This window comes from Marinovum sp. 2_MG-2023 (assembly GCF_030548265.1).
Taxonomy (GTDB): domain Bacteria; phylum Pseudomonadota; class Alphaproteobacteria; order Rhodobacterales; family Rhodobacteraceae; genus Marinovum.
Map to the genome: position 1 here is coordinate 57384 of NZ_JAUOSD010000005.1, position 55885 is coordinate 113268.

Annotated in this window: 54 protein-coding genes (2 of these 54 only partly in view); 34 read left to right on the plus strand and 20 right to left on the minus strand. The window is 59.8% G+C overall.

Going from position 1 to position 55885, the window contains the following annotated elements; genetic code table 11:
- A protein-coding gene (locus Q4577_RS07770; RefSeq protein WP_244688062.1) for an LL-diaminopimelate aminotransferase crosses the window boundary here: on the plus strand, positions 1-818 show its 3' portion. It extends 388 nt beyond the left edge of the window; 818 of the gene's 1206 nt are visible here — the last part of the coding sequence; its start codon lies beyond the left edge, outside the window; the stop codon is at positions 816-818.
- A 32-nt stretch (positions 819-850) separates the two neighbouring features.
- Here the strand turns inward: Q4577_RS07770 and Q4577_RS07775 are convergent, their stop codons facing one another.
- The 3 genes from Q4577_RS07775 to Q4577_RS07785 are packed head-to-tail and all read right to left on the minus strand — an operon-like array spanning position 851 to position 4009.
- Positions 851-2443, minus strand: a complete 1593-nt coding sequence (locus Q4577_RS07775) for a tripartite tricarboxylate transporter permease (protein ID WP_303469161.1) — start codon at positions 2441-2443, stop codon at positions 851-853.
- On the minus strand, positions 2443-3099 hold the full coding sequence (locus Q4577_RS07780) for a hypothetical protein (protein WP_303469162.1): 657 nt from the start codon (positions 3097-3099) through the stop codon (positions 2443-2445). Before Q4577_RS07780 ends, Q4577_RS07775 begins: the two co-directional genes overlap by 1 nt.
- Positions 3056-4009, minus strand: a complete 954-nt coding sequence (locus tag Q4577_RS07785) for a tripartite tricarboxylate transporter substrate binding protein (RefSeq protein ID WP_303469163.1) — start codon at positions 4007-4009, stop codon at positions 3056-3058. The genes Q4577_RS07780 and Q4577_RS07785 overlap by 44 nt, the downstream gene beginning before the upstream one ends.
- 109 nt (positions 4010-4118) lie before the next feature.
- On the opposite strand from Q4577_RS07785, the gene Q4577_RS07790 reads away from it, so the two are divergent.
- Entirely contained in the window at positions 4119-4592 is a 474-nt protein-coding gene (locus Q4577_RS07790) for a MarR family winged helix-turn-helix transcriptional regulator (RefSeq protein ID WP_244688071.1), read from the plus strand.
- A gap of 163 nt (positions 4593-4755) precedes the next feature.
- Here the strand turns inward: Q4577_RS07790 and Q4577_RS07795 are convergent, their stop codons facing one another.
- Positions 4756-6078, minus strand: a complete 1323-nt coding sequence (locus Q4577_RS07795; RefSeq protein ID WP_303469164.1) for an aspartate aminotransferase family protein — start codon at positions 6076-6078, stop codon at positions 4756-4758.
- Positions 6079-6177: 99 nt separating this feature from the next.
- Between Q4577_RS07795 and Q4577_RS07800 the strand changes: the two genes are divergently transcribed.
- The 9 genes from Q4577_RS07800 (at position 6178) to Q4577_RS07840 (ending at position 15415) form a co-directional block, all read left to right on the plus strand.
- Positions 6178-6495: a hypothetical protein gene (locus Q4577_RS07800; RefSeq protein ID WP_303469166.1), complete on the plus strand. Its 318-nt coding sequence runs from the start codon at positions 6178-6180 to the stop codon at positions 6493-6495.
- Complete coding sequence (locus Q4577_RS07805; RefSeq protein WP_244688075.1) at positions 6480-7451, plus strand: TAXI family TRAP transporter solute-binding subunit; 972 nt, start codon at positions 6480-6482, stop codon at positions 7449-7451. Before Q4577_RS07800 ends, Q4577_RS07805 begins: the two co-directional genes overlap by 16 nt.
- Before the next feature lie 103 nt (positions 7452-7554).
- Complete coding sequence (locus tag Q4577_RS07810) at positions 7555-10167, plus strand: TRAP transporter permease (protein ID WP_303469169.1); 2613 nt, start codon at positions 7555-7557, stop codon at positions 10165-10167.
- Entirely contained in the window at positions 10164-10595 is a 432-nt protein-coding gene (locus tag Q4577_RS07815; protein WP_303469170.1) for a universal stress protein, read from the plus strand. Before Q4577_RS07810 ends, Q4577_RS07815 begins: the two co-directional genes overlap by 4 nt.
- Before the next feature lie 170 nt (positions 10596-10765).
- Positions 10766-11560 (plus strand): phosphonate ABC transporter ATP-binding protein, encoded by a 795-nt coding sequence (gene phnC / locus Q4577_RS07820; RefSeq protein ID WP_303469172.1) that lies wholly within the window; start codon positions 10766-10768, stop codon positions 11558-11560.
- 61 nt (positions 11561-11621) lie between these two features.
- Positions 11622-12524, plus strand: a complete 903-nt coding sequence (gene phnD / locus Q4577_RS07825; protein WP_244688084.1) for a phosphonate ABC transporter substrate-binding protein — start codon at positions 11622-11624, stop codon at positions 12522-12524.
- A 68-nt stretch (positions 12525-12592) separates the two neighbouring features.
- Positions 12593-13474 carry a phosphonate ABC transporter, permease protein PhnE gene (gene phnE, locus Q4577_RS07830; protein WP_303469174.1) on the plus strand — a complete coding sequence of 294 codons (882 nt, stop codon included), beginning with the start codon at positions 12593-12595 and terminating at the stop codon, positions 13472-13474.
- Positions 13471-14796: a phosphonate ABC transporter, permease protein PhnE gene (gene phnE, locus Q4577_RS07835; protein ID WP_303469175.1), complete on the plus strand. Its 1326-nt coding sequence runs from the start codon at positions 13471-13473 to the stop codon at positions 14794-14796. Before phnE (Q4577_RS07830) ends, phnE (Q4577_RS07835) begins: the two co-directional genes overlap by 4 nt.
- A 1-nt stretch (position 14797) precedes the next feature.
- Positions 14798-15415, plus strand: a complete 618-nt coding sequence (locus Q4577_RS07840) for a chloramphenicol acetyltransferase (RefSeq protein ID WP_303469176.1) — start codon at positions 14798-14800, stop codon at positions 15413-15415.
- Positions 15416-15434: 19 nt separating this feature from the next.
- Here the strand turns inward: Q4577_RS07840 and phnF are convergent, their stop codons facing one another.
- Positions 15435-16181: a phosphonate metabolism transcriptional regulator PhnF gene (gene phnF / locus Q4577_RS07845; protein ID WP_244688090.1), complete on the minus strand. Its 747-nt coding sequence runs from the start codon at positions 16179-16181 to the stop codon at positions 15435-15437.
- 99 nt (positions 16182-16280) lie between these two features.
- Between phnF and phnG the strand changes: the two genes are divergently transcribed.
- Genes phnG through Q4577_RS07890 form a run of 9 tightly spaced genes read left to right on the plus strand, consistent with a single transcriptional unit; the run spans position 16281 to position 23068 of the window.
- Entirely contained in the window at positions 16281-16754 is a 474-nt protein-coding gene (phnG, locus tag Q4577_RS07850) for a phosphonate C-P lyase system protein PhnG (RefSeq protein ID WP_303469178.1), read from the plus strand.
- A complete protein-coding gene (gene phnH, locus Q4577_RS07855) occupies positions 16751-17320 on the plus strand; it encodes a phosphonate C-P lyase system protein PhnH (RefSeq protein ID WP_303469180.1) in 570 nt (189 codons plus the stop codon). Before phnG ends, phnH begins: the two co-directional genes overlap by 4 nt.
- Before the next feature lie 3 nt (positions 17321-17323).
- Positions 17324-18415, plus strand: a complete 1092-nt coding sequence (locus Q4577_RS07860; RefSeq protein WP_303469181.1) for a carbon-phosphorus lyase complex subunit PhnI — start codon at positions 17324-17326, stop codon at positions 18413-18415.
- Between the two features lie 59 nt (positions 18416-18474).
- A complete protein-coding gene (locus tag Q4577_RS07865) occupies positions 18475-18933 on the plus strand; it encodes an endonuclease domain-containing protein (RefSeq protein ID WP_244688098.1) in 459 nt (152 codons plus the stop codon).
- Positions 18914-19768, plus strand: coding sequence for an alpha-D-ribose 1-methylphosphonate 5-phosphate C-P-lyase PhnJ (locus Q4577_RS07870; RefSeq protein ID WP_303469183.1), 855 nt, complete (start codon positions 18914-18916; stop codon positions 19766-19768). Before Q4577_RS07865 ends, Q4577_RS07870 begins: the two co-directional genes overlap by 20 nt.
- Complete coding sequence (gene phnK, locus Q4577_RS07875; protein ID WP_303469184.1) at positions 19765-20562, plus strand: phosphonate C-P lyase system protein PhnK; 798 nt, start codon at positions 19765-19767, stop codon at positions 20560-20562. The genes Q4577_RS07870 and phnK overlap by 4 nt, the downstream gene beginning before the upstream one ends.
- 57 nt (positions 20563-20619) lie before the next feature.
- Positions 20620-21303, plus strand: coding sequence for a phosphonate C-P lyase system protein PhnL (phnL, locus tag Q4577_RS07880; RefSeq protein ID WP_303469186.1), 684 nt, complete (start codon positions 20620-20622; stop codon positions 21301-21303).
- Positions 21303-21860: a phosphonate metabolism protein/1,5-bisphosphokinase (PRPP-forming) PhnN gene (gene phnN / locus Q4577_RS07885; RefSeq protein ID WP_303469187.1), complete on the plus strand. Its 558-nt coding sequence runs from the start codon at positions 21303-21305 to the stop codon at positions 21858-21860. The genes phnL and phnN overlap by 1 nt, the downstream gene beginning before the upstream one ends.
- A 14-nt stretch (positions 21861-21874) precedes the next feature.
- On the plus strand, positions 21875-23068 hold the full coding sequence (locus tag Q4577_RS07890; protein WP_303469363.1) for an alpha-D-ribose 1-methylphosphonate 5-triphosphate diphosphatase: 1194 nt from the start codon (positions 21875-21877) through the stop codon (positions 23066-23068).
- A gap of 108 nt (positions 23069-23176) precedes the next feature.
- On the opposite strand, the gene Q4577_RS07895 is transcribed toward Q4577_RS07890, so the two are convergent.
- The 3 genes from Q4577_RS07895 to Q4577_RS07905 are packed head-to-tail and all read right to left on the minus strand — an operon-like array spanning position 23177 to position 26206.
- A complete protein-coding gene (locus tag Q4577_RS07895; RefSeq protein WP_303469188.1) occupies positions 23177-24202 on the minus strand; it encodes an ABC transporter substrate-binding protein in 1026 nt (341 codons plus the stop codon).
- On the minus strand, positions 24181-25548 hold the full coding sequence (locus Q4577_RS07900; RefSeq protein WP_303469365.1) for a sensor histidine kinase: 1368 nt from the start codon (positions 25546-25548) through the stop codon (positions 24181-24183). Before Q4577_RS07900 ends, Q4577_RS07895 begins: the two co-directional genes overlap by 22 nt.
- On the minus strand, positions 25538-26206 hold the full coding sequence (locus tag Q4577_RS07905; protein ID WP_303469189.1) for a response regulator transcription factor: 669 nt from the start codon (positions 26204-26206) through the stop codon (positions 25538-25540). The genes Q4577_RS07900 and Q4577_RS07905 overlap by 11 nt, the downstream gene beginning before the upstream one ends.
- Before the next feature lie 107 nt (positions 26207-26313).
- On the opposite strand from Q4577_RS07905, the gene Q4577_RS07910 reads away from it, so the two are divergent.
- The 4 genes from Q4577_RS07910 (at position 26314) to Q4577_RS07925 (ending at position 30519) form a co-directional block, all read left to right on the plus strand.
- Complete coding sequence (locus Q4577_RS07910) at positions 26314-27300, plus strand: tripartite tricarboxylate transporter substrate binding protein (RefSeq protein ID WP_303469190.1); 987 nt, start codon at positions 26314-26316, stop codon at positions 27298-27300.
- A 63-nt stretch (positions 27301-27363) separates the two neighbouring features.
- Positions 27364-27846, plus strand: a complete 483-nt coding sequence (locus Q4577_RS07915) for a tripartite tricarboxylate transporter TctB family protein (RefSeq protein WP_303469192.1) — start codon at positions 27364-27366, stop codon at positions 27844-27846.
- 1 nt (position 27847) lies between these two features.
- Entirely contained in the window at positions 27848-29359 is a 1512-nt protein-coding gene (locus tag Q4577_RS07920) for a tripartite tricarboxylate transporter permease (RefSeq protein WP_303469193.1), read from the plus strand.
- A 110-nt stretch (positions 29360-29469) separates the two neighbouring features.
- Complete coding sequence (locus tag Q4577_RS07925) at positions 29470-30519, plus strand: formylglycine-generating enzyme family protein (RefSeq protein ID WP_303469194.1); 1050 nt, start codon at positions 29470-29472, stop codon at positions 30517-30519.
- A gap of 30 nt (positions 30520-30549) precedes the next feature.
- On the opposite strand, the gene Q4577_RS07930 is transcribed toward Q4577_RS07925, so the two are convergent.
- The 8 genes from Q4577_RS07930 to Q4577_RS07965 form a co-directional block, all read right to left on the minus strand.
- The gene (locus tag Q4577_RS07930; RefSeq protein WP_303469195.1) at positions 30550-31308 is read right to left on the minus strand and encodes a Pnap_2097 family protein; all 759 of its coding nucleotides are present in this window, start codon (positions 31306-31308) and stop codon (positions 30550-30552) included.
- The gene (locus Q4577_RS07935) at positions 31305-32570 is read right to left on the minus strand and encodes an MSMEG_0569 family flavin-dependent oxidoreductase (RefSeq protein ID WP_303469196.1); all 1266 of its coding nucleotides are present in this window, start codon (positions 32568-32570) and stop codon (positions 31305-31307) included. Before Q4577_RS07935 ends, Q4577_RS07930 begins: the two co-directional genes overlap by 4 nt.
- Before the next feature lie 23 nt (positions 32571-32593).
- Complete coding sequence (locus tag Q4577_RS07940) at positions 32594-32881, minus strand: MSMEG_0570 family nitrogen starvation response protein (protein ID WP_244688114.1); 288 nt, start codon at positions 32879-32881, stop codon at positions 32594-32596.
- Entirely contained in the window at positions 32874-33833 is a 960-nt protein-coding gene (locus Q4577_RS07945; RefSeq protein ID WP_303469197.1) for a sll0787 family AIR synthase-like protein, read from the minus strand. Before Q4577_RS07945 ends, Q4577_RS07940 begins: the two co-directional genes overlap by 8 nt.
- A complete protein-coding gene (locus Q4577_RS07950; protein WP_303469198.1) occupies positions 33830-34381 on the minus strand; it encodes an MSMEG_0567/Sll0786 family nitrogen starvation N-acetyltransferase in 552 nt (183 codons plus the stop codon). The genes Q4577_RS07945 and Q4577_RS07950 overlap by 4 nt, the downstream gene beginning before the upstream one ends.
- Positions 34378-35496: an MSMEG_0568 family radical SAM protein gene (locus Q4577_RS07955; protein WP_303469199.1), complete on the minus strand. Its 1119-nt coding sequence runs from the start codon at positions 35494-35496 to the stop codon at positions 34378-34380. Before Q4577_RS07955 ends, Q4577_RS07950 begins: the two co-directional genes overlap by 4 nt.
- A complete protein-coding gene (locus tag Q4577_RS07960; RefSeq protein WP_303469200.1) occupies positions 35489-36463 on the minus strand; it encodes a Nit6803 family nitrilase in 975 nt (324 codons plus the stop codon). The genes Q4577_RS07955 and Q4577_RS07960 overlap by 8 nt, the downstream gene beginning before the upstream one ends.
- A 75-nt stretch (positions 36464-36538) precedes the next feature.
- The gene (locus Q4577_RS07965) at positions 36539-37021 is read right to left on the minus strand and encodes an MSMEG_0572/Sll0783 family nitrogen starvation response protein (protein ID WP_244688125.1); all 483 of its coding nucleotides are present in this window, start codon (positions 37019-37021) and stop codon (positions 36539-36541) included.
- Positions 37022-37305: 284 nt separating this feature from the next.
- On the opposite strand from Q4577_RS07965, the gene Q4577_RS07970 reads away from it, so the two are divergent.
- Positions 37306-38673, plus strand: coding sequence for a PLP-dependent aminotransferase family protein (locus tag Q4577_RS07970; protein WP_303469202.1), 1368 nt, complete (start codon positions 37306-37308; stop codon positions 38671-38673).
- Between the two features lie 24 nt (positions 38674-38697).
- Here the strand turns inward: Q4577_RS07970 and Q4577_RS07975 are convergent, their stop codons facing one another.
- Together Q4577_RS07975 and Q4577_RS07980 are read right to left on the minus strand one after the other, a co-directional pair.
- Positions 38698-41301 carry a DEAD/DEAH box helicase gene (locus tag Q4577_RS07975; RefSeq protein WP_303469203.1) on the minus strand — a complete coding sequence of 868 codons (2604 nt, stop codon included), beginning with the start codon at positions 41299-41301 and terminating at the stop codon, positions 38698-38700.
- Positions 41301-43136, minus strand: a complete 1836-nt coding sequence (locus tag Q4577_RS07980; RefSeq protein ID WP_303469204.1) for a site-specific DNA-methyltransferase — start codon at positions 43134-43136, stop codon at positions 41301-41303. Before Q4577_RS07980 ends, Q4577_RS07975 begins: the two co-directional genes overlap by 1 nt.
- A 296-nt stretch (positions 43137-43432) precedes the next feature.
- Between Q4577_RS07980 and Q4577_RS07985 the strand changes: the two genes are divergently transcribed.
- Genes Q4577_RS07985 through Q4577_RS08005 form a run of 5 tightly spaced genes read left to right on the plus strand, consistent with a single transcriptional unit; the run spans position 43433 to position 48888 of the window.
- Positions 43433-44398 (plus strand): ABC transporter substrate-binding protein, encoded by a 966-nt coding sequence (locus Q4577_RS07985; RefSeq protein ID WP_244688136.1) that lies wholly within the window; start codon positions 43433-43435, stop codon positions 44396-44398.
- Positions 44399-44456: 58 nt separating this feature from the next.
- Complete coding sequence (locus Q4577_RS07990; protein WP_303469206.1) at positions 44457-45977, plus strand: sugar ABC transporter ATP-binding protein; 1521 nt, start codon at positions 44457-44459, stop codon at positions 45975-45977.
- Positions 45974-46963, plus strand: a complete 990-nt coding sequence (locus Q4577_RS07995; protein ID WP_303469207.1) for an ABC transporter permease — start codon at positions 45974-45976, stop codon at positions 46961-46963. The genes Q4577_RS07990 and Q4577_RS07995 overlap by 4 nt, the downstream gene beginning before the upstream one ends.
- Positions 46953-47981 carry an ABC transporter permease gene (locus tag Q4577_RS08000; RefSeq protein ID WP_303469208.1) on the plus strand — a complete coding sequence of 343 codons (1029 nt, stop codon included), beginning with the start codon at positions 46953-46955 and terminating at the stop codon, positions 47979-47981. The genes Q4577_RS07995 and Q4577_RS08000 overlap by 11 nt, the downstream gene beginning before the upstream one ends.
- 7 nt (positions 47982-47988) lie before the next feature.
- Positions 47989-48888 (plus strand): SMP-30/gluconolactonase/LRE family protein, encoded by a 900-nt coding sequence (locus Q4577_RS08005; RefSeq protein ID WP_303469209.1) that lies wholly within the window; start codon positions 47989-47991, stop codon positions 48886-48888.
- A gap of 39 nt (positions 48889-48927) precedes the next feature.
- Here Q4577_RS08005 and Q4577_RS08010 read toward each other — a convergent pair whose 3' ends face one another.
- Positions 48928-49605, minus strand: coding sequence for a GntR family transcriptional regulator (locus tag Q4577_RS08010; RefSeq protein WP_303469211.1), 678 nt, complete (start codon positions 49603-49605; stop codon positions 48928-48930).
- 110 nt (positions 49606-49715) lie between these two features.
- On the opposite strand from Q4577_RS08010, the gene Q4577_RS08015 reads away from it, so the two are divergent.
- Positions 49716-50648, plus strand: a complete 933-nt coding sequence (locus Q4577_RS08015; protein ID WP_303469212.1) for a 2-dehydro-3-deoxygalactonokinase — start codon at positions 49716-49718, stop codon at positions 50646-50648.
- Between the two features lie 80 nt (positions 50649-50728).
- Here Q4577_RS08015 and Q4577_RS08020 read toward each other — a convergent pair whose 3' ends face one another.
- Entirely contained in the window at positions 50729-51442 is a 714-nt protein-coding gene (locus tag Q4577_RS08020) for an HAD-IA family hydrolase (RefSeq protein ID WP_303469213.1), read from the minus strand.
- A 359-nt stretch (positions 51443-51801) separates the two neighbouring features.
- On the opposite strand from Q4577_RS08020, the gene Q4577_RS08025 reads away from it, so the two are divergent.
- The 3 genes from Q4577_RS08025 to Q4577_RS08035 all read left to right on the plus strand — a co-directional run.
- Positions 51802-53490: a thiamine pyrophosphate-binding protein gene (locus tag Q4577_RS08025; protein WP_303469214.1), complete on the plus strand. Its 1689-nt coding sequence runs from the start codon at positions 51802-51804 to the stop codon at positions 53488-53490.
- Entirely contained in the window at positions 53490-54437 is a 948-nt protein-coding gene (locus tag Q4577_RS08030; RefSeq protein WP_303469215.1) for a 3-hydroxyacyl-CoA dehydrogenase family protein, read from the plus strand. The genes Q4577_RS08025 and Q4577_RS08030 overlap by 1 nt, the downstream gene beginning before the upstream one ends.
- Before the next feature lie 344 nt (positions 54438-54781).
- Positions 54782-55885, plus strand: partial view of an ABC transporter substrate-binding protein gene (locus Q4577_RS08035; RefSeq protein WP_303469216.1) — the 5' portion only. The gene runs 33 nt beyond the window's last position; only the first 1104 of its 1137 coding nucleotides appear in the window; it begins with the start codon at positions 54782-54784; its stop codon lies off the right edge, out of view.

Sequence of the window (55885 nt, forward strand, 5' to 3'; positions counted from 1 at the left end):
ACACCTTTGGTTTCATCATGGCCGGCGCGACGATCCACGCGGTGCCAACCACGCCGGATGAATTCTATTTCGAAAGCCTGGAAAAGGCGGTTGCCGATTGCCGCCCACGGCCCAAGGTGCTGGTGGTCAATTATCCGTCCAACCCGACCGCTGAAACCGTCGATCTGGCGTTTTACGAACGGCTTGTGGCCTTTGCCCGTGAAAACAACCTCTATGTGGTGTCCGATCTGGCCTATTCGGAACTTTACTACGATGGCAACCCGACCCGGTCGATCCTCGAAGTGCCGGGCGCCAAGGAGGTGGCGGTCGAGTTCACTTCGCTGTCAAAAAGCTATTCCATGGCTGGCTGGCGTATGGGGTTCGCGGTGGGCAATCCCCGGCTGATCGCGGCGATGACGCGGGTGAAATCCTATCTTGATTACGGTGCGTTCACCCCGATTCAGGCTGCCGCCTGTGCCGCGTTGAACGGCCCACAGGATATCGTGGCGCAGAACCGCGAACGCTATCAGAAGCGGCGTGATGTGCTGGTCGAGAGCTTTGCGCGGGCCGGTTGGGACATTCCGGCACCTGCGGCCTCCATGTTTGCCTGGGCGCCGTTGCCGCCGGCGCTGGCGCATTTGGGCTCGCTTGAGTTTTCCAAGCAGCTCCTGACCCACGCCAAGGTCGCGGTGGCCGCCGGTGTCGGCTATGGCCCGCGCGGCGAAGGTTACGTGCGCATCGCCATGGTCGAAAACGAACAGCGCATTCGCCAGGCCGCGCGCAATGTGCGCCGGTATCTGCAATCGGTTGGGGTCAACACGCCGACACAGGGCGAATAATACGCAAAGTTGCACTTGGTTGGGCAAGGCGGCTATGGCCGCTGTTGCCCTGCCGATCTGCGCAGTGACAGCCCCACCGACACCACCGCCAATGCCATGAACAGCGCAGCAATCGGATGGGTGAACAGGAACCAGGCATCGCCGCCGGTGGCCGAAAATGCCTGACGCGCCGTATCTTCCAGCCGTCTGGCCAGCAAAAAGGCGATGACAAAGGGCAACGGCGACATGCCGACGCGGCGCATCAGATACCCCAAAACACCAAAGCCGATGGCAAAGCAGATTGCGATCATTCGCGGATCTTGCACATAGATCACCGTCAGGGTCAGCAACAAAACCATCGGCATCAGGAATTCCTTGCGGGCGCGTGCCATCACCCCCGCCATCCGCATGAACAGCCCGCCAATGGTCCAATTCATCAAATTGGCCAGCATCATCATGGTAAACAGACCAAAAGCGACCACAAGTTCCGGGTTGATCCGGTCGGGGGGGATGCGGAACACCGCTGGGCCGGGGTTGAAGCCGCCGATGCTTTCGGTGGCCAGGATCAGAAAAACCGCAGCGGCATTGCCGGGAATACCCAAGGACAACACCGGGATCAGGTTCGCGCCCGACACTGCGCTGTTGGCGGCCTCGGTTGCGGCGATGCCCTCCGGGGCGCCTTTGCCAAAGGGCAGGCGGTCGGGGTGTTTGCGGGCATGACGGCGTGCGCCAGAGGTATGGCCAAGCGTCGCCGCCAGCGTTGACCCAATGCCCGGCAGCGCCCCCACGGCGGTGCCAATCACCGCTGACCGCGCAATATAGGGCGCGATACGGCGCAGATCTGCCCGGCTCAACGCCGCGTGATCGGTGGGCTTTGGGGCCTTGGGTGCGTCCGGCCTGTGGCGATCGCGCCGCAGATCGTCCAGCGATTTGAACACCTCTCCCAGGATCAGCACCCCGAGAACCGCAGTGGTGACCGGAAACCCCCGCGCCAGCGATTGGGTGCCAAAGGACAGCCGGGGATAAAAATCCTCGCCCGTGCCGATATAGGCGGCCATAAGACCCAGCCCCATGGCAATCAATCCCTTGCCAACCGAGTTCCCGATCACCGACGCGACAAAGGCCAGCGACAGGATCAGCAATGCGGTTTTTTCCGGCAGGTCGAGATAGCCTTCGATCACCACCGCCAGAAACGGTGCACACAGGATCAGCACCACATCCGAAAAAGTGTCACCCGTGGCCGAGCTGACATGCGCGATTTTCAGCGCTTTGCGGGCCTGTCCGGCGCGGGTCATCGGGTGGCCGTCAAGCGTGGTCAGATAGGCATCCGGCGTGCCGGGGGTATTGAACAGGATTGCGGGCACCGCCCCGCCCAATGTCGCCCCCTTCATCACCCCGATCAGGAACCCCATGACCGGCAACAGCGCATCGGGGGTAAAGCCGAAGGCAGAAATCAAAAGCGGCAGGGCAATTGCCATGGCCATCGGCCCGGCCAGCCCCGGTGTCGCGCCGACAACAATCCCCAGGATGAAACCCGCCACCACCATCAGCACGGTGATCGACACCGAAAGACCAAAGAGATCAAAGGCCTCTGGTCCCTGAAACACCGCCAGAACACCAAGCCAGATGTAATCGGTCAGTCCCATCAAAGATCGCCATTTGGCGGCAACAGCAAACCATCTAGCGGCAGATCGAACAACAGCGCCAGCGCCAGAGAGGTCGCCAGGCCAAGGGCCAGATGGCGCGGGCGCCAGCCACCTTCGGCCCCTGCCATCAGGGCTGCGGCGATAAAGGTTCCGCCGGTCAGGTAGCCGATGTATTTCCACGGGGCGGTGTCGCGCAGGCTGCGATAGTTGAGATCTGCCGCAACAAAGGGGTCAGCCAATGCCACCGCCAAGGGCCCGGCCCAGCGCATCAACACCAGCCCCAGACCACAGATCGCCAGAAAACGCAGCAGAAACAGCAGGTGACTGCGCTGCAATCCGGCGGCGGGTTCCCCGGGTTTCGCTACGAGGCTTTGCAGCAAGAGGACACATCCGCCCAAGCCGATAAAGCCGGCGGCCAGTGTCGGCGCCAGCGCATCGCCCAGGGTGATCCGGCGGCGCTGCACCTCTGTCAACCCGGTGCCGCTGTCCATCGGTATCCAGATCAGCGCAATCACCGCCGCCAGGGCGGTACACCCCAGGCCAAGCCACAGTTGATCGGAAACAGCACCGCGCCGGATCGGCGCGGGCTCTGACTTTGCGTCGTGCAGCGGACTACTCCGCTTCGACCGTGGCCAGCAATGCGCCCGCCGCGTCATACCCTTTGGTCACCAGCGTCTGCGCCGCATCACCTGCAATCACCGTGGCACCGCCAAAGGCGGCGGTGATCATGGCGTTGGATTTGTAGCCCTCTGTGGATACGACATCGGAAATAGCCTCCGCCAGCGCATCGCGGGTCGCGGTTGGCATGTCCTTGGGGCCGATGAACAGGAAATAGCCATCGGCGTTAAACGGCACGCCAAGGTCGGCAAACACCGGCGCGTCCGGCGTCTGGATCAGCGGGGTCGACAGCGCCGAGGCCAGATTGACCATTTCGCCGGCGTCGACCGCCTTGCCCTGAATGCCGGCCATGAATCCCAGATCCATATCGCCCGCGATCACACCATTCATCACTTCCCGGCCGCCGCGCACCGACACGATATTGAATTCGACGCCCTGTGCCTCACCAACAAGATAGGCAAGGTCGGCAAGTTTCGGGGACATCACCCCAAACCGCAGTGTTTCGCCGGATTTGGCCGCGGCAATCACGTCGGCAAAGCTGGTCCAGCCCTTGGTGCTTGGGGCAACGACAGCCATCTGGAAGCTGGATGTGGTGGTAATGGCGGTGAAATCATCGGGGGTCATCCCGGCATCCGCCACACGCATGTTGTAGCCAAGCGTTTCCGTCACAACCATGCCAATGGCCGTGCCATCCGCAGGCATGTCGTGCAAAGCCTTGGCCAGATTCAACCCGCCTTTGCCGGTGACCTGCTGCGGGATCAATTCCCAGCCCAGCTTGGCCTCCAGATCCTCGGCAATCAATCGCGCCTGGGTGTCGGCACCGCCCCCCGCAGCAAAGGCGATCATCAATTTGACCGGACCCGAGGGTGACCAATCCGAAGCATGGACCGACGTTGTCAACGCTGCGACGAAACCGGTTGCGGCCAGAGCTTTGATAAACCAAGTCACGAGATATTCCTTTTCTGCGTTCTTGTGTGATGCAAAAATTTGTTGATGCATCAACGGCGTCGGTGTTCTATTTTAACATTTGCGGACCGTAGGCGTTATGGAGAGATAAATGCCACCAGAAGATCTAAAAGTTGTTGATGACACCCCCAATGCGCCGATCAGCTTGCATCAATATGTCACTTACCGGATTGCCCGCGTTCACGCAAAGCTGAATGCACAGGCCTCGCGGATTCTGCGCGAAGCATCGGGCGTGACGGTGACGCAATGGCGGGTGATTGCCCTGACCGGGGTGGCGGGCACAACGCGGCTTTCGGTCTTGGCGCGTGAATCCGCATTGGACAAAGGATTGCTGAGCCGAAACCTCAAGACATTGATCGCTGATGGCATTGTTTCGGCGCGTGTTGATGAGCATGATCACCGGGCACAAATCCTGAAGCTGACGGCAAAAGGTCAGGAGATCTTTGAAAAAACCCTGCCGGTCACTCAGGTGCGTCAACGCAGGCTGCAAGCGGATATTTCCGAAGAAGAAATGCGAGTGTTCCGCAATGTTCTGGATAAACTGGAAGTGGCGGCAGAGGCATAAAGCGCCCGGACCCTTGCGCTATTTGGCGTGATCCGGGGCTTGTGATCTGCGCGGCCACCGCAGCCGTCATTGCACACTGGATATTGCACATTGGACTGCGGACATTGGACTGCATTGATACCGGCCGCCCACGGTGCAGAAGTCGTATCTCTCCGCGACAGCGTTATTCCAGAACTGTCGCCAGACTGCGCGATAGCTTGTCCACCAATTCGCCGATCTGATCGTCGTTGATGATAAACGGCGGGGCCAGCAGGATATGATCGCCCTCTACGCCGTCAATCGTGCCGCTCATGGGATAACAGATCAGACCATTGGCCATTGCGGCCTTCTTGAAACGCGCGGCCACCTGTTTTTCCGGGGCAAAGGGGGCCTTGGTGTCGCGATCCGCCACCAATTCGATGCCGCGAAACATGCCGCGCCCGCGCAAATCGCCGACATGCGGGTGCTGGCCGAATTCGGCCTCCAATGCCTTGCTCAATTGGGTGCCCATCTGCATCGCCCGCGCCGCCATGCCGCCCTCTGTCAGTTTGGTCACCACCACATCGGCAGCCGCACAGGCAACGGGATGGCCGATATAGGTGTGACCATGCTGGAAAAATCCGCTGCCGGTCTCGATTGCGGCATAGATCGCACCAGAGCACAGCATTGCGCCAATCGGTTGATACCCGGCGCCCAGACCTTTGGCGATGGTCAGAATATCCGGGCTGACACCATCCTGTTCACAGGCAAATACCGTGCCCGTCCGCCCCATGCCGCACATCACTTCGTCCAGGATCAAAAGGATGCCGTGGCGATCGCAGATCTCGCGGATGCGTTTGAAATATCCCTTGACGGCCGGCACCGCCCCGGCGGTCGCCCCGACAACCGGCTCTGCCAGAAAACCGATGACATTTTCCGGGCCCAACCGCTGAATTTCGGTTTCCAGCTCGTCAGCGGCGCGCAGCCCATAGCCTTCTTCGGTTTCGCCAGCCGCACGCAGGCGGTATTCGTAACAGGGGGCAATATGGCTGGCGGACACCATCACCGGGTCAAATGGCGCGCGTCGCCACATATTGCCGCCGGTGCCAAGCGCGCCCAGCGTGTTGCCATGATAGCTCTGTCGGCGCGCGATGAATTTGGTGCGCTGCGGCTGGCCGATTTCGATCATGTATTGCCGGGCCAGTTTCAGGGCGGATTCAACCGCCTCTGACCCGCCAGAGCCGAAATAGACCCGGTCCAGCCCCTGTGGCGCGGCATCAATCAACCGATCCGCCAGCGATTCGGCGGGGGCCGATGTGAAAAACCCGGTATGGGCAAAATCCAATGTGTCCAATTGGGTCTTTATTGCGGAAATCACATCCGGGTCACTGTGGCCAAGACAGGACACCGCCGCCCCGCCAGATCCGTCAAGATAGGCCTTGCCCTGACCATCATAAAGGTAGATCCCGTCGCCGCGAACGGCTGTTGGCAGGGTGGCGCGGCAATGGCGTGGAAACACATGGGACATAGGTCACCTCCGGCTGGTGTTCAATCGAACCAAAAAAACCGCAAGTTGACAATGCCGGAAACAACGTGAACATTCCCCCTGTACCTGGTGGAGATTGTTTTGTCCCTGACCATCGAGCCGCGCTCAGCCAATTGTTATGCTATGTTGACCGGTGCTCTTTGGCAGCTTTCTGAATTTGGGGTCGTGTTGGCGATCGTGCCAATTCGACCACCGGCAGTGGACAGCACGCACATCTCGGCCATCAGCACCCGAACCCCGCAGATCAAGCGGCGCACCGGTGTGACGCAAAAGACAGGATATGCGCCAGCGCCTATCCTGGGATCGAAGGTAAGAGCCGCGCTCCGGCACAAGATCGGGACCGGCAGCCCAGATGCCTATCCAATCCAAGAGGGAGAAACTCAATGTTTTCACAACTGAAACTCACCGCCGCAGGCATTGCCGCCGCGGCTGTCCTGGCGCCCGCTGCGCTGGTGGCTGAGGAATTCATCACCATCGGCACCGGCGGCGTGACCGGCGTGTATTACCCGACCGGCGGCGCGATCTGTCGTCTGGTGAACAAGGGCCGGCGCGATCATGGCGTGCGCTGCTCGGTGGAATCGACCGGCGGGTCGGTTTACAACATCAACACCATCCGCGAAGGCGAGCTGGAATTTGGCGTGGCCCAGTCGGACTGGCAGTACCATGCTTATAACGGGTCTTCGTCCTTCTCTGACGCGGGTGCGTTCGAAGGTCTGCGGGCGGTCTTTTCGGTTCACCCCGAACCCTTCACAGTGGTGGCCCGCGCCGACAGCGGCATCGCATCCTTTGCGGATCTCAAGGGCAAGCGGGTCAATATCGGCAACCCCGGTTCCGGCCAGCGCGGCACAATGGAAGTGTTGATGGAGGCCATGGGCTGGTCCACCGATGATTTCGCTTTGGCAACCGAGCTGAAGGCAGCCGAGCAGTCAGCGGCGCTTTGCGACAACCAGATCGACGCCATGGTCTATACCGTGGGTCACCCGTCGGGGTCGATCCAGGAGGCGACAACCGCCTGTGATTCCGTCCTGGTGGAAGTGTCCGGTGATGCGGTCGCGGGACTGGTCAACGACAACCCGTTCTATTCGGTCGCCACGATCCCCGGCGGCATGTATCGCGGCAATGATGCCGACACCACCACGTTTGGTGTGCGCGCAACGTTTGTGACCTCTGCCGATGTGTCGGAAGATGTGGTCTACACGCTGGTCAGCGGTGTTTTTGAAAACTTCGACGATTTCAAAAGCCTGCACCCCGCCTTCGCCAATCTGACCGAAGCGGAAATGGTCTCTGCCAGCCTGTCGGCGCCGCTGCATGATGGCGCGGCCAAATACTACAAGGAAAAAGGCTGGATCGAGTGATCTGCGCCTGATGACGTGACAAAAACCGGGGGCGTGCGCGTCCCCGGTTTGCCGTGCTTACGAACCAAACAAGGTCTGCCGGACAACGGCAACAGGGGGTCAGATGTCGGAACAAGCAAATCGCGCATTAAGCGAGGAAGAGCTTCAGGAACTTGTCGCCGCCAGCGACAGCGGGGCGCGCAGCCCGACCGGGGCGGTTGGCATATTTGTCGCCGCGGTGGCGTTGATCTGGTCGGTGTTTCAGGTGCTGCTGGCGTCGCCATCTGCGCCCTATATCCTGCCCGGTGATCTGATCAACAATTCCCGCCAGATCCATCTGGCCTTTGCTGTTTTCCTGGCCGCCATGGCCTATCCCTTGTTCAAATCCAGCCCGCGCCACTATATCCCCTGGTACGATTGGGCGCTGGGCATCGCCGGGGCGTTTCTGGCGCTTTACGGGTATTTCTTTTACGCCAAGATCGTCGGCAACGGCGGTTTGGCCGATGATTCAGACGCGCTTTTTGCGCTGGCGGGGCTGATCTTGTTGTTCATCGCCTCTTACCGGGTGCTTGGCCCGGTCATGGTCGTCTTGGCGGTGGTCTTTCTGTTTTATGTCTTCTTTGGCTCGTCCGAGGCCGTGCCGGATCAGATCCGCTGGGCCGGGGCATCCCTGCGCAAGGCGATGAGCCACATGTGGATCACCTCCGAAGGGGTGTTTGGCATCGCGCTGGGGGTTTCCACCAAATTCGTCTTCCTCTTTGTGCTGTTCGGCGCGCTGTTGGATAAGGCCGGGGCGGGCAATTACTTCATCAAGATGGCCTTTGGCGCGCTTGGCCACCTGCGTGGTGGTCCGGCCAAGGCCGCCGTTGTCGGCTCTGCTGCAACGGGGCTGATTTCCGGTTCGTCGATTGCCAACGTGGTGACCACCGGCACATTCACCATTCCGCTGATGAAACGGGTTGGTTTCAGCGCGGAAAAGGCCGGCTCGGTCGAGGTTGCCTCGTCCGTCAACGGCCAGATCATGCCGCCGGTGATGGGGGCTGCGGCCTTTCTCATGGTGGAATATGTCGGCATTTCCTATGTCGAGGTCATCACCCACGCCTTCCTGCCCGCGATCATTTCCTACATCGCGCTGGTCTATATCGTTCACCTGGAGGCGGTGAAAAACAACATGCCGACCATCGGCAACAAGGTGGTGAACCTGTTCAACACGATCCTTGGCATGTTTGGCTTCTTTGCCGGATTTGCGGTGCTGTGTTACGCGACAAAATTCCCGGTTCAGCTGATCACGTCTATGTTCCCGGCTGGATCGGGCTGGATTTTGGCGGCCCTGTTGGCGGCGGTCTATATCGCGCTGATCTATCTTGCCTCGACCGTTGCGGACCTTGAACCCGATGATCCCAACGCCGAGGTTGTGGAACTTCCCGAGATCCCGAAAATCTATAAATCCGGTCTTTATTACCTGCTGCCGATCATCGTGCTGGTGTATTTCCTGATGATCGAGCGCAAATCGCCGGGTCTGTCGGCGTTCTGGGCGACCTTCCTGTTGTTTGGCATCCTGCTGACGCAAAAGACGCTCAAGGCGTTTTTCCGTGGCGAGGACAATGCGATTTCCCGCCTGCGTGAGGGCGGTGTTGACCTGATCGAAGGCATGATTGACGGCGCGCGCAACATGATCGGCATCGGTCTTGCAACCGCAACCGCCGGTATCATCGTCGGCACCGTGTCGCTGACCGGGATTGGCCAGGTGATGGCGGATTTTGTTGAATTCCTGTCTGGCGGCAATCTTATCCTGATGCTGATCTTTGTGGCGATCCTGTCGCTGATCCTTGGCATGGGGCTTCCGACGACGGCGAACTATATCGTTGTGTCATCGCTGATGGTTGCCGTTGTGGTCGAACTGGGCGCGCAATCGGGACTGGTGGTGCCGTTGATCGCGGTGCACCTGTTTGTGTTCTATTTCGGGATCATGGCGGATGTGACGCCGCCGGTGGGGCTGGCCAGTTTCGCCGCCGCTGCCGTGTCGGGCGGGGATGCGATCCGTACCGGTTTTGTCGCTTTCTTCTATTCGCTGCGCACCGTGGCGCTGCCGTTTGTGTTTATCTTCAACACCGATTTGTTGCTGATCGACGTAACCTGGTATCAGGGGATCATTGTGTTCATTGTCGCGACCATCGGCATTCTGGTGTTCACCGCCGCGACAATGGGCTGGTTCCTGACCAAGACCCGGATCTGGGAAACCGTGGCGCTGTTGCTGGTGGCCTTTGCCCTGTTCCGGCCCGGCGTCTTCATGAACCAGCTGCAACCCCCCTTTGTTCAGATCGAACCCGCCGCATTCTCGCAGGCGGTTGGGGATGCGGAACCGGGCAGCCAGCTGCGGGTTGTCGTGTCGGGACCGGATTTTGATACGCTGGAGATGAAGGATCTGACCGTGCCTGTCACGGTGCCGGATGTGGACGGCGCAGAGGCGCGGCTTGATGCCCTGGGCTTTGTGCTGATCCCTGAGGGCGATGTGGTGCGGCTGGACGAGCCGGGATTTGGCACCGATCTGGGCGATGCTCTGGCGTCGTTTGATTTCTACGGCGATGATCCGGTGGCGATTGCCAGCGTTCAGGCCAGTGCCGATCAATGGCCCAAAGAGCTGATCTTTATCCCGGCGCTGATGTTGCTGGCGCTGATTGCCTACTTGCAGTCCCGCCGGGCGCAACCCACGATCCGCGAAGGAGAACCGGCATGACCGCGAGTGTACTTTGTGCCATCGACATCAACCGCCCCGAAGATGAAAAGCGGGTTCTGGAAACGGCGGCACGGCTGGCCGATCTGGATGGCGCCCGTCTGGATGTGATCACCGTGGTGCCGGATTTCGGCGCCAGTCTGGTGGGGGTCTATTTTCAGGACCATCAGGTCGAAACCGCCCGTGACAAGGCCGGGGAAATCCTGAAAGCCACGGTGGAGGCCAGCCTGGGATCAGAGCGCAACAAATCGGTGCGCCATATCGTTGCGATCGGGCGGGTCTATGAAGAGGTGCTGAAGGCGGCGGGACTGGCCGATAGCGATCTGATCGTGATTGGCGCCCATCGCCCGGATTTCAAAGACTACCTGCTTGGCCCCAATGCCGCGCGGGTGGTGCGCCATTCGACCTGCTCGGTTTATGTGGTGCGCTGATTTGTTGCCTGTTTATTGCGCGCCCTGCGGTCGATTTGCCCCGATGACCGCAGGCGCGTGACAGGATTCCGCCAGGGAAAGGTCGGCGTTACAAACCTTTCGCAAAACTGCAAACTATCGGTCGCATAACCTGAGTACCCCGGCCCACGGACATGGTGCCGGGGGATGGAATGCTAGAAGTAAATGCGCTGACGAAGATTTTTGGCGGCAACACAGCTGTCGACAATGTCAGCTTTTCGGTGGATCGGCCCATGATGGTCGGGATCATCGGCGCCTCGGGTGCGGGCAAATCGACGCTCCTGCGCATGTTCAATCGCCTGACCGACGCCAGCAGCGGCGAAATCCTGTTTCAAGGACATGATGTTACCAAGCTGAAAGGCGCAGAGATGCGCAACTGGCAATCGCAATGTGCGATGATCTTTCAGCAATTCAACCTCGTCCCGCGTATGGATGTGGTGTCGAACGTGTTGCACGGCACGTTGAACCGCCGCTCGACGCTGGCGACGATGTTCAATCAATATCCGACCGAAGATATTCACCGGGCCATTGATATTCTCGACCGGCTCGGCATTGCGGATCACGCCACGAAACGCGCCGAGGCGCTTTCGGGTGGCCAGCAACAGCGGGTCGCGATTGCCCGTGGGCTGATGCAGGATCCCCAGATCATTCTGGCGGATGAACCCATTGCCTCGCTTGATCCGATGAATGCCCAGATCGTGATGGAGGCCCTGCGCCGCATTCACGACGAAGACGGCCGTACCGTTGTGGCCAACCTGCACACGCTCGACACCGCCCGCCGCTATTGCGACCGCATCATTGGTATGCGGGCCGGGCGCGTGGTGTTTGACGGCTTGCCCGAACAGCTGACCACAGGCGCAGCGCGCGACATCTACGGCGCGTCGGGTGCGTTTTCCGAAGCGGCGACCTCGACCGAGATCACCGCATTGGATGCGGTGCCTGCCTGACGTTTCCCACCTTTTCACCAGCCCCGAATGACCGATGGGGCGTATTTCACGGAGAAGACTCATGAAAAATCTGCTTGTTGCCCTGATGGCCACAACCGCCATCGCGGCCCCCGCCATGGCCCAGGACATCACCGAATTCCGCATCGGCATCCTTGGTGGCGAAAACGCCCAGGACCGTCTGAACAGCCACGAGTGCCTGAAAGAATACACCGAAGAAACATTGGGTGTTGAAACCAAACTGTTCGCCCCTGCCGATTATGACGGCGTGATCCAGGGTCTTCTGGGTGGCACAATCGACATGGCGTGGCTTGGTGCCTCGGCCTATGCCAAAACCTATCTGACCGACCCCGAAGCGGTGACACCGGTTCTGGTCAAGATCAACCTTGACGGTTCTTACGGCTATCACTCGATCGGCTTTGCCCGCAAAGACGCCGGCGTTGCATCGCTGGACGACATGAAGGGCAAAGTGTTCGGCTTTGGCGATCCCAACTCGACCTCCGGCTACCTGATCCCGTCGATCGAGATCCCTGACGCAACCGGCGCCAGCATGGAATCCGGCGACTACTTTGGCGAAGTGAAATTCACCGGCGGTCACGAGCAGACCATCGTTGCGGTCAACAATGGCGACGTCGACGCCGGTGTGACCTGGGCCGACGGCCAGGGCGAATGGGAAGACGGCTTCAACTCGGGCGCGCTGCGCAAAGCGGTTGACGCTGGCCTGATCGACATGAACGATCTGGTTGAAATCTGGCGCTCGAAGCCGATCCCGGAAGGCCCGATTGTTCTGCGCACGTCGCTGCCGGAAGAAGTCAAAGCCAAAATGACCGCCATGGTTGATGGCATGTATGACGCCGACAAAGAATGTACCTACAACATCTCTGCCGGTGAATCGCTGGGCTTCGACCCGATCACCCATGACGCATATCTGTCGATCATCGCGGCACGTCAGTCGAAATCGAACTGATCGCGATTTGTGATTTTGCGGGCTTCTCCTTCGGGAGGGGCCCGTTTCTTATGTGAGGCAGGATCCCCATGGCCGAAATGAGCGCCGCTGACGAACACTTGCGCGATCTGCGCAATGATTACCTGGCAATGAAACGCCAAAAGAGCCGCTATGGCGGCGTGTTGTTGCTGGTCTTTGTGGCGCTGATGACCTCGGGCTTCGTGATGGTCGATGACCGCAACGCCGGCGGGTTCTGGGACGGGTTGCATCGCATCGGTGATTTCCCGGCCGAAGTTCTCGGCGAAGCGGGCGAGAAGTTGGCGCTGTTGCCTGGGCATCTTTTGCATTTTCTTCCGGCCTTGCTGGAAACCATCAATATTGCGGCCGCAGCGACGCTGTTTGGCGGGTTGGTCGCAATTGTGATTTCGCTTTTGGCCACCCGTGGGCTGGCGCGCTGGCCGCGTTTGATCCCGGTGTTTCGCCGCATGATGGATGTGATGCGCGCGGTGCCGGAAATCGTGATTGCGCTGGTGCTGATCTTTGTTCTTGGCGGTGGCCCGGTTCCGGCGATGATCGCCATTGCGTTTCATACGGTTGGGGCGCTGGGCAAATTGTTTTCCGAGGTCAATGAAAACGCCTCGTTGAAACCGATCGAAGGATTGCATTCCGTCGGGGCGACCTGGACCCAGCGCATGGTGCTGGGCGTGATCCCGCAAGTGGCACCAAACTATCTCAGTTATGCGCTGCTGCGGTTCGAAATCAACATTCGCGCTTCTGCGATCCTTGGTTTTGTCGGGGCCGGCGGCATTGGCTATGAGCTGAAGAACGCCATGTCCTGGGGGCAGGGCAAATACGACGAGGCAGCGGCGATTTTCATTTTGTTGTTCGCTACCATCATGTTGATCGACCAATTGTCCAGCCGCTATCGCGACCGGTTGACCCATGGCGCCGCAGGGGAGAGAACCCAATGACCGATGCAACCCACGCCGCCCCGACCGATTTGCTGAAAAGCCGCGCTCAGGCGCATTTGTCACGCAAGAAGATTGTGGCGCTGGCGGTGCCCGCCGTGATCCTGGTCTATCTGACCTATGTGTTCTTTGCCTTTGACATTCCGGGGCTGAGCCAGCGCGCCAGCCTCGACAATGCCCGCGCGTTGGTGGCCGACAGCTATAGCTACAAGACACATGTGACCCGCGACAACCGCAATGGCGAGGTGTCTCTGGCCATCGAAGGCGAACGCAAGGGCAGATACCCGGAAGGCACATCGCCGGACTGGGTGACGCTTGGCGACACCGACACAGTGATTGATCTGGCAGGGGATGGCACGGTGACCTTTGGGGCACAGACCATCACCCAGGTGATCCCCGGCTATGGCACCATCACCGCCACCCCCGGACGCAACGGTGTGCAGGCGGTCTTGCCCGAAGGTCCGTTGCCAGAGTGGATCAACCTGTCGAAAAACCGCATGACGGTGACATTGGACAATGCCCGGCTGACCGTGACCCGTAACCGGTCAGAGGTGTTCCGCTATTTCACCGGCTGGGAATTGTTCTTCTTCACCCTCGACAGCCGCTATCATGGCATGGGCTTTGGCGAATTGGTGACGCGTGCGTTCTCGGGCGAATTTGCGGCGATATTCAGTGATTTCTGGAACAATGCCATGTGGCGCCACGGCGAGGTCGCCTGGGCGATGTTTGAAACCGTGTTGATGGCGTTTCTTGGCACATTCGGGGCGGCGATGGTCGCCTTGCCGCTGGCCTTTATGGCGGCGCGTAACTTTGCCCCGCTGATGGTGGTGCGTATGGCGGTGCGGCGGGTGTTCGATTTCCTGCGCGGTGTTGACGCCCTGATCTGGACGATCATTCTGGCGCGGGCCTTTGGACCGGGGCCGTTGACCGGGTCTTTGGCGATTTTGCTGACCGATACCGGCACCTTTGGCAAATTGTTCTCCGAGGCGCTGGAAAACGTCGACAAGAAACAGATCGAGGGCATCCGCTCGACCGGGGCCAAGCCGCTGCAACGCTATCGCTTTGGTGTGATCCCACAGCTGACGCCGGTGTTGCTTAGTCAGGTGCTCTATTATCTGGAATCCAACACACGGTCCGCGACCATCATCGGGGCCATCACCGGTGGTGGCATTGGTTTGATGCTGACCCAGGCCATGGCAACACATAAGGATTGGGAAGAAGTCAGCTATTACATTCTGTTGATCCTCGGTGTGGTCATGTTGATGGATTGGGTGTCGGGCAAGTTGCGCGAGCGGCTGATTGCCGGCAGCAGCGACGGGAAATGACATGCCGCGATTGAATGCTGAGCTGCCGGTCATTCATGACGGCTGTACCATCACCGACACCACCTTTGGCGCGTTTGTCGAAATTGGCGCCGGCAGCCGGATCGCAGCCAGCCATTTCGATGATTATGCCTATTGTGACCGCAGCACCGATATCGCCAACGCCCGGATCGGCAAATTCGCCAATCTGGCGAGCTTTGTGCGGATCGGGGCCACGGATCATCCGCTGGACACCGCCAGCCTGCATCACTTTCTGTATCGTTCTGCCGATTATTGGGACGAGGTCGAAAATGATGCCGCGTGGTTTGCCAAACGTCGCGCGCGTCGGGCGGAAATCGGCCATGATACCTGGATCGGCCACAACGCCCAGATCAAGCCAGAGGTGACGGTCGGCCATGGTGCGGTTGTTGCCTCCGGGGCAATTGTGACCCGCGATGTCGACCCCTATACCATTGTGGCGGGCATCCCGGCCAAGCCGATGCGAAAACGTCAACCCGCCGATGTGGCCGAGCGGATGATTGCGCTGGCCTGGTGGGATTGGGATCATGACACCCTGCGGGCGCGTCTGGGTGACTTTCGCGGCCTGAGTGCCGAGGCGTTTCTGGAGAAATACGGCGGTTAAGCCGTTTTGGGCGAAACGTTCAGGTTTCGATTTGCAGCGTTACCCGTTCGCCGACGAACCATGCCAGACCATATTCCAGCGGCCAGCCTTCGGCGGCATGGTTGATCGCAATCGACAGGATCAATGGATCCCCTTCGTCGATGCGCAGTTTCAGCGCCTGGGTGGCATCGGCCACACGGGCGGTAATCCGCGTGTCTTCGCGGGTGTAATCGGCGATGCCAATCGCCTGCAAGGCGCGGGTGATGGATTTCATCTGCTCCAGATGTTCGGGGAACCCCGGCAATCGGTCGGCGGGAAAGACGCTGCGGAACACTGCGATTGGCTCTTCATTCGCCAGGGACACCCCTTCACAGACAAGCACCTGCGCCCCTTTGGGCAGGTGCAGTGCCTCGGCCTCTGTCGGATCGGCGGTGCGGGTTTCCAATACGTCGATGCTGCGGGCCGGCACCTTGCCCTGGGCTTCGATATTGCGGGTAAACCTTGTGCGGCGGCCAATCTTGTAGTCGGTCGGGCGCCCGGTCACAAAAACCCCCGCACCGCGCCGCGCATGGACCAGACCATCTGCCGCCAATTCCTTGAGCGCGCGCCGGACGGTGTGGCGATTGACACCAAAGCGCGCCGCCAAATCGGATTCCGTCGGCAGCTTGTCCCCCACCGAATACTGTCCGCGCGCCACCGCATCCGCAATGTCGGTGTGAATCGCTTTCCAGATCGGGGTGCGTGTCGGGGCTGTGCCAGACGAGGACACGGAGGAGGGGTCGGGCATGTCACAAAACTTTCGCGTTTCGGGTGTTGCCAACTCGGCGGTTGGAAGGGTACACAACGCTTGAATTTGTATAGTTGTCTAGGAAGAAAGGCAACCCACATGACGGCCAACATTGCTCAGCGAAAATCATGGATGTCGACCTTGGCGCGTGCGCCGCATGACCGGTTGAACGGGCTTTGCGCATCTGCGCTGGGCGCGGCGCTGGACGGGGTCTTGGGCGGTGGTGCCGCGACCTGGCTGCGCGCGGCTGAAATCGGAACTGTGATGGTTCGCGGGCGGACCGGGGGCACCGGAGATGCCTTTAACCTTGGCGAAATGACCGTGACGCGCGCCTCTGTGAAATTGCCCGGCGGGGCGGTTGGCCATGGCTATGTCCAGGGTCGCAGCAGGCGCGCGGCGGAAAATGCGGCCTTGGTCGATGCGTTGATGCAAACATCGGCGGCGGCGACCGTCGCGGCGGCGATCATCACCCCCTTGCGGGACGAGCACAGCGCCAGGGCCGGAAAACGCGCGGCAAAAGCGGCGGCAACCAAGGTTGATTTCTTTACCATGGTACGGGGAGAAGACGCATGAGCGATCAGGCACAAATGCTTGAAGGCGGGTTTGGCGATCCGGCGCGGGCCTCTGCCATGGCGTTTCGCGCGGCGATGAACGCCATGGCGCGCCCCGGACTGGTCGAGACGCTGCGCGGGGCCAATCCACCAGCGCCGCTGTCGATTGCCGCCGGCACCCTGCTGCTGACCCTTTGCGACCCGGATACGCCGCTGTATCTGGCGGGTGCGACCGATTGCGACGCGGTGCGCAACTGGGTGCGGTTCCACACCGGCGCGCCGCTGGTCGGACCGGCGACGTGCGTCTTTGCGCTGGGCACTTGGGATGCTTTGACCCCGATTGACCAATACCCCTTTGGCACCGCTGAATACCCGGACCGTTCGACGACCCTGATCGTCGAGACGGCCGAGCTGCACGCCGCGGGCGCGACCCTGTCCGGGCCCGGTATCGCCGACACGGCACAGCTCAATCTGCCGGAAACCGCCGCGTTCCAAGCCAATGCTGCGCGGTTCCCGCTGGGATGTGATTTCTTTTTCACCTGTGGAGAGCGCCTCGCGGCGTTGCCACGCAGCACAAAGGTGGCCTGAGCGATGTATGTGGCAGTAAAAGGCGGCGAGCGCGCGATTGACAATGCACATGGATGGCTGGCCGAGGAACGGCGCGGCGATCCGGGCGTTGCGGAACTGTCACTTGATCAGATCCGCGAGCAACTGGCGCTTTCTGTGGCGCGGGTGATGGGCGAAGGCTCGCTCTATGATCCCGATCTGGCCGCGCTCGCGCTCAAACAGGCGCGCGGTGATTTGATCGAGGCGGTGTTCCTGATCCGCGCCTATCGCACCACGTTGCCACGATTTGGCGCGAGCCTGCCGGTGGACACCGGCGAAATGGCGATTGATCGGCGGGTGTCGGCCACGTTCAAGGATCTGCCGGGGGGTCAGATCCTGGGGCCGACTTTTGACTACACCCACCGGTTGCTGGATTTCAAACTGGCGGCAGATGGCGGCACCCTGGATGCGGCAGCCGAGGCCGCGCCAGCCCCGGCCCCGGTGCCACATGTGATGGAATTCCTTGACCGCGAAGGCCTTATCGAAGCGGCACCGGATCGCGGAGAAACCCCGCGTGATCTGACCCGCGAACCGTTGGAATTGCCCGCCGACCGTGCGCTGCGGCTTCAGGCGCTGGCCCGCGCGGATGAGGGCTTTACCCTTGGGCTCGCCTATTCGACCCAGCGCGGCTACGCCCGCAACCATGCCTTTGTCGGAGAGTTGCGCATCGGCACCGTGGCCGTCGAGATGGAGATCCCGGAACTGGGGTTCGCGATCGAGATCGGCGAGGTCACGCTGACCGAATGCGAAACGGTGAACCAGTTCAAGGGGTCCAAGACCGAACCACCACAGTTCACCCGGGGCTATGGTCTTGTTTTTGGGCAATCCGAGCGCAAGGCAATTGCGATGGCGCTGGTGGATCGTGCCCTACGCTGGGAGGAATTGGGCGAAGACAATGTCGGCGCACCCGCACAGGACATGGAATTTGTCCTGTCCCATGGCGACAACATTCAGGCGACCGGCTTTCTTGAGCACATAAAACTACCACATTACGTGGATTTCCAATCAGAACTGGAATTGATCCGAAAACTGCGTCGCGAGGCAGAGCTGCGCATTGCACAGGAGGCGGCGGAGTGAGATTGAGCACCCCGAACCATGCCCCTGCGCATGTCCCCAGGATACCAGGAACTCCGACTTTGCCTTTCAGACTTGCCAATGCCCCGCAGACCGACACGCCCGCCACATCCGCACGTACCGGGCAAGACACGGCGATGCCCCAAAGCAAATCCCGCGTCTCGGACAAAAAGCGGCTGCGTCCGCATGACATCGGCTCGGAAAATCAGCTCTGGCAGATTTTGCGTCATATTCAGGTGGACGACGGGTTGCGGTTTCGCCGTGACGCGGCGCTTGGGCCCTATGTGGCCGACTTTTACTGTGCCGAGTGCCAGTTGGTGATCGAATCCGCCGCCCGCCCGCACAGCGGCAACAGCGCCGATACACAGCGCCATGCCTGGATGGCGGAACGCGGTCTGCGGGTTCTGCGGATCTGGCACCGCGATGTCCTGAATGATCCCGGCGCGGTGAAACGTGCCATTCAAACCGCCGCCCGTAGCGTGGCAAAAGAGAGGCCAGGGGATGACCGATCAATCCTATAATTTTGCCTATCTGGATGAGCAGACAAAGCGGATGATCCGCCGCGCCATCCTGAAAGGTTTGGCTGTTCCGGGCTATCAGGTGCCGTTTGCCAGCCGCGAAATGCCGATGCCCTATGGTTGGGGCACTGGCGGGGTTCAGGTTTCGGCGGCGGTGCTGACCCCGGATGACACGTTCAAAGTGATTGATCAGGGCGCGGATGACACCACCAACGCGGTGTCGATCCGCAAGTTCTTTGAAAAGACGGCCGGTGTTGCGACTACCACCCACACCGGTGAGGCCGATGTGATCCAGACCCGCCACCGCATCCCCGAAGAGCCGCTGACCGAAGATCAGATCCTGGTCTATCAGGTGCCGATCCCGGAGCCGCTGCGGTTTCTGGAACCGCGTGAAACCGAAACCCGCAAGATGCATGCGCTTGAGGAATACGGGTTGATGCATGTGCGGCTGTACGAAGATATTGCACGCCACGGCCATATCGCCACCGCCTATGCCTATCCGGTGCGGGTCGAGGGGCGCTATGTGATGGATCCGTCGCCGATCCCGAAATTCGACAATCCCAAACTGGAAAGCCCTGCGATCCAATTGTTCGGGGCCGGGCGCGAACAGCGGATCTACGCGCTGCCGCCCTACAGCAAGGTGGTCAGTCTGGATTTTGAGGATCATCCGTTTGATCCCAGCAAGGCCCCGCACCCCTGTGCGCTTTGCGGTGCTGACGACAGCTATCTGGACGAGATCATCACCGATGACCGTGGCGGGCGGATGTTTGTCTGTTCCGACACTGATTATTGCACCGCGCGGCGCGATGCCGGCCATCTGGGGGAGCAGGCGCAATGAAGGATCTGAGCCAAGAGGTTGCGACCGGCCCGTTGTTGTCGGTGCGCGGATTGACCAAGCGGTATGGCAGCCATATCGGTTGCGGCGATGTGTCGTTTGATCTTTGGCCCGGCGAGGTCATGGGCATTGTCGGCGAAAGCGGGTCCGGCAAGACCACGCTGTTGCGATCCATGGCGGGGCATCTGATGCCGGACGAGGGACAGGTGATCTTTGCCACCCGCGCGCATGGCGCATGCGATACCGTTACCATGTCGGAACCGGAACGCCGGATGCTGGGGCGCACCGATTGGGCCTTTGTGCATCAACATGCGCGCGACGGGCTGCGCATGGGGGTCAGCGCCGGTGGCAATGTCGGCGAGCGGCTCATGGCGGTGGGTGCGCGGCATTACGGTGATATTCGCGGTCAGGCGGCCGATTGGCTGGAGCGGGTCGAAATTGCCGCCAGCCGGATAGATGACCGCCCGACGACGTTTTCCGGCGGGATGCAACAGCGGTTGCAGATTGCCCGCAATCTGGTGACCGGTCCGCGGTTGGTGTTCATGGATGAACCGACCGGCGGGTTGGATGTCAGCGTGCAGGCGCGGCTGCTGGATCTGTTGCGGGGATTGGTGCGCGATATGGGGCTTTCGGCGGTGATTGTGACCCATGATCTGGCGGTTGTCCGGTTGCTGGCGGATCGGCTGATGGTGATGAAGGACGGTCATGTGGTTGAGGCCGGGTTGACCGATCAGGTGCTGGACGACCCGCAGCATGCCTATTCGCAGCTGCTTGTTTCAAGCGTTTTGCAGGTTTGACAGGATGGAACCGGGGCGCGGCCCCGGACCCCGGGATATTTGGAGTCAGATGAAATCATGATCGACCTTATTGATGTGTCCAAGACCTTTACCCTGCACAATCAGGGTAGCGCGGTGATCCGGGTGATGCGGGGGGCCAATCTGCATGTAGAGGCCGGTGAATGCGTGGCCTTGACCGGGGCGTCGGGGTCGGGAAAATCGACACTGATGCGGATGATTTACGGCAATTACCTTGCGGCGTCTGGCGTGATCCGGGTGGGCGATGTGGATGTGACCCGCGCGGAACCACGTGAAATCCTGGCGATGCGGCGCGAGGTTCTGGGATATGTCAGCCAGTTCCTGCGGGTGGTGCCGCGTGTGGCGACGCTGGATGTGGTGGCGGATCCGTTGCGGGCCGTAGGGGTCGCAGAAGCCCCGGCACAGGCCCGCGCGGCGGAATTGCTTGCGCGCTTGAATGTGCCGGAGCGGCTTTGGTCCTTGTCGCCGACGACGTTTTCTGGTGGCGAACAGCAACGGGTGAATATCGCACGTGGTTTTGCCCGGGCCTATCCGGCGCTGCTGCTGGATGAACCCACCGCCAGCCTTGACGGGGCGAACCGCGCGATTGTGCTGGAGTTGATCGAAGAGGCCAAGGCCGGCGGGGCGGCGATTGTCGGGATTTTCCATGACGAAGAGGCCCGCGCACAGGTTGCGGATCGCGAGGTGGATGTCACCAGTTATACCCCGGCGCGGGCCGCGTGATGGCACAGCCGGGGCGATTGATTGCAGTTGTGGGGCCCTCTGGCGTGGGCAAGGACAGTCTGATCGACGCCTTGGTTGCGGCGCAGCCTGCGTTGGTGAGGGTGCGGCGGGTGATCACGCGGCCACGCGATCTGGGCGGTGAAGATTATTGCGCGGTATCGAGCGCGGAATTTGCCTCGATGGCGGCGGCGGGTGCGTTCTGCCTCTGCTGGGGGGCGCATGATTTGCGGTATGGCATTCCAACGTCGGCGGTGGCGGCGGCGCGCGATGGCACCAGCGTGATCGCCAATCTGTCGCGCGGCGCATTGGCCGAGGCCAAGGCGGTGTTTCCGGCAGTGCTGGCGCTGAATGTCACGGCAGCCCCCGAAACCCTGGCCCGGCGATTGGCGGCACGCGGGCGTGAAACCCCGGAGGCCATTGCCCGCCGGTTGGCCCGAAGTGGCGCGCCCGTTCCCGGCAATGTGCCGGGGGTGACAATCAACAATGACGGCCCCTTGCAAGAGACGGTGCGCGCGGCATTGGCGGCGCTGTCTTTGGCAGATGCAGAACAAGGATAGATGAGATGGATGTGATGGTCAGCACCGGGGTCGAGGCCCCGGAACAGCAACAAGATCGCGATTTCACTCTGGCGAATGCACGGATTGTGCTGTCGGATTCTGAAATGACGGGCCGTGTCATCGTGGAGGCCGGTCAAATTGTTGGTGTTGAAGAAGGGGATGCGGTTCCGGCAGGGGCGGTGGACCTTGGGGGGGATCTGCTTATCCCGGGGTTGATCGAATTGCACACCGACAACCTGGAACGCCATATGCAGCCACGTCCGGGGGTGAATTGGCCGCATGATGCGGCCATTTTGGCGCATGACGGCGAGTTGGCCTCTTGTGGGATCACCACGGTGTTTGACGCCCTGCGGGTCGGATCGGTGGTGTCAGAGGACCGGTCGAGTTACGGCAAATATGCACGGAATGTGGCTTCGGAGTTGCTGGGCATGAAGCGGCGGGGGGCGTTGCGGATTTCGCATTTGATCCATCTGCGCGCCGAGGTGTGTTCGGAAACCCTGATCGAGGAACTGGCGGAATTCGGTGTGGGCGAGGACATCGGCCTGATCAGCCTGATGGATCACACGCCGGGGCAGCGGCAGTTCCGCGACGCCAGCAAGCTGCGCGAATATCTGGTGGGAAAATACGGCCTGAGCGATGCCGAATACACCGCCCATGTGGCAAACCTTATGGATTTGCGCGACCGGTTGGGCGACGCCCATGAAGCTGCCGCAGTGGCCGCCGCGCGGCGGTTGGGCGCGGTGCTGGCCAGCCATGATGACACGACGGCGGCGCAGGTCGCGCAATCGGCGGATCATGGCGTGCGGCTGGCGGAATTCCCCACCACCGAGGAGGCCGCCGCCGCCTGTCGTGACCAGAACATCGCGATTATGATGGGAGCGCCAAACCTGATCCGGGGGGGATCGCATTCCGGCAATGTCGCGGCCGCCACGTTGGCCGAGGCCGGGCTGCTTGATATCCTGTCGTCGGATTATGTGCCGGCCGGTTTGATCCAGGCGGCGTTTCGGTTGTCCGGGGTTTGGGGGGATTTGCCGCGTGCCATTGCCACGGTTTCGGATGCGCCGGCCCGTGCCGTAGGATTGACGGATCGGGGGCGGATTGCACCGGGGCTGGTTGCCGATCTGGTGCGGGTGCGCCTGTCTGATGGTCCGTCTCATGCCTTGCCGGTGGTGCGCGGCGTCTGGTCCCATGGGAAGCGTGTTGGCTAGCGGCCACTGCCACTGCCCGCCAGACCGTGGTTTCCACTCTGGCGGGCAGTGGCCGGGCGGCGATGACAGGTGTTTTGTTTGTAGGCCAAACAATTACCGGCCCAACAATCAGCGCCCAATTGATGGACGTTCCTGAATTACGGCATCTTCCCATTCGGCCAGAAACCTGCGGCGTTTCAATGTGTCGAGAAAGGTCATCAACGCCGGTTCCAATGCGATTGTCGCATTCTCGGTATCGTTCAACTGGGCGTTCAACGGCGGCAAGGGAAAGACGTCGGTATCCCCCAGAGACTGCAATGTGATCAAATGCCGGACAAAGGCCTCTGCTGCGGCTGGGTTGGGCGCAGTGCGCGACACCATGGCCGTGCGCATCATCGTGGTTGGAAAATCCGACGGATAGATCACCTGAAGGCTGTTCTGGCTTTCCTCGCGGGCGGTCGCGTAACTTCCCAACACATTATAGGCGACTGCGATGGTGCCATCGGCAAGATCGTCAATCATGTCGCCGGAACAGCAATAAAGCCGCACATCCAGACCGCCCATGACCTCCATCAAACGCCAATAAGTTTCCGAGGCGCGGGCGTCCTGGGTGGCGAACAGATACCCGACACCAGAGTTGCGCACGTCATATGTGCCAACCCGGTCGCGAAAGACCTCGGGGCGGGCGCGCATCGCCTCGATCAGGTCCTGTCGGGTTTGCGGCAGCGGGTGCCCGGCAAAATCGGCACGGTTGAGGACAATCGCGGCGGGTTCCGAGGTGAAGGCAAACAGGCTCTTGCGCCAATGTGCCCAGGCCGGGTGCGCCACATTTGGCAACGGGCGGGCCAACCCGTCATTGGCGATTTTCAACTGTAGGTCCATCGCGCTGGAAATCACCAGATCATAGCCGTCCGGGTTGGCGCGGAAAATATGATCTATATCCGCCGTGCCCGTCACAAGGTAGTTGATTGACACCTCGGGAAAGCGCGCGACAAAATCCCCGATAATTGGCGCAAACAGCGATGTGTCGGTGCTGGACAGGATGGTCAGGGTTTGTTCGGCGTCTGGCGGGCCAAAGACTTGGCGATCTTCCCATTCCTGGGCAAATACGGCCAAAGGCCAGAGCCAGAAGATCAGAGTGACAATGTTGCGCATGCGCCGCCCTCCGCCCGGTTTTTCAGGATGAGTGTCCCGCCATGGGCCGTGGCCACATCGGCGGCAATGGTCAATCCCAACCCCGAGCCAATGGTGCCTTCGGCGTTTGATCCGCGTTTGAATCGCGTTGTCAGCGTGTCTACTTCGGCATGGGCAAAGCCGGGCCCGCTGTCTCTGACAATGATTTGGACATTCGGCTCGGCTGTGACCTGAATGTCGACCCGGCTTTCGCTGGGGGAATATTTCAGCGCATTGTCGACGAGATTGCGTATCGCGTTTTGGATCAGGATCGGATCGCAGAGGTAATTCACCTTGGTGTCGCTCTGTAGCCGCAATTCCAGATCCTTCATTTCGGCGATGGGGGTCAGACGCAGCACAAGATCCTCCACCAAAGCGACAAGGTCGATGTTCTGAAGGTCGAGGTGATCGGCGCGAAAGGTAATCATCGCATGGTCGAGCAATTGCCCCGCCGCGCGTGAGCTTTCGTCGATGGCCCGCACCATCGCGCGCATGGCCTGGCGATTTTCCTCTTTGTCGACCCGTTGCAAGGTTGCCTCGGCATAAGAGCGCACAGTGGCCAGCGGCGTGCGCACGCGATGGGCCGCTTCGGCGATGAAATCTTCGGATTGGCGCAGCGAATGATCAAGCCGCCCCATCAGGGAATTCAGTGAGGTGACCAACGGGGCCATTTCCGAAGGCACGGGTTTTTCAAACGGGCTGAGATCCTGTGGGCCGCGTCGGGTGACGGAATCGGTCAACCGCTTGAGCTGGCCGATTGTCGAGGCGGTGACCCAGAACGATAACATCGCCGCAAGCGCGAAAAAGCCGGTGCCAAACAGCGCCGCAGTTCGGGAAATCTGTTGCAAGGTGCCGGCCAGCGCATCCTGGGTCTGGGCCAGCGCGACCCGGATCACGGTGCGTTTGTTCACCCCGATCAGGCTGCGCTGGGCGGTGACCACCCGCACGGTCTGATCGCGGAATTGGCGCGTTTGAAAACTGCCTTCGCGCGCGCCGCGCGATTTGGCGGGCGTCAGTTCACGGTAGCCGGATAAAAACGTGTCATCCTGATAGATCGCATAGAAAATCCGGTCGTCCGACGCGGTGGTCAACATGGAAAAGGCCGCATAGGGCAGATCAATTTCCACCAGCCCATCCCGGATCGCAGCCGCATCCAGAATGGTGGTCACCGAAGCGCGCAGAATATTGTCCTGGCCCTGCTGGGCCACCTGGGTGGCAAAGTTGCGGATGGCAAAGAACAGCAACAGGGCCAGAAGCGCGGCACCGCCGATCAGCGTCAACACCAGCCGATTGCGCAGCGACATCGAGATGGGCAGGCTAGATTTCATGATCAAGCCGATAGCCGATTCCGCGCAGGGTGGTGATTTTCAGATCGGAATTTTCCAGATGTTTGCGCAGCCGGCCGATATAGACCTCGATCGCATTTTCCGAGGTCTCGGCGTCGTAGGAAAACAGCCGGTCCGACAGTTTGTGTTTCGAAAAGACCTGGCCGGGGGCGTTGATCAACAGTTCCAGAAGACGCAGTTCCCGGTTGCGCAGGGTGACATTTTCGCCCCGGACCGACATCTTGCCTGCTACCGGATCAAAGATGATACCGCCAAGGGCCACCACGGTCTGTGCTTTGCCCGCCTTGCGCCGCAAAACCGCCCGGCAGCGCGCCTCCAGTTCGGCATGATCAAACGGCTTGGTGACATAGTCATCCGCCCCCAGATCAAGCGAGTCGATTCGGTCGGACACCTGGCTGCGCGCGGTCAGAACGATCACCGGCGTGTCCAGATCACGGGTGCGCAGACCCTCCAGAAACCGGCGGCCATCCCCATCCGGCAACATGATGTCCAGCAGGATCAGATCGAATTCCCCGGTCGCGATGAATTCGGTCGCATCCGCCAAATCCGGTGCATGTTCAACGACATGACCGTCCAGAACCATCCGCGATGCGATCGCCTTGGCCAGCTCTTGATTGTCTTCGACGAGGAGGAATTTCATGCGGTGCCTGCGCCGTTTCGAATTGGTGACAGGTTAGTGTCAGGTTGCCATGTTTGTATCCCCACAACTGAGCCGCAGCGCGGACAGTTGTCAATTGGGAGGAAAATATGACCACTTTGAAACTGGGCCGCAGAGCCCTGATCGCAGCGGCTGTGGCCGCGATGGGCCTGGCATCCAGCGTTTCCGCCGGGGGCCATCAGGTTCTGGACAGCATCCACTTTCTGATCCCCGGCGGCGCAGGCGGCGGCTGGGATGGCACCGCGCGTGGCACCGGCGAGGCATTGACCAAGGCCGGCCTGGTGGGCAGCGCATCTTATGAAAACATGTCCGGTGGCGGCGGTGGCAAGGCCATCGGCTATCTGATAGAAAACGCCGAAAGCAACCACGGCACGTTGATGGTCAATTCGACCCCGATCGTCATCCGGTCGTTGACGGGTGTATTCCCGCAAAGCTTCCGCGACCTGACCCTGGTCGCTGGCACCATCGGCGATTATGCCGCAATCGTGGTGGGCAAGGACAGCCCGGTCAACAACATGACCGATCTGATTGCCGCCTACGATGCCGATCCGTCGGGCACGGCGATTGGCGGCGGTTCGGTTCCGGGTGGTCTGGACCATTTGGTGGCGGCCATGGTGATGGAGGCTGCGGGCAAGGATGCGCTGGGCGTCAAATACATCCCCTATGATGCGGGTGGCAAAGCCATGGCGGCGCTGCTCTCGGGCGAGATTGCGGCCCTGTCCACCGGCCTGTCCGAAGCAATTGATCTGGCCGAAGCCGGTGAAGTGAAGATTATTGGTGTGACCGCGGACGAACGCGTGCCGGCCGCCCCGGATGCGATGACCATGAAAGAACAGGGCATCGACACCAGCTTTGTGAACTGGCGCGGCTTTTTCGGGGCGCCGGGTCTGCCGGCGGAAACCACCGCGATGTACCAGGATGCCATCGCCAAGATGTATGACACCCCGGAATGGGAAGAAGTGCGTGCGCGTAACGGTTGGGTCAACATCCATAATCCCGGCGATGATTTCAAAGCCTTCCTTGAGGGCCAGGAAGAAGTCATCGGCGAGCTGATGAAAAAACTGGGCTTCCTGTAAAAAACACTTGGGGCAGGGCGGTGTGCCGCTCTGCCCTTTTTGCCGGTTGGAGGAGAGGACATCATGGCGCTGGATCGCTGGATCGCACTGATATTGCTGGGGGTTTCTCTGGTTTATGGCTACACCGCATGGTTCACGATGGACGCGGGCCTTGCGCCGTTCATGAAACGAAACCCGATCTGGCCCAGCACCTTTCCCAAGGTTCTGTCGGTTCTGGCGGTTGGTGCCTGTTTGGTGATCGTGTCGGGTATCGAAAAATCAGAGCCCACCGAAGCGGAAATAGATTACCGCCGATTGCACGAATACAAACTGGGTCAGGCGGTTTTGTTGCTGGGTCTGATGGTGGCCTATGCGCTGTGCCTGCGCCCGGTGGGGTTCATCCTGTCCACCACGGCCTTCTTGTTTCTTGGCTCATTTGTTTTGGGCGAGCGCAAATACCTTCTCATGATCTCGGTTGCGGTGATTGCCACGATGATCGTTTGGTATCTCGTTCAGCAGGTTTTGGGCATCTATATGCGCCCCTTGCCCGGCGTTCTGGGAGGTTGATATGCTAGAGGGACTTCTTATCGGCCTGCAAACGGCCATGTCATTGCAGAACCTGCTGATGGTAATCGCAGGCTGTCTGATTGGCACGTTCATCGGTATGTTGCCGGGATTGGGGCCGATGTCGATCATCGCCATCATGATCCCGGTTGCAATTTCCATGGGCGATCCTTCGGCGGCACTGATCCTGTTGGCGGGCGTCTATTACGGGGCCATTTTTGGTGGATCGACCTCGTCCATCCTGCTGAATGCGCCGGGGGTTGCGGGCACGGTCGCGTCAAGTTTCGATGGGTATCCGATGGCGCGTCAGGGCAAGGCGGGCAAGGCGTTGACCATTGCCGCGATTGCCAGTTTTGCCGGTGGCACGATTGGTGCGATCTTGCTGATGGTCTTTGCGCCGATGTTGTCATCGGTGGCATTGCTGTTCCATTCAGCGGAATATTTTGCCCTGATGGTTGTGGGGCTGTCGGCGATTGCCGCCTTTGCCGGCACCGGTCAGGTGGCCAAGGCGATGGTGATGACGGTGCTGGGGCTGATCATGGCCACAGTCGGCGAAGGCGCGTTGTTCAACCTGCCACGGTTCACCGCCGGCATCATGGATCTGCAATCCGGCTTTGGCTTCATCACTCTGGCGATGGCGATGTTCGCCCTGCCCGAGGCATTGTTTCTGGTGCTGAAACCAAAAGACGCAGGCAGCGCAGACGGCGAGATCAAGGATTTGCGCATCACCCGTTCAGAAGCCCGCGCCATTGCGCCGGTGATCGGGCGCCAGTCGATTCAAGGGTTTTTCATTGGCGTGTTGCCGGGGGCGGGGGCAACGATTGCCAGTTTCCTGGGCTATGCTGTGGAACGCAATATCGCGACCAAGGCGGAGCAGGATGAATTTGGCAAAGGCTCGATCAAGGGGCTGGCCGCGCCGGAAACCGCCAACAACGCCGCCTGCACCGGGTCGTTTGTGCCGCTGCTGACCCTTGGCATTCCGGGGTCGGGCACCACGGCGATCCTGCTGGGGGCGCTGATCGCGTTGAATGTGTCGCCGGGGCCGCGGTTGATGATCGACAACCCCCAGATCTTCTGGGCGGTGATCATGTCGATGTTCATCGGCAATCTGGTGTTGCTGATCCTGAACCTGCCATTGATCCCCTATATTGCCAAAGTGCTGGCGATCCCGCGCAATTTTCTGATCCCGTTCATTTTGTTTTTCACCCTGATGGGGGCCTATATCGGTCAGAACAACGCCACCGAACTGTTGATCCTTGTGGGGTTTGGGGTCTGTGCCACGGCGTTGAAATTCGCGGATTATCCGTTGGCGCCGCTGTTGATCGGTTTCATCCTTGGGGGCATGCTGGAAAACAACTTTGCCCGTTCGATGCAGCTTTATGATGGGGTGTCGTTTATCTGGGAGCGGCCGATGACATTGGGGCTGTTGGTGATTGCGGTGTTCCTGATCCTGCTGCCAAGCTATCGGGCACGGGTGGCCCGCAATCGCGCGGCTGGTGTGGCCGACGGAGACTAAGCTACCGGGGAGAACAGGTGACAGGATCCAGGTGAAGGCTTGGCGGGGGCAGAGGTCGGGCTGACGCAGGCGGGTGTTTCGGGATATGCCCGGTTGCACAGCCCCGGAGAATGACCGACACTGGCGGCCCATCCGTGATTTTCCCGGCGCGTGGCGTCGGGGTGCAAGGAAGCTTTCGAACTGTGACCACATCCAAAACGTCTTGCTGTGCGCCGGCCGGTCGGTCGGCGGCATCAGCGCCCGCCGCCGCAACGACGACGTCGCCCCGCCCCCCCGCCGCGCCGCAAGGCCTGCGGACCTCTGCAAAAGATCTGGCCGCAACGGCGCAGCTGATCCCCGGCGGCCGTGGTCTGGTTGGCACTGCCAATGAGATCATTCCCGACGATGGTGAAAGCCCGCTGCGCAAGTCGCAGGTCAAACCGTTTCGCATCGGCAAGACCTCTGTCACCAATGCCGAATTCGAAGAATTCGTCACCGATACCGGCTATGTGACCGAAGCGGAGCAATTCGGCTGGTCCTTCGTGTTCTGGTCACAGGTGCCTGACACGCTGGGCCCAACCGAAGGGGTGGTTGGTGTCGAATGGTGGCGGCGTGTTGATGGCGCAAACTGGCGTGACATCAACGGTCCGGGGACTGCGGCGACGGCCTGGCATCCTGATCATCCAGCGGTTCAACTGTCTTGGAATGACGCCCGCGCCTATGCCGCATGGGCCGGCGGGCGTTTGCCAAGCGAGGCCGAATGGGAGCATGCCGCGCGTGGCGGGCTGGGCGATGTGCGCTATCCTTGGGGCGATGAAGACCCCGATGATACCGGGTTCTTGCCCTGCAATATCTGGCAGGGGCGCTTTCCCGATGTGAACAACGGTGTTGACGGATACCTTGCGACCGCCCCGGCACAGTCGTTTGAGGCCAATGGATACGGGTTGTTCAATATGGTTGGCAACATCTGGGAATGGACCGCAGAGCCGTTTCGCATCCGGTCGTTGAAAAAGCAGGTCAAGGCGCGGATGAGCGGGATGAAGGGCTATAAGCTGCTGAAAGGTGGGTCGTTCCTGTGCCACAGCAGCTATTGCCACCGATACCGCATCGCCGCGCGGTCGGGCAATTCACCCGACAGCACCACCACCCATCAGGGGTTTCGCATGGTCTGGGATGTCTGAGCGCGGGCGCAGGATTTATGGGCCCTGACCCTAGCCGCTTTCGGCGATGCCGATGGTCCGATCCCCGGCCTGCAACAGCAATTGCGGCCCCGCGCGTGACACAGTGACGGTTTCGCCGGGGTCGATGTTGCCCAGGTGAACCACGGTGCGGTGCTGCAACGGTGTGGTTTGGGCGGCCATTTCGGCGATCTTGGAAAATACCGGGAAATAAAGCAGCCCAACCGCGTTGAAATCCAGCGCTGGCAGCGGCGTGTATTGCAACAGCGTTTCATCCCCCTGCGTGGCGCGGGCCATGCGGGCCAAAACGCGCGAACGGTCGAGCAGCCCCACCAGATCCGCAGGCGGTGGCGGCAGATCGTCCAGCCCGGCCAGTGTGTTGCGGAACAAGCGGCGGTTCGATCCGCTGCCATCATGGCTCAGAAAACAGCTGATCATCCGCACCGTGGCCAATTTGCCCGACGGGCCGGTGACGTGATGCACCGATCCAATTCTTTGCGGGGCCACATCGAACAGGCTTGATTGAACCTCTGCCTGTGAACCCAGCTTCGGGGCTGTGGCCAGTGTGACCGATGTGGCACAGAAGGCGGCATAAACTGGGGTGCCATCCGCGCTGTGAAACGCCATGCCGGACCCTGCTGCCTCTGCGATCAACCCCCAATGCCGGTCGCCGCAATCGCGCAACAGCCATTGTTCCGACAGACCAAAAGGCGACAATTGCGCCATGCCAAGGGTCAGCCCCGCGCGGCTTTCGGGCGCGGGGGCAATTGGGCGCAGAACGGCGACACTCATGCTGCGACCTGTGCCAATTGCCCGGCGATCTGATCGGCCAGATATTTGCTGTCTTCTTCGATCCCCAGGAACCGCCCCGATCCCCAGGTGTTCAGCCATCCCAAGCCGATGAAATGCAATCCTGGCTGTGCCGTCACGCCGCGATGGAACTGCGGCTTGCCACGGGCGTCAAACACATCGGCCTCGATCCAGGAATAATCCGGGCGAAATCCGATGGCCCACAACACCGATGTGACGCCCGCCTCGGCCAGATCAATTTCAGTGCGCTCCACCTCTGGCGTCCAGACCGGGGCAAAGGGCGGCTCTGACGGGGCATCAATGCCTTCGCGCGCAATATAGGCGTCGATCTGGGTGCGGATGCCAACATAGGATTTGTCCGCATCATCCAAGTTCTTGGCCAGATCGGGCAGGAATTCCACCTGCGTGCCGTCCATATTGGCCAATGAGCCATAAAGCTCGACCCCGTGATCGACATGAAACTGGCGCAGGTCGATTTCCTTGCCGCCGTCCCGGCCCGACATATAGTGGTTGGTCTGGGTCATCGCCTTGACCGGATCGGGATGCTGATCAATCGTCACATCATAGATCCCGGCATCAAACAGCCAATCGGTGGCATCGCGCCCGCGATATTTGCGCGGACTGCGCGGCGCGGGGCCGACGGCCAGATGCACATCGCGCCCGGCGCGGGTGAAATCCTCCATCAGCTGGACCCCGGATTGCCCGGTGCCCACAATCAAAACCCCGCCTTCGGGGAATTGATCCACCCGGCGATAATCGACCGAATGCATCTGAAAGATGTCCGGCGACAGGTTCTTGGCATAGCCCGGTTCAATCGGCGTGTCATAACCGCCGGTGGCAATCACCACCTGATCACAGGCCCAAACCCCGGCTGATGTTTCGATGATATAACCTGTCTGCTGGGGCGTCACACGCGTGACGCTGACACCTTCGCGCAGATCGGGCTGGGTCTTTTCGGCAAAGGCATCAAGATATTCTGTGATCTCGTCACGCAGCATGAAACCGTCGGGATCGGCCCCGCCATAATCGCGGTCATAATGGAAATCGGGCAACCGGCACTGCCAGTTCGGGGTCACAAGGCAAAAACTGTCCCAGCGATTGTGCCGCCAGGATTGAAACTTGGTGTGGCGCTCAAACACCACGCTTTCAATGCCCTTTTTCTTCAGGCACCACGCGGTCGAAAGCCCGGCCTGACCACCGCCCACGATAACGACCGGGATATGATTGATCTGCGTCTCTTGCATTGATGTTGTCCTCATTCGGGGTCTCACTGGGTGATCTTCAGACAGGTGACGTCGCCCGTGGCGGCACCGTCAAATTCCGCCACCCGCGCCTCGATCTTGTCGAGCTGATCCATCGCCGAGGAACAGGCAAAGCCATATTTCGCCGCGACCCGGTTCGATGCGCGTTCCAACGCGATGCGCGCCCGGGTCTGGAAATCGGCCAGCGGATAGCTTTGACCGGGGGTGAACAATTCGGCCACCACGGTGGAGGGCGAATACAGCGCTTCTTCGCGGCCATCAGGCCAGCGCACGGTCCAAATGGTTTCAGGCATCAGACTCTCCGAGGTTCATGTAAGGGGTGGTCGCATGGTCCCAGAACAGCGCGCTGTCCCCGTCATGGGTCAGCGTCACGGCGCTGCCCTCGGTCACGCGCCCAATCGGGGCGGCGTCGATCCCGCGCACGGCAAAACGGCCACAGACCGCATTCGCCCATTCCGGCGCGACCGACAAAAGAAAGCCAAAGCTGGGAAAGCTGCGCAGCCAACGGTCCATTGGCACGCCCGGTGGCGGGGTGATCGCATCAAGGTCAATTGTCATGCCAACCCCCGAACATTCCGCCAGCATCAGCGCGGTTCCGATCATCCCGGCCTGGCTTATGTCTTTGCCCGCGCGCACCAATTCGGCCTCGGCCAGTTCCGGCAAGAGCGCTAGATCGCGGCGCAGCCTATCGCCGGGCGCATCCAGAGCGGCGCAATAATTGTCAAAGTTGCGATAGCTGCCGCGCTGATCCACCGCCGCAATCAACAGATCGCCGGGGCGGGCGTCAAAGCTGGTGATCAACTGTTCGGCCCGGCCAAACACCGTGGCCGCAATGCCCAGATCCGGGGCGGACAGATTGGTATGGCCGCCCACCAGCGGCACGCCATAGCGATCCGCCGCATCGCGCAACCCCTGCAACAGGGGCTTTGCCGTGTCGTCATCCGGGGCCCAGATTTGATCCACCAGTGCCACGGACCGTCCGCCCATCGCCGCAATATCCGACAGGTTGACCATCACCGCGCACCAGCCTGCAAACCACGGATCATCTTTGACAAAGGCCGGGATGAAACCTTCGCCCGCCAAAAGATCATAACCGCCGTCACGGGGCAGGGGGGCGGCATCGTCCCCCGGGGTGCCGGGGCTGGAGGCCGCAAGCCCCAGCGCCGCCGTTGTCCTGGAGATGCCCAGTTTTGATTGGACCGAAGGATGTGCGCGCAGCGCGTCGGTCAGATCGGCGAGGCTCATTTCCGCATCTCTCTGATGCGGGGGCGGTGATACCAGCCGGACACCGGATCATCGCAGGGGGGATAGTGGTTCAGGTCCGCTTGCATTTTCATGTGGGGGGTGTTCTGGATCATCACCTCTTCCAGCCGTTCCCAGCGCAACCGGCGAAACAGCACCACATTTTGCATCTGCACATGGGCCAGAAACCGGGTGCAGCCGCGTGCATTGGCGGTCGACACCGCCAGCCGGATCAATTCCGCGCCCAGCCGACCGACGTGACGAAAACTCTGATCGACGGCCAATCGCGATCCCCACCACACGCCCGGCGTTTCTTCGTGAATGCGCACGGTGCCGACAACTTCGTCCGCTTCATGGGCATAGGTGGACATCGCCACCAGATGGGTGGCAATCAAATCGGTCTCGTCCCGGTCGTGATCAGGGAAAATCCGCTGTTCTTCGACAAAGACACGCTGGCGCAGGGCCGCCGCGCCGCTGGCCTCAAACGGTTTGGATGCGGCGCGAATGTAATAGCCGGGGCATTGAAACTGGCGGGGTTCAAGCTCGATCATGCGGGCACCTGCGCCGGGACTTTCAGCTTTTCATAGGTTGCCAACGCCGAACAGGCGCCGCATTTGCCACAGCCCGCCTTCATCTTGGACGAGTCGATGCCGGCCCGCGCAATCATCGCGCCCAGCGGGCGCAGGATGGATGCCATGAATTCCGATGTCGGGGCGGGGTGGCTTTCCAATGGCGTGCCCGAAATCGGCACAAAGGGCACCACAAAGGGATAGACCCCCATATCACAGAGCTTTTCGCTCATCTCCAGAATCGCGCGCGGGGTGTCGCCCAGACCGGCCAGAATATAGGTCGACACCTGCCCGCGCCCGAATACCTTGACCGCCGCCTCAAAGCTGGAAAAATACTTTTCCAGCGGCACGCTGGCCTTGCCCGGCATGATCCGGTTGCGCACTTCGGGCGTCACAGCCTCTAAATGCATGCCAAGCGTATCAATCCCGGCGTCGAACATCCGCTGATGCCATGCGTCGTCTTCGGGTGGTTCGCATTGCCCTTGAAGTGGCAGGTCCACCGCCGCCTTGATCGCCTCGGCACTTTCGCAAAGCACCTTGGCGCCCCGGTCCTTTCCCGCCGGCGTGCCGGTGGTCAAAACCATATGGGTCACGCCGTCCAGTTCGACCGCGGCTTTGGCCACTTCGGCCAGTTGTGCGGGGGTTTTGTGGGCAACGGTGCGCCCGGCGGCAAGGCTCTGACCGATCGAGCAAAACTGACAGGTCTTCTTGCGGCTTTCATAGCGGATACAGGTCTGCAGCACCGTGGTCGCCAGCACATCCCGCGAATGCAACGTCGCAATATGGCTATAGGGAATGCCATCCGCTGTCTTGCGTTGATAGAATTTCGCCCGCGTGGGAAAACGCACCTGCGCCACCTCGGCCCCGTCACGCAGCACCCGCGCTGCGCCGGTGGCATCCGGCGCCTCTACCAGAAAGGGGCTGTCAAAGGATGGCGCGGTATGCACCGGGATCATGACCGTCCGGTCGCCAATGGTGATCGCCTTGTGATCGGATGGCCCGGCCCCGCCCCGGCGGCTTTCCTGTCCGGCACGCGGATCAACCAGCCGCATGCCCCGGGTTTGCAAGTCATTGATAAGCGTCGCAGTATCAGACATTTTCCGGCGTCTCCTCTGGGTCGGTGGTGGCAATCGGGTCTTGGGTATGGCGCGTCACAGCGGGGCGCATATCGTGATTGAGGCTGAGCAATTCAGGCCGCGCATAATGCCCGACGCTGTCCATCATCCGCTTGCGTTTGGCGATCAGCCGCATGTCCAGATCGGCGATTGCAATGCCTTCGCCTTCGGTGATCGGATCGCACAGATGCCGGCCTTCGGGGCTGATGATGCAGGTCATGCACCCATCGCGCATCGCCTTTTGCAGCTTGGGATCGGGGTGCAGCGATGTGATCTGATCCTCACTCAGCCAGCCGGTGGCATTGACCACAAAACAGCCCGCCTCCAGCGCGTGATGGCGCATCGTCACTTCGATCTGTTCGCCGAAAATCGGGCCGACCAAACTACCGGGGAAATGCGCGGCGTGAATTTCTTCGTGCTGGGTCATCAGCGCATAGCGCGCCAGCGGATTGTAATGTTCCCAACAGGCCAGCGCCCCAACGCGGCCCACTTTGGTGTCCACCACCTTTAGCCCCGCGCCATCGCCCTGGCCCCAAACCATGCGTTCATGATAGGTCGGCGTGATCTTGCGTCGTTTCAGCGCCAGCGTGCCATCGGCATCAAATATCAACTGGGTGTTGAACAGCGATCCATGGTCACGCTCGTTCACCCCCAGCACCACCACAACCCCGCGTTTGCGCGCCGCATCGGCCACCGCTTGGGTTTCCGGCGACGGCACGACAACCGCCTCTTGCATCAATTCCAGATGCGCCGCGCCTTGCTGAACCGGCGGCAGAACAAAGCTGAAATAGGGGTAATAGGGCACAAAGGTTTCGGGAAATACGATGAACTCTGCGCCCTTGTCCGCCGCTTCGGCGATGGCATTCAGCACCCGTTCAATGGTGCCGGCACGCCCCGACAGATCGGGCGCGATCTGAACGGCGGCGGCGCGAACGATGTCGGTTCTCATGCGTGGTGGCCTTTTTGGTTTCGAAAAATTTGGCCGGATCAGACGGGGGAGAACGCCCAATCCGGCCCTCGGCGATCAGACAGTCCAGGTGTCGAGGATCACCGCATCCGCCTTTTTGTGCAGCAGGATGCAATCCAGCACGTCCTGCGGCGCAATCGGGATAATACCCGGCAACAGCGACGGTTCGCCGTGGCCATACAGCGCCTGAAGCGCAAACCGGCAGGCATAGACCTTGCCGCCTTCGCCCATGAATTTGTTCAGATTGACGGCAAAGTTCTGGTGGCCGGGGAACGCCTCATCGCCCAGCGTCGGGAACCCGCGTTGAATGCCCAGGGTGACGCCGGGGCCATACAGCAGGATCGAGGTTTCATACCCTTTGCGGTTCAGCCGGATCGCATTCAGGATATTGACCAGCCCGATCGACCCTTCGAAGGCCACGGTGTGAAAGGTCACAAGTGCCTTTTCGCCTTCGTCCGCCTTGACGTCTTCGAAAACTTTTTCTTCGTAGTTGACGAAAAAATCGCCGTCTTTGTGCATCTCTTTGGTGACTTCGGGCATCGTGTGATCCGCTTTCTGTTGTTGCGTTGTGATGCAACAATTGGTGCAGCAGTCCGATTGTATGAATCAATTGTCAGTGCAATTTGCATACAATATTATCGGATGATTTTCCGAAATGTGGCGAAAATAGCCTGTAATTTGTGCAAAACCGATCAATTGCCCTACAATTTCCGGCCCCAAAGGTGCATCAGCCCCGCAATCGGCTGAGTCGCATCAATCCATACAATACCCCTTCAAATTGTCGGGCAATTGGCGTAAGCAGGCAAAAAGACGAAGGCACAGCAATGATCACATGGACCCCCACCGGCCTTGAAAATGGCAAACCCCGCTATCTGGCGATTGCCGATGCCATTGCGCATGACATCCGGCGCGGGCGCCTGGCCGATGGCACCCGTCTGCCGCCGCAACGCAAATTGGCCGAGGTTCTGGGCATTGATTTCACCACCGTGTCGCGCGCCTATTCCGAGGCGCAGGCGCGTGGCCATGTCGAAAGCCACGTCGGGCGGGGCACATTCGTGCGCGGCAGCGTGGTGTCAAATACCCCCGACACCGCCCGCGCGGGCGAAGAAGACCTGTCGATGAACATGCCCCCCGAACCCACCGATCCAGAGCTGTTGCGCCGGATGCAGGAGGGGTTGGGATATGTGTCCGCCAATCTGATTGATCTGTTGCGCTATCAATCCACCACCGGATCGGATCGCGATAAAACCGCCGCATCAAGCTGGCTGTCGATGCGCGGCATGGTGCCGGCGCTGGAACGGGTGGCGGTGACGCCGGGGGCCCATGCGACGATGGCGGCGATCTTGTCGATCATCACCCGCCCGGGCGATACCGTGCTCTGCGAGGCGGTGACCTATCCGGGTATTCGCAATGTGGCGGGGCGGTTTGGTGTCAAACTGGTGGGGGTGGCCACCGATGACGATGGCATTCTGCCGGATGCGCTCGACGCCGCGATTGTCGAACATGCGCCAAAGGCGCTTTACCTCAACCCGACGCTGCACAATCCCACCACGCTGACCATCCCCGCGCCGCGCCGCGAAACCATTGCCGCCGTGCTGTTGCGCCATGATCTGACCCTGATCGAGGATGACGCCTATGGCTTTATTCCGGCCAAGGCCCCGCCGCCGCTGGCGTTGTCTGCGCCGGAACTGACATGGCATATTGGCGGGCTGGCGAAATGCATCGGCGCGGGGCTGCGGCTGGCTTATACCATCGCGCCCTCACCGCGCTGCGCCTTTCATCTGACCCAGGCGATCCGGGCGTTGTCGGTCATGCCTTCGCCCCTGTCGATGGCGCTGACCACCCAATGGATCGAAGATGGCACCGCCGACAGCATCCGCCGGTTTGTGCGGGCAGAAAGCGCCGCGCGACAGGCCATCGCAGCAGAGGTGCTGCGCGGGTTCGAATTTCGTGCGGCTGACAATGCGTTCAACCTATGGCTCGAACTGCCCACGGGGGTGACCCGCGCCGATGTGATTGCGCGTATGGCGCGCCGGCCGATTGGTCTTATGCCTTCGGACGCATTCACCGTGACGGGGCCGCCGGGCGAACATATCCGTGTCGGCCTTGGCGGGCCGGTGACACGTGATGCGCTGCGCGACGCTTTGCATTTCCTGGCCAATACGATGGCGCCCAATTCGTATATGGGATGACAGCACCCGGCATGTGCCGCCCCCTTACTTTGAAATGAGCGGTGGAAGGTCGGCGGGAATGTCTTCCATCAGTATCAGGGCGCATTCCACGGTTTCGCCGGTCATGGCGATCTGAAGCTGACCGGCGGGCACGGCCTGATCCCAGGCGAAATTCTCGGTCAGGAATTTCAGCACCTCCCGCTTGTAGTCGGTGTCGGGGTTTTGCAGGTGTTTGCCCTTGGTTTCCAGAACAACGATGCGCCCGGTGCCCGCAGTTTTGCCCGTGGCAAAGATGAAATCGGGGTAGATGCGCCCGCGTTTCCAGCCCTGTAATCCATAGTTCGATTTCGCCACGTTGCGGTGCCACCATGTCACGGCGGCATCGCCGTCAAGATGGACCGCGACGCCCTGTTCCTGGCCGTTCAGGTCATTGCGATACACCGGCGAAAACAGGCTCTGTTTCAGCGCCCCGCCATCAGCGCCGGTCAGATGTGGCGCATTGGGCGGTTGCGTGGACAGGATGTGATCGGGCATCTGCCAGTTGTTGCCGTCAAGGCGAAGCCGGAACTGAATGCCCCCGGATTTCACCAGCGCGCGAAAGACCGCTTCGGCGCGTGCATCGCGTTCCTTGGTCAGGCCGCTGCGCAGCCGGTCGATGATCACACCAGAGGCTTCGCCGCGTTTCGCCGCGTCAAATCCACGAACCTCCAGCCCCTGAAGTACCTCTGCGACGATCGCACGCGCCACAAAGGGATTGGGCACAAGATCAGAGATCACCCGCACCGCATAAGGCGGATCAAAGCGCAGGGCCTCGGCCGCTGCGGCACCCAACTCTCCCTTGAAATGCTGGTCTGCGCCTGCCTCGGTCAGGGCAATGCGCTGCATCTGCGCCGCGATTTGTTGGGGGGTGTCCGGGATCGCCGCGACCACATCGGTGGGTGTGTAGCCGCGCCAGTCGATGGCCGACAAGATATCGGTTTCATAGTCGAGCTCGCGTGCCTCATCGCCATCGACCTTCAAAACCTTCGGCAGGTAGATTTGCAGGCTTTTGAGGCGCGCGCGCCGATTGACCCTGTGTGCGGTTTTTGGGGTGGCGTCGGTGCCCTCCTGTGGCACCTCGATGATCAGATCGGCCAGACCGTCGCGTTCCAGCCCCGTCTTGATCGCCTTGACCACGTCGCGCGTTGCCGCGTGATGTGTCACCACATAACATTCATCCAGCGCCGCCACACCGGTTTTAAGCGCATGGGGTTGCCGCAGGATACGGCCCACCAACTGGGTCATTGCGGATTGATTGGACGCCGCCGCAAGCGAGCACAGCACATAGGCAAAGGGGCAATCCCAGCCTTCTTGCAGCGCCGCTTTGGTCACGATCACCCGCACTTGGTTCAGGGGCGACAGAAGATCCTGGTTCTCGGGTTGTTTCAGATCGTTTTGTTCCGCCGTCTTGATCGCGATTTCCGCCGTGTCCAGCCCGGATCGCAACAGCCATTCCTTTACATCTTCTGCATGGATATGGTGGCCGTCGCGCTGATCCTTGCCTGTGCGCTCCACCTGAACCAGCATGATTGGCCGGATATGGGTCGCAGCCCCGGTGTCAGCCGCATAGGCGCTTGCCTTGGCTTGCAGGCTGTCCAATTTGGCCAGCGCCGCCGTCAGCGTGCCGCGCCAATCGGTGCCCTGCCTTGGTTCAAGGTTCAGGGGCATCTTGATCATGTCTTCTGCGTGCAATTCGCGCCCGGTGACTTCGACCAGAAGGTTGGCGTAGCGCGCCGGGGCAGGGGTGGCACCGCTGCGGGCGGCCACATCTTTGGGGGTTGCGGTCAGTTCCAGAACAAAGATCGGATTGAAACCATAGAGGGTCTTGTGCGCCAGTTCGGATGTGGCTTTCTGGCCTTCATCCAGCACCACAACCGGCTGGATCTTGCGCAGAGCATTGCCGAGCGAGTCCTTCACCATCGGGAACAGGCCGCCATAGCCGTCCAGGTTGGGGACATGCGCCAGATCGCGGGCATGTCCGGCCTGATCGCCTTCGGGCGGGAAAAAGCCATGAACGTCCCCCCGGTCGCGGAACATGCGCAGCGTGTCCTTGTTCTGTCGATTGCTGGCCTGCAACATCAACACCATGACACAGAGATGCGATGCCACATCGCGGGCATCCAGCCGGTCAGATTTCTCCATGATCTTGACCCGGCCCGCCGCCGCGCGATCCAACGCCTGGCGGTAGGGGTGCTGCCGGTTCTTCAGGGTCTTCAGCGTCTGGGCATAAATCGCCTCATTCGGCACGACCCAAAGGACAAAGCCGGTGTTTTTCGCCAGATAGCGCCCCATGATGCGGCTGACCGCATTGACCGCCAGCCATGTCTTGCCGCCGCCAGTGGGCACCTTGAGCGTCGCATTGGGCACCGACCGCCCGATGCCATCCTTGCGCGGCGAAAAGGGTATCGCCGCCCGCGACGGCGGCAAGCGCCCGGCGGATTTCATGTTGTTCCAGGCCGCTTCGGCAAAGTCGAAGGCGGGCAGCGGCAGGTTCGGATTGGATCTGCGCAGGGCGTCAATCTGATCCGCTTCGGCCTTGCGCGCCTTTAATTCGTCCAGATAGGCATCCAACGTGTCCAGCACCCGCGCCTGATAGTCGAGTGCGCGCATCAATCGCCCGCCATCCGGTAGAGTGCAAAGGGCAGCGGAACGAATTCGACGGCCAGACCTTCGGTATCCAGCATCCGCTGGCTGACATGGCGGGCCGGGGCAAAGACAAGATGTCTGGCGCCGCCATGTGTTGCCGAAATCTGTTTGGCGAAGCTCAGGGTGAGTGCCGCGCTGGGCGATTTCAACCAGTCCAGATCGGGTTGATACATCAGCCAGACATGGGTGCCACTGGCCGCGCCCACATAATACGCCGCCGCCCGGGTCGTGGCCGGGTCCAGCGGTTGCGACGTCGCCATGTGGAACAGCACCCCCGCCAAAGCGTCGTATGATGGCAAGTCCCTGCCGGTCAGGATGTGGTCGAGGTCCACAGGTTCCCCAAGCGTGCAATAGGTGAATGCCCCGCCCAGCCCCTCGGCACGTTTTTCCACGCGCTTTTCGCCGGTGACGATCAATTCGCCGCCCTTCACCTCTTTCTTGATCCGGTTGTATGCATGGCCATGCAGGGTTTCGACCGCCTGTACCTTTTCGGTCAGTTTGTCGGCCTTTTGCAGTTTCGACCAAGACAGCTTTTCCCGCAGCAATTCGGTGCGCTGTGTGCCGGTAAAGTCATAGCCGTTGATCACCCGGCGCAGCCGTTCCGCGGTCAGTTGGTCGGCATAATCCTCCATCTCGACAAGGATGAAGCGCCGGTTGCCATTGTCGCGCTGATTGGCGTCCAAAACCGCATGGCCGGTGGTGCCGGACCCGGCAAAGGAGTCGAGGACAATGGCATTTTCGTTGCCACAGACGCCCAGGACATAGTCTACGATTGCTTTTGGCTTTGGGGTTTCGAACACCTTGGTGCCGAATATGGCCTTGAGCTGAGCCGTGCCATCGGCGTTGCTGCCCTGACCCGCCAGCCAGGTTGACCAGCCAAATGCCTTGTCCGGGTCCCGTAATTTTTCATAGGGAACCCAGCGTTCGGTCTTGCCATTGACGACGACGCCATCATCAAAGGGTCTGATTTCCCAATGGGCCGGATCTGGCGAGGTTTCCAGCTGTTTCATCAGCTTGTTGTCCTTGCCAAAGCGCCAGCAACCCTCTTTGCCGTCGTTTCTGATCGGATAGACAATCGTTCCATCCGGCGCGGTCAGAGGAAAGAACATGGTTTCCCGGTCGCGCCGGTGAGAGTTCGCACCCCATTTGTTCAGCTCACGCCCCTTGGCATATTCCCCAATCGAATCTTCCAGGTTCAGAACGATTTCGGCGCTTACCTGTTTCGTCAGTTCAGGATCGCCGCCGCCATAGAATACGATGTATTCGTGACCTGTCCGCAGCGCGGATTTTTGTTTGCCGCCACTGGGGTCAGACAGCCAGCAGGCAATCGCAAGCCGGTTATCAGCGCCAAAGGCTTCATCCATCAGCCTCAACAGGCTATCAATTTCGTTGTTGTCTATGGCGACCGCGATCATGCCGGTTTCTGCCAGCAATTGCTGCAACAACCGCAACCTTGGCCACATCATCGCGCACCATTTGTCATGGCGCAGGCCGTCCTCGACCCCGATCGGGTTCGCGTCAAGCCATTCCCGGATCATCGGGGCGTTGACGTTGTCATTATAGGACCAACCCTCATTCCCGGTGTTATAGGGCGGGTCGATGAAGATGCAGTCCACCTTGCCGGCATACATCGGCAGCAGCGCCTTCAGCGCATGCAGATTGTCGCCCTGGACGATCAGGTTGCCGTCCAGCCGAGCATCGCCAATCCCCTTGTCCGGCTGCGTGATCAAGGGGCGAAACGGTACGGCAAGGTGATGATTCCAAACAAATTCCTTGCCCTTGAATATCAGTTCCGTCATCGCATCTGCCCTTGATTTCTCTGGCCTCCTTAGATCATTTCTGCCGCCGCTCCGGCAAGCGCCGAATGGGGCGTGCGCGTAGATGCCAGTGCCAATGGCGATGCCCCGCCAACAGGGCGCGAATACCAATTTGGGGGTCGAACAGGGCGTGTTGGTCAAAAACGCCAATCACGCCAAGGGTTTGTTTGCTCTCTTTCCGGGTTCCGGTCCCATGTTGACAAATTCGGGGACGTCATGCTATTTCTGCGATCTGTGATCTCATAATTACGTGGGATTTTTACGAAAGGGAGGGCGACATGTTCAAGAAAATTGCTGCAGGGATGATTGCGTCAGTATTTGGCGTAACCGCGTCAATGGCACAGGATTTGCCGACGTTGACGATGAAGGAAAGCTACAAGGTTGGTTTCGCGCAGGCGGAAAGCAACGGGTTGTGGCGCTTGGCCGAAACCGAAAGCGTCAAGTCGACAGCAGCCGATCTGGGGCATCAGCTGGTGTTCACGGATGCGGCGGGTTCCGCTGCCAAACAGGTATCGGATGTGCGCTCTTTGATTGCACAGGGCGTTGACGTCATCCTGATTGCGCCACGTGAAGAAAAGCCGCTGGTTCCGGCTGTCATGGCGGCAAAGCGTGCGGGCATTCCGGTGATTTTGCTTGATCGCAATGTCGATCAGGCCGTCGCTCAGGCGGGGCGCGACTATGTCACATTCATTGGGTCCGACTTTGTGCTTCAGGGCAAGCGTGTTGCCGAGTGGCTGTTGGAAAACCATCCTGATGGCGGAAAAATTCTAGAGATTGAGGGGACGGTCGGGTCTTCGCCTGCGAATGATCGCAAAACCGGTTTTGACACAGCCATCGCCGCGAACAGCGCGTTTGAAATTCTGGATTCTCAATCGGGTGACTTCAATCGCGATGTCGGTCGCAAAGTCGTCGAAACGCTGCTTCTGGCACATCCGGATGCAGATATCATCTATTCCCACAGCGATGAAATGACGATGGGTGCGATTTCGGCCATCGAAGCTGCGGGTAAGATCCCCGGCAAGGACATCATGATTGTCGGCATTGATGCGGGCAAGGAAGTGGTCGAACAGGTTGCCGCCGGCAAGGTTCACTATCTGGTCGAATCCAGCCCGAAGATGGGTCCGAAGGCGTTCGAAACAATTGACCGTCTTGCGGCCGGTGAGGCGATCGAACCTTGGGTTGTTCTTCCCGATGACGACTATGGCCAGGGCAATGCGGCTGCGAAGCTTGATCAGGCTTGGTGATTGATTGCATTCACCGGCGACATGTTTCGCCGGTGAAACCCCAAAAGGAGCCGCAGAAATGTCGATGATTGAAATGACCGGTATCTGCAAAGCCTATGGCGGTGTGCCTGCATTGAGCGATGTGCGGCTCAGTTTGGAACCCGGTCGTGCCATGGCGTTGATCGGGCAAAATGGCGCGGGAAAATCCACGTTGATCCGCATTCTGACCGGCGCGACGGGCCGCGATAGCGGTCAGGTTGTGATGGACGGACAGGATGTTGATTTCGCCTCCCCCTATGAGGCGTTGGAAAGCGGCATCAGCACGATCTATCAGGAAATCAACCTTATCCCGCAGCGGACCGTTGCCGAGAATATTTTCCTCGGACGAGAGCCGACGCGGCTTGGGATGATTGCGTATAAAACGATGAACGCGCGTGCCGCACAGGCATTGGCAGAGTTTGGTGTCGACATTGATGTCAGCCGACCCTTGGGCGATTTCAATGCGGCGACGCGCCAAATGGTGGCAATTGCACGCGCGGTGCAGCTGGAGTCCAAGGTTGTCATCTTTGACGAGTCGAGCTCGTCACTTGACCGGCGCGAAGTGGAATTTCTGTTCTCGGCCATGCGCAAGCTGAAGGCCAAGGGCGTTGCAATTGTCTTTGTCAGTCACAAGCTGGATGAGCTTTATGCGGTCTGTGATGATGTCACCATCATGCGTGACGGGCGCACAGTCGGCGAACATGTGCTTTCAGAGCTTTCCAAAAAGCAACTAGTCGAAATCATGCTTGGCAAGACCTTTGATGCGTTCACACGATCCGCGCGGACCGAAGCACCACGCGAGACCGCCGCGCGGCTCAGGGCGAAAGACATGCAAACGAACAGCGGTCTGGCCTCTGTCAATCTGCATGTGGCGGCGGGGGAAATTCTCGGGCTGGCGGGGCTTTTGGGGTCAGGGCGCACAGAGACGGCGCATGCGTTGTTCGGTGCGGACAAGCTGACGCATGGCTCTATCGAGATCCAGCAAAAGCCGGTTGCGTTCGACCGACCTGCGGATGCGATTGTGGCGGGGATCGGGCTGTGCAGCGAAGACCGGAAGGTTGACGGCATCGTGCCCGACATGAGCGTGGCAGAGAACTTGACCCTCGCGTTGCTGCCAAGCCTGACCCATTGGGGGATTGTCGACACAAAGCGCCGTGACGAGATCGCCGATGTCTTTATCGAAAAGCTGAATATCAAGGTCGCCTCGCGCACGCAAAAGATCAGCCAGCTGTCTGGCGGCAATCAGCAAAAAGTGTTGTTGGCACGTTGGTTGGCGATGAACCTGAGCGTCCTGATCGTGGATGAACCGACGCGGGGCATTGATGTGGGCGCAAAGGCAGAAATACTCTCGGTCATCAAGGATTTGGCGGCAGAGGGTCTTGGCGTTCTGTTGATCTCTTCCGAGATGGAGGAGGTCGTGGCCGTTGCGGATCGCGTGACGGTCTTGTGGGATGGCCAAACCATCGCAGACCTGAGCGGGCCCCAAATCACCGAGGACAACATCCTGTCCACGATTGCATCGGGCGATGCGATTTTGGACCACGCAGAAGGTGCAGCATGACCGATCTTTCCTCTCAGAAGTTTCCGCAGTTCGGGGATCTGCGACAGGCGCTTGCGCAATACACCGTCGGCATCGCCTTTTTGGCGCTGGTTTTGTTGAACCTGCTGATTACCCCGAATTTTGCGAGCATGAATACGATCTCTGTCAATCTGACACAGGTTTGCACCATCGTTATCGTCGCTGTCGGGATGACCTTTGTGATTGCGTCGGGGGGCATTGACCTTTCGGTTGGGTCGACAATGGCCATTGCCGGGGCTTTGGCGCCGTTGATCTTTACCGGCGCGTTCCTTGGCATCACCGACCCGTTTCTTGGTGTCGTGGTCGCGATTGTCCTGCCGCTTGTCGTGGGTGGATGTCTTGGTCTGTTTAACGGCTTTCTGATAACCCATTATAATATTCAGCCTATCGTCGCGACCTTGGTGTTGTTCGTGACGGGCCGTGGCATTGCGCAGGTCCTGACCAACGGCAGTCTTCAGGTTTTCAATCGCCCCGATTTTCAGTTCATCGCCCTGGCGCGGCTCTGGGGCATTCCGGTGCAGGTCTTCATCATGCTTGCGGTGGTGTTTCTTGGGGCTTTCCTGCTGCGCAAGACGTTGTTTGGGCGGTATCTTCTGGCCTCTGGTGGCAATGCCGCTGCGGCGAAGATGGTTGGTATCAACGTCCGCTGGGTCCGGCTTGTTGCCTATGCGATTTGCGGTGTGCTGTCGGCCTTGGCGGGGTTGATCGTTGTAGCGCGCAATGGGGCCAGTGACGCCAACCTTGTGGGGTTGGGGATTGAGCTGGATGCAATCGCAGCGGCGGCCATTGGGGGCACGCTTTTGACAGGGGGGCGGGCGACCATTTTGGGGACATTCCTTGGGGCCTGCGTCATTCAACTTGTGCGATACACCCTGCTTGCAAATGGTGTGCCCGATTCAGCGGCCCTTGTTTTCAAGGCGGTCATCATCATTCTCGCTGTGAGGATTCAACGTAAACATGTCAATTAATCACACATCTGTCCCCGCTGCGGGGCGCGCGCGCGATCCGAAAAACATGCGCGCTGCCCTTGGCAAAAACGCAATGGGTTTGGCCGTCTGGGCCACCCTGTTGTTGATGGTTCTGTTTGGCTGGTTGCGCTACGACAACTTCCTCGGCGCTTACAATATTTTCTCGTTCTTCCAATACAATGCGATCTTTGCGGCGATCTCTTTGGGGATGTGTTTTGTCATTGTGACTGGGGGGATCGACCTTTCGGTGGGCGGGGCGGCGGCCCTGGCCTCTGTCCTGGCGGCGATGGCGTCCCCATATGGGGTGATGCCGGGAATAATTGTGGGTGTCGGTGCCGGCATGTGTGTCGGGGTGCTGAACGCATATTGCGTGGTTCATATGCGCATTGCCCCCTTTATCGCGACTTTGGCCACGGCCTTGGCCAGCACGGGCACAGCCCTGTTGATCAGTAACAACCAAAGCGTCGGCGTGTCCTATGAAACCCTGTTTATCGAATTCGGGCAGGGGGATTGGCTTGGGATGCCAATTCCGGCTGTTCTGGTCGGTGTGCTGTTTGTTGGCGGTTGGCTTGTGCTGTCCCGCTTGCCGCTTGGGCGTCGTATCCTGGCCGTCGGCGGGGGAGAGGATGCCTCTCGTCTGATGGGGGTGCGCACGGATCGGATTATCTTTGGGGTCTATATCTTTTCCGGTGTCATGGCGGGGCTTGCCGGTGCCATCCTTGCCGCTCAGTTTGGCGCAGGGCAACCCACCGAAGGCACAGGATGGGAGCTATTCGCCATCGCGGCTGTGGTTGTCGGGGGAACCTTGCTCACAGGTGGTGAGGGGTCGGTGGTGGCCACGCTTGGGGGTGTTTTGCTTCTGGGGCTTTTGTTCAACATGCTGAACTTTGAAAATGGCAAAGGCTGGATTTCGCTGTCGGCCTATTGGCAATCGGTCATTCGCGGCGGCTTCTTGTTGGTCTTTATCGTCGTACAGGCCAAAATCGCCCAGGGCCGAGAAGCGGCAAAGCATCTGTGAGGGTCGAATGGTGAAATTGACATGTCTTGCCGATGGGTTGGGCTGGCCCGAAGGTCCGACGAAACTGGCCGATGGGCGCATCGCGTTTGTTGAAACCTATCGCAGCCGCGTTTCGGTGCTGGAGGCCGACGGAACAGTGGCAAGTTTCGCAGAGACGGGCGGCGGCCCCAATGCCGCGCTGTCCGGCGCGGATGGCTGCGTCTACGTCACCCAGAACGGCGGCGTCATTGGTCCATGGGAGGCCGATGTCAAACAGCCGCCCTCCATTCAGGTCGTGCTGCCAAATGGCGCGGTGGAAATCCTTGCCGACGAGGTCGACGGCCACAAGCTTCGGGCGCCCAATGATCTGGTTTTCGGACCAAATGGCTGGCTTTATTTTACCGATCCCGGCGGGGCGTTCGATCCCGTCGCCAAGAGCAATCCTGGCTTCATCTGCGCGTTGCGTCCCGATGGCAGCGGTGTTGTGCTGGCAGAGCTGCCACCGACCTATCCCAATGGTATCGTGGTCGAAGCGTCAGGCGATGTCGTTTGGGTCGAATCCTATACATGCGCCGTGCGCAGGTTGTCGCATGGCGCAATAACCACGCTGTGTACCTTGCCCGACGGGTGTATCCCCGACGGTTTGAAAATCGGTCAATCCGGTCAGCTGTATATCACGGGTTGCCAAAGCGGGACGGTTGAAATCGTGACGCGCGAAGGCGCCATTGCCGGGTCGATTGCGGTTGGAACCGTGCCCACAAATTGTGTGTTTGCCGATGGCGGTTTGTATGTCACCGACGGTGGGAAACCGGGCCTGTCGCCCGCATCCAACCGAGAGGGGGCGCTGTGGCATTGCAGCGGGCTGGAGGAGGACGGGCAGGCGTTGTTTGAGGGCCGCATTGATATGCCCAGCGGACCGGGCTGCTAAGCCCGCCCGTCCCGCATGTCGCACAGCGAAGGTGGCTTTCTAGCCCTTCCCATCCGCGATCAAATGCGCCTTCACGACATCCGCCGCCTCCGAGATGTCGAGCTCGACCGCGCGGCGTGCCCCGTCGGAATCTGCGGTTTGCATCGCCTCCAGCATGGCTTCGTGCTGTTGGTTTGAGCTTGCGACAGTTTCATCGCGCTTGGTGTTGAAGCGCAAAATTGGTCCGACGCGAAGCCATAGAAGCTCGATCATCTGCACCAGACTGTCAGAATCCGCCATTTCGTAGATTTGAAAGTGCAGCAGCCGGTTCAGCTCTAGGTGTTTTTCGCTGTTATTCTCGGTCTCGTCCAATTGTTCGACGAGCGAGGCGATTTTTGACAGTTTTCTTTTTGTGGTGCGTTGGGCTGCCTTGGCGGCGGCTGTGCCTTCCAACAGCAGGCGCAGCTCTGTCAGCTCGGAGAATTCCTTGAGGTTGAGATCGGGGAGCGCAATGGTGCGGTTTTCCAATTTGACCATCCCGCCCTCGGCCACCAAACGGTGAAAAGCTTCCCGCACCGGCATCTGACTGACGCCCAGTTGCGCGGCAACATTGCGCGTGCTGAGCTTTTCGCCCGGGGCGAATTTTCCCGACGAAATTGCTTCTCTCACACGTTCATAGACCAGCTCGTTGGCAGAGCGGTGCGCGATGGGTTTGAGGCTTTTCAAGTCGGAAGTCATGTCGAATTTTCACCTAAAATGAAGACTGGTTGCACTTACTCTATCAGGGTTTATTGACCGGTACATCAGAATTGTGATATGCGATCTGTGATCTCAATTTAGGATAACCGATGGCTTCCCGACAAACATTCAATATTTTCGTGGACTGGGGAACAACCAATCTAAGGGCGTATCTGGTCACGGAGCACGGTCAATGCGTTGACGAGTTGCACGAAAGGACCGGCGTAAAGAACCTGAACGGTCAAACCTGTCAGGAGGTTCTTGACGTGATCACAGCGGCTTGGCGCGTTTCGCACAAGGTACGTCGCGTGCTTTTGGTTGGGATGGTCGGTAGTGAAATTGGCTGGACCGTGGTCCCCCTGATAGAGGGGCCCTGCGGGATCACGCAAACCTCCGAAGGGCTGGTAGAGGTCGATGTCGAGGGCTTTCAATTGGTTCAGATCGTCCCCGGCGTGCGGACACAAGTGAGAAGCCCCGCGACCGGTATGATGCGCGGCGAGGAGGTCCAGGTTTTTGGTTCTGCTGTCGCGGCGGAAAACAAGGACATGTTGGTGTGTTTGCCGGGATCGCATTCGAAATGGGTCCTGACGCGGGGGAGTGAGATCAAGGGGATCTCGACCTTCATGACAGGTGAATTGTTTCAGGTGCTCCGTGAGCATAGTGTCTTGAAGGAAAGTCTGGCGACAGGCGACGCCAGCATCAACGATCACCATTTTCGCGAGGGTCTGAAAGCGGTGCAATCGGGGGAAAGCATCCTGAAGCTGATGTTTTCGGTTCGTATTGAGAAAGTTTGCGATCCTGTCCGCAGCAACGCCGAGCGCCTTTCGTTTCTGTCGGGCGTATTGATCGGTGCCGAGGTCATGGCGGGCCTGAAGAGCCTGCCGGACCCGTCGGATCGTTCAATCGTATTTGTCGGCAATGGTGTCCTGGCAAAAGCCTATGAGACGACGTTCCAGTTTTTTGATTGTAACGTCAGGACCGTGGACGTGCGCGAGGCCTTCTTGAAGGGCTGTCAGCGCGTTTTGGAATGTTCACCGGCCTAGCCGCACTTCGGTTTTATACAGGTACTTGCCCAAAAAGGCGCGCCACAACGGCGCGCTTTTGTCTGTGGCGGCCGCGCCCCTTACAACAGGGCGGTTTTCAGCGCTGCGAAGTCTTCGACGATGAGGTCATGGTCGGTCACAGGGTCCAGCGTTGGCGTGGTTTGATGGCCCCATTCCTGCGGGCGATGCACGAAAGCCGTTTTGAAACCCTGTTCCTTTGCGGCATTGAGGTCGAAGTTGTGGCAGGCGACCATCAGGATTTCAGACGGGTCAAGCTGTAGGAACTGTGCGCCCCGGCGGTAAACTTCGGGGTTTGGTTTGTAAGCGCCGATCGCCTCACATGGGAAAATGGCGTCCCAGTGAATGTTGTTGTGCCGCGCGGTGTCGATGACGATTCTATAGCTCAGAACGGTGAGGGGGCACATTAGGTATTTGGCGCGCAGCTCTCTGTGCGCTTGCGCAAAGCCGGCCCAGCAATTGAAGCTGTGAACCGCTTCGTATGCGATGTAATGGCGGTCTTCTGCCGTGAAAATCCCCAACCCATGTTCAAACAGCAGGTGATCCAATGCCTCGCGGTGTGCGTTGTCAAAGGTGTATGTCTGCATGTCGTCCGGTGCGACGGCCAATATCAGGTCCAGGGATCGGCGGCGCAATTCATTAGCCAGATCCTTCCAGTTTCGCGCAAAACCATACTTTGCGCCGACGGTTTCGAAGGCCTCTGCAAAGCCTGAGTGCCAGTCCAGAACCGTGCCACCAGTATCAAACGTCAGAGCCTTGATATGGGCGAGTGTCATTTATACCTCCTTGCATTTGCGATCTGTGATCTCAAATATTACTAAGGCTGGATGTTGAAGTTGCAAGCGCTAATGCCGCTTCGCCCCTCTGGGGCGCGCATGGGGGGCAATTCGGTCGCGGGATGTCCGCCGGGATTCGGTTTGGCTGAGGGTGGAAATCGTCTTTTGTGCGCCGCTGTCTCTCGTGATCTGCATGCGCGTGCCGTGCGAATGTCGAAATTTTCCTGCGTGATAACAAGCGGATGTCGAATTCTTCCGGGGCGGTTTGCCCGTCGGCTTTTCTTGATACTTGTGCGATCTGAGATCGCAGTATATGGTGGCGCCAGAAATGAAGAATGATCGACTGAGGAGATCGGAAAGTGACTGCAGACAATAAAACTTCCAACACGGGTGCCGAGTTTATTGCGGATAGTGTTCAGGGTCTCGGCATCGACCATGTGTTCTTTGTCGATGCCGTTTTGCGCGAGACCCTCGTCGCGCTGGAGAAACGCGGCATCAAACGCATTCTTGCCCATTCGGAAAAATCCGCGGCCTATATGGCCGATGGTTTTGCCCGCGCCACGGGGAAGCTTGGGGTTTGCATGGCGCAATCTGTCGGCGCGGCCAATCTCGCGGCTGGTTTGCAGGATGCCTATCTGAACCGGACGCCGGTTTTGGCGATCACCGGCAAGAAGGATGCCATGCACCAGTATCGCAATTCCTACCAAGAGGTGCCGCATGCGCCGCTGTATGAATCGGTGACGAAGTATCAGGCCGATGTCGATGAAATCGACCAACTGCCCTACCTGTTGAAGCAAGCGGTGCGATCGGCCTTTACCGGCACCAAACGCCCGGTGCATTTGGATTTCATGCATTACCGTGGTTCCGACATCGAAGATGCAACGCTGCAGCTTCCTGCCGGGGTTTACGCGCAATTCGTGACGCCCGATGCGGCGGATCAGGCGCCCGCGTCAGAGGCGTCGCTTGCGGCGGCGATGTCGCGTCTTGTTGCGGCGGAGCGGCCGATGATGGTCGTCGGCATGGGGGCGGATGAGGCCGGAATCGCCGATGCGCTTCGCCAGTTTGCCGAGAAGTTTGATGTGCCAATCGCGACCTCTGTCGGGGGCCGCAGCTTGATCGAAACATCACATCCCTTGCACTTTGGGGTGGTGGGAACCTATTCCGCCCCTTACGCAAACGAGATGCTGTTTGATGCGGATCTGGTGATCTATGTCGGGTGCCACACCGGCGATCAGATCAGCTGCGATTGGAAAATTCCGGCGACAGCAACGCCCATCATCCATATTGATATTGATCCCGCCGAACTGGGCCGAAACTATCCGAATACATGTGGCCTTGCGGGGCATCCGGTCAAGGTGCTGGAGCAACTGGTCGCAGCCGGTGAGGCGCAGTCGCGTGCGGCGTGGACCGCAAAATGTGCAAAAGCACAATCGGATTGGGTCGCGAGCTATCAGGATATCATCACAAGCCCGCAGCAACCCATTCGGGCCGAGCGTTTGGCATATGACCTTTCGGATGCGCTGCCGGATGATGCGATTGTTGTTGCCGATACCGGGTTTTCCGCGACCTGGACGGCGCAGCTTACAGAGTTCCGCAAACCGACACAGCAATACATCCGCGCGGCGGGATCGCTCGGGTGGGCGTTTCCTGCGGCGGTTGGCGTGAAATGTGGGCAAATGAACCGCCCTGTCATTTGCTTCACAGGTGACGGCGCGATGCATTACCACTCGTCCGAGCTTGAAACCGTTCGGCGCTGGAATATCCCGCTGATCACGATTGTGAACAACAATTCCTCGTTGGGGCAGGGGCTTCGGTCGGTGAAGCAATTGTACAAGGATCGCGACGGCAATCTCGACGATTTGGTGAACTTCCACCCAATCAATTTTGCAGAACTGGCCGAGGTCTATGGCATCAAGGGCATGCGCGTCGAGCGGGCCGAGGACATTGTCCCGACCATCAAGAAAGCAATTGAATTGGGAGAGCCGGTTGTGATTGACGTTGTCACAGACGCGGATTGCAACCCTCAGCCAGCTTGGATCCCTGCATAATGTCTCCAACGTTTGAAAATATTTGCATCATTGGTGCGGGCGTCATGGGGCACGGTATTGCCGTGGTCCATGCGCTTGGCGGCAGCAAGGTCGTTCTGTGCGATCTGTCGGACGAGGCGCTTGAAAAGGCGAAATCCCAGATCGCCGGCGCTTTTGAGACCCTGTGCGAAGGACAGGTCGCGACGGCCGCGGATGTCGCGCAGGCACAGGCGCTGATCACCTATTCGACCGATCTGGATACGGCTCTGGCGACGACCGATTATGTCGTCGAGGCCATTACCGAAGATCTGGAGATCAAGCGGCGCATCTTCAACCGTATCGAGGCGCTCGCGCCAAAGGATGCGGTGGTCACCAGCAACACGTCATACCTGGATATCTTTCCGGCCTTGCCCGAAGGATTGCGGGCGCGTGCCTTTGTCGTGCACTGGTACACGCCGCCCTATATTATTGATCTTGTTGATGTTGTGCCCGCGCCGGAAGTTCCGGTCGCGCTGGCGGACAAGCTTATGTCGTACCTCACGGCGCTTGGAAAGAAGCCGGTCCGGCTAAAGAAATTCATTCCGGGCTATATCGCCAACCGGGTGCAAATGGCCATCGAGAGCGAGATTTTTCACCTGCTGGATGCCGGTATTGCCGACGCCGCGGACATTGATGAGTCGATCCGAGAGGGGCTGGCCATGCGCTTGGCCTTGTTCGGGCAGTTCAAGAAAATTGACTATACGGGCGTTAAAATCGTTCGCGACAGTCACAAGCTTGGGGCCTATGTTCCGCCGGTATTGCCAACCGGCAGTCAGGCTTTGGACAAAATGGTCGAGGACGGTCACGAGGGCGTTTCGCATGGCAGGGGCTTTTATGACTACGCCGGGCAATCCCCGATCGAGCTGTTCCATGAGCGCGACATGAACCTCATGGCGGTAAAGCGCGCGTTAAAGCCACTCAAGACATAATTCGCTCGTCTCCTCCCTGAGCGAATTTGGTAGGGCCGCACCCCAGGGTTTCTTGGGTGTGCGGTCTTTGCCGTTGTCAGGGCAATTTTCATGACTGTCTTTCACCGGCGGCGGGGCTTCTTCGCGATTTGCTATTCATTTAAACGTTCTGTTTTCAGCGGCTTAGGGGATTGTTGCCCGAGCTGGCCTTGTTCTCAGGGAAATTCCTTGCGTAATTTGCGATCTCAGATCACAATATGCTTTGTCTCACGGAGGAAAGAGACGAATCGACCACGGCACTGCCCGCATCGCGGCATGTGCCGTCAACGAATTGGCGTTTCGTCGCCAGCAGGAGGAAAGAATTCATGTTCACCAAACGAGGTTTTTTGGCCGCGACCGTCGCAGCCAGCGCGCTTTTCACAGCACATTTCGCATCCGCACAGGACACCACGCAAATCGGCTTTTTCGGGCCGCTGACAGGCCCAAGCGCCCAGCTTGGACAATCCTTGCGCAATGGCGCCTTGGTTGCGCTTGACGAGATCAACGCCGCTGGCGGTGTGTTGGGGCACCAAATCGAAATGATCGAATACGACGACCGTTCGTCCCCCGAACAGGCCGTGCGTTCCGCGACCAAACTGGTGCAAGTCGACAATGTCGCCTTTATCGTCGGCTCTCTGCACAGTGGCAATATCCTGGCGTCCGGCCCTGTCATTGAAGAGGCCCAGGTCCCTCTTATCGGGGCAGGCACGTCGCCGACATGGCTGGAAAGTGGTTACACCTATCTGTTCCGTGCGCTCGGCAACAGCAGCCTGTCGATCAAGGAGTTGGCGAAATACGCCAAGGCGCACGAGCTGAACGAGATTGTCGTATTCCACACCAATGACGAATACGGCAACGCGGGCGCAAGAGCATTCTCGATGACCGCCGAGGAATATGGCCTCTCGTTGGTTGGCGATGAATCCTTCACCCGTGGCGACCGTGATTTCACCGGACAAATCGCATCAATCGTAAAGGCGTCGCCGGATGCGGTTTTGATCTGGGCGATTGGCGATGACCTTGGCCCCGTGACCAAGCAATTGCGTCAGCTGGGCTATTTTGGCCCGATCCTGGGGGCCGAAGGCTATACCACGCCGGAAGCGATTGAAATCGCCGGGTCGACGGCGAATGGCGTCATCCTTGCCTCGCAATACCTGCTGCCAGACTCCCCCGAGGAGGCATCGAATGACGCGATCAAAAGCTTTCTTGAGGATTACGTCGCATTGATCGGACGTATGCCGGATTCCGACAATTCCTATCGCGGCTATGATGCGGTGAAGCTTTTTGCAGAGGCCGCAGAAGCCGCCGGAACATTCGACGGCGCAACCCTGCGCGATGCGATCAACAATATCGAAGGGTATGAGGGGCTCGCCGGGACGTTCAATTTCGTTGGCGGTCAAGGCGAGGGGATCGACGCGGTCCGCTTGTTTGCA

What these genes read in the sequence shown, in the direction of transcription:
- Q4577_RS07910 (WP_303469190.1), top strand. Translation starts at nt 26,314, where the DNA reads ATGACCACTTTGAAACTGGGCCGCAGAGCCCTGATCGCAGCGGCTGTG.
- Q4577_RS07995 (WP_303469207.1), top strand. Translation starts at nt 45,974, where the DNA reads ATGACCGATCTTTCCTCTCAGAAGTTTCCGCAGTTCGGGGATCTGCGA.
- phnD (WP_244688084.1), top strand. Translation starts at nt 11,622, where the DNA reads ATGAAAAATCTGCTTGTTGCCCTGATGGCCACAACCGCCATCGCGGCC.
- Q4577_RS08005 (WP_303469209.1), top strand. Translation starts at nt 47,989, where the DNA reads ATGGTGAAATTGACATGTCTTGCCGATGGGTTGGGCTGGCCCGAAGGT.
- Q4577_RS07815 (WP_303469170.1), top strand. Translation starts at nt 10,164, where the DNA reads ATGACCGCGAGTGTACTTTGTGCCATCGACATCAACCGCCCCGAAGAT.
- Q4577_RS08010 (WP_303469211.1), bottom strand. Translation starts at nt 49,605, where the DNA reads ATGACTTCCGACTTGAAAAGCCTCAAACCCATCGCGCACCGCTCTGCC.
- Q4577_RS07905 (WP_303469189.1), bottom strand. Translation starts at nt 26,206, where the DNA reads ATGAAATTCCTCCTCGTCGAAGACAATCAAGAGCTGGCCAAGGCGATC.
- Q4577_RS07940 (WP_244688114.1), bottom strand. Translation starts at nt 32,881, where the DNA reads ATGCCTGAAACCATTTGGACCGTGCGCTGGCCTGATGGCCGCGAAGAA.
- Q4577_RS07965 (WP_244688125.1), bottom strand. Translation starts at nt 37,021, where the DNA reads ATGCCCGAAGTCACCAAAGAGATGCACAAAGACGGCGATTTTTTCGTC.
- Q4577_RS07870 (WP_303469183.1), top strand. Translation starts at nt 18,914, where the DNA reads ATGACCGATCAATCCTATAATTTTGCCTATCTGGATGAGCAGACAAAG.
- phnF (WP_244688090.1), bottom strand. Translation starts at nt 16,181, where the DNA reads ATGCCCGACCCCTCCTCCGTGTCCTCGTCTGGCACAGCCCCGACACGC.
- Q4577_RS07920 (WP_303469193.1), top strand. Translation starts at nt 27,848, where the DNA reads ATGCTAGAGGGACTTCTTATCGGCCTGCAAACGGCCATGTCATTGCAG.
- phnL (WP_303469186.1), top strand. Translation starts at nt 20,620, where the DNA reads ATGATCGACCTTATTGATGTGTCCAAGACCTTTACCCTGCACAATCAG.
- Q4577_RS07960 (WP_303469200.1), bottom strand. Translation starts at nt 36,463, where the DNA reads ATGAGAACCGACATCGTTCGCGCCGCCGCCGTTCAGATCGCGCCCGAT.
- phnG (WP_303469178.1), top strand. Translation starts at nt 16,281, where the DNA reads ATGACGGCCAACATTGCTCAGCGAAAATCATGGATGTCGACCTTGGCG.
- Q4577_RS07985 (WP_244688136.1), top strand. Translation starts at nt 43,433, where the DNA reads ATGTTCAAGAAAATTGCTGCAGGGATGATTGCGTCAGTATTTGGCGTA.
- Q4577_RS08030 (WP_303469215.1), top strand. Translation starts at nt 53,490, where the DNA reads ATGTCTCCAACGTTTGAAAATATTTGCATCATTGGTGCGGGCGTCATG.
- Q4577_RS07805 (WP_244688075.1), top strand. Translation starts at nt 6,480, where the DNA reads ATGTTTTCACAACTGAAACTCACCGCCGCAGGCATTGCCGCCGCGGCT.
- Q4577_RS07990 (WP_303469206.1), top strand. Translation starts at nt 44,457, where the DNA reads ATGTCGATGATTGAAATGACCGGTATCTGCAAAGCCTATGGCGGTGTG.
- phnN (WP_303469187.1), top strand. Translation starts at nt 21,303, where the DNA reads ATGGCACAGCCGGGGCGATTGATTGCAGTTGTGGGGCCCTCTGGCGTG.
- Q4577_RS07950 (WP_303469198.1), bottom strand. Translation starts at nt 34,381, where the DNA reads ATGATCGAGCTTGAACCCCGCCAGTTTCAATGCCCCGGCTATTACATT.
- Q4577_RS07935 (WP_303469196.1), bottom strand. Translation starts at nt 32,570, where the DNA reads ATGCAAGAGACGCAGATCAATCATATCCCGGTCGTTATCGTGGGCGGT.
- Q4577_RS07775 (WP_303469161.1), bottom strand. Translation starts at nt 2,443, where the DNA reads ATGGGACTGACCGATTACATCTGGCTTGGTGTTCTGGCGGTGTTTCAG.
- Q4577_RS07925 (WP_303469194.1), top strand. Translation starts at nt 29,470, where the DNA reads ATGACCGACACTGGCGGCCCATCCGTGATTTTCCCGGCGCGTGGCGTC.
- Q4577_RS07970 (WP_303469202.1), top strand. Translation starts at nt 37,306, where the DNA reads ATGATCACATGGACCCCCACCGGCCTTGAAAATGGCAAACCCCGCTAT.
- Q4577_RS08000 (WP_303469208.1), top strand. Translation starts at nt 46,953, where the DNA reads ATGTCAATTAATCACACATCTGTCCCCGCTGCGGGGCGCGCGCGCGAT.
- Q4577_RS07840 (WP_303469176.1), top strand. Translation starts at nt 14,798, where the DNA reads ATGCCGCGATTGAATGCTGAGCTGCCGGTCATTCATGACGGCTGTACC.
- Q4577_RS08020 (WP_303469213.1), bottom strand. Translation starts at nt 51,442, where the DNA reads ATGACACTCGCCCATATCAAGGCTCTGACGTTTGATACTGGTGGCACG.
- Q4577_RS07980 (WP_303469204.1), bottom strand. Translation starts at nt 43,136, where the DNA reads ATGACGGAACTGATATTCAAGGGCAAGGAATTTGTTTGGAATCATCAC.
- Q4577_RS07810 (WP_303469169.1), top strand. Translation starts at nt 7,555, where the DNA reads ATGTCGGAACAAGCAAATCGCGCATTAAGCGAGGAAGAGCTTCAGGAA.
- phnC (WP_303469172.1), top strand. Translation starts at nt 10,766, where the DNA reads ATGCTAGAAGTAAATGCGCTGACGAAGATTTTTGGCGGCAACACAGCT.
- Q4577_RS07900 (WP_303469365.1), bottom strand. Translation starts at nt 25,548, where the DNA reads ATGAAATCTAGCCTGCCCATCTCGATGTCGCTGCGCAATCGGCTGGTG.
- Q4577_RS08015 (WP_303469212.1), top strand. Translation starts at nt 49,716, where the DNA reads ATGGCTTCCCGACAAACATTCAATATTTTCGTGGACTGGGGAACAACC.
- Q4577_RS07890 (WP_303469363.1), top strand. Translation starts at nt 21,875, where the DNA reads ATGGTCAGCACCGGGGTCGAGGCCCCGGAACAGCAACAAGATCGCGAT.
- Q4577_RS07860 (WP_303469181.1), top strand. Translation starts at nt 17,324, where the DNA reads ATGTATGTGGCAGTAAAAGGCGGCGAGCGCGCGATTGACAATGCACAT.
- Q4577_RS07790 (WP_244688071.1), top strand. Translation starts at nt 4,119, where the DNA reads ATGCCACCAGAAGATCTAAAAGTTGTTGATGACACCCCCAATGCGCCG.
- Q4577_RS07975 (WP_303469203.1), bottom strand. Translation starts at nt 41,301, where the DNA reads ATGCGCGCACTCGACTATCAGGCGCGGGTGCTGGACACGTTGGATGCC.
- Q4577_RS07895 (WP_303469188.1), bottom strand. Translation starts at nt 24,202, where the DNA reads ATGCGCAACATTGTCACTCTGATCTTCTGGCTCTGGCCTTTGGCCGTA.
- phnE (WP_303469175.1), top strand. Translation starts at nt 13,471, where the DNA reads ATGACCGATGCAACCCACGCCGCCCCGACCGATTTGCTGAAAAGCCGC.
- Q4577_RS07915 (WP_303469192.1), top strand. Translation starts at nt 27,364, where the DNA reads ATGGCGCTGGATCGCTGGATCGCACTGATATTGCTGGGGGTTTCTCTG.
- Q4577_RS07945 (WP_303469197.1), bottom strand. Translation starts at nt 33,833, where the DNA reads ATGAGCCTCGCCGATCTGACCGACGCGCTGCGCGCACATCCTTCGGTC.
- phnH (WP_303469180.1), top strand. Translation starts at nt 16,751, where the DNA reads ATGAGCGATCAGGCACAAATGCTTGAAGGCGGGTTTGGCGATCCGGCG.
- Q4577_RS07930 (WP_303469195.1), bottom strand. Translation starts at nt 31,308, where the DNA reads ATGAGTGTCGCCGTTCTGCGCCCAATTGCCCCCGCGCCCGAAAGCCGC.
- Q4577_RS07780 (WP_303469162.1), bottom strand. Translation starts at nt 3,099, where the DNA reads ATGACGCGGCGGGCGCATTGCTGGCCACGGTCGAAGCGGAGTAGTCCG.
- Q4577_RS07955 (WP_303469199.1), bottom strand. Translation starts at nt 35,496, where the DNA reads ATGTCTGATACTGCGACGCTTATCAATGACTTGCAAACCCGGGGCATG.
- Q4577_RS07795 (WP_303469164.1), bottom strand. Translation starts at nt 6,078, where the DNA reads ATGTCCCATGTGTTTCCACGCCATTGCCGCGCCACCCTGCCAACAGCC.
- phnE (WP_303469174.1), top strand. Translation starts at nt 12,593, where the DNA reads ATGGCCGAAATGAGCGCCGCTGACGAACACTTGCGCGATCTGCGCAAT.
- phnK (WP_303469184.1), top strand. Translation starts at nt 19,765, where the DNA reads ATGAAGGATCTGAGCCAAGAGGTTGCGACCGGCCCGTTGTTGTCGGTG.